The sequence below is a fragment of the Inquilinus sp. CAU 1745 genome (assembly GCF_039839375.1).
GTDB lineage: Bacteria > Pseudomonadota > Alphaproteobacteria > DSM-16000 > Inquilinaceae > JBDOQU01.
Genome location: NZ_JBDOQU010000017.1, coordinates 1 through 54,194, shown reverse-complemented (window position 1 = coordinate 54,194; position 54,194 = coordinate 1). Strand labels below are relative to the sequence as shown.

57 protein-coding genes, 1 tRNA gene, 1 pseudogene and 1 riboswitch (1 of these 60 running past the window's edge) are annotated in these 54,194 nt (G+C 67.1%); of the genes and pseudogenes, 38 read left to right on the top strand and 21 right to left on the bottom strand.

Annotation, left to right across the window (positions count from 1 at the left end):
- Positions 1–839, top strand: the 3' portion of a protein-coding gene (gene rlmB, locus AAFN89_RS17500) for a 23S rRNA (guanosine(2251)-2'-O)-methyltransferase RlmB (RefSeq protein ID WP_347540503.1). The gene continues 4 nt to the left of window position 1, outside the view; 839 of the gene's 843 nt are visible here — the last part of the coding sequence; its start codon lies off the left edge, out of view; it ends in the stop codon at positions 837–839.
- Positions 840–1,078: 239 nt separating this feature from the next.
- Here rlmB and AAFN89_RS17495 read toward each other — a convergent pair whose 3' ends face one another.
- Positions 1,079–3,067, bottom strand: a complete 1,989-nt coding sequence (locus AAFN89_RS17495; RefSeq protein WP_347540502.1) for a bifunctional 2',3'-cyclic-nucleotide 2'-phosphodiesterase/3'-nucleotidase — start codon at positions 3,065–3,067, stop codon at positions 1,079–1,081.
- A 159-nt stretch (positions 3,068–3,226) separates the two neighbouring features.
- Here AAFN89_RS17495 and AAFN89_RS17490 point away from each other — a divergent pair.
- The 5 genes from AAFN89_RS17490 (at position 3,227) to AAFN89_RS17470 (ending at position 4,709) form a co-directional block, all read left to right on the top strand.
- Positions 3,227–3,302, top strand: a tRNA-Thr gene (locus AAFN89_RS17490).
- A gap of 91 nt (positions 3,303–3,393) precedes the next feature.
- Positions 3,394–3,642, top strand: coding sequence for a DUF1902 domain-containing protein (locus AAFN89_RS17485; protein ID WP_347540501.1), 249 nt, complete (start codon positions 3,394–3,396; stop codon positions 3,640–3,642).
- Positions 3,642–3,839 carry a type II toxin-antitoxin system HicA family toxin gene (locus AAFN89_RS17480; protein WP_347540500.1) on the top strand — a complete coding sequence of 66 codons (198 nt, stop codon included), beginning with the start codon at positions 3,642–3,644 and terminating at the stop codon, positions 3,837–3,839. The genes AAFN89_RS17485 and AAFN89_RS17480 overlap by 1 nt, the downstream gene beginning before the upstream one ends.
- 109 nt (positions 3,840–3,948) lie before the next feature.
- Positions 3,949–4,233 (top strand): DUF1778 domain-containing protein, encoded by a 285-nt coding sequence (locus AAFN89_RS17475; RefSeq protein WP_347540499.1) that lies wholly within the window; start codon positions 3,949–3,951, stop codon positions 4,231–4,233.
- Positions 4,233–4,709, top strand: coding sequence for a GNAT family N-acetyltransferase (locus AAFN89_RS17470; protein ID WP_347540498.1), 477 nt, complete (start codon positions 4,233–4,235; stop codon positions 4,707–4,709). Before AAFN89_RS17475 ends, AAFN89_RS17470 begins: the two co-directional genes overlap by 1 nt.
- Before the next feature lie 22 nt (positions 4,710–4,731).
- On the opposite strand, the gene AAFN89_RS17465 is transcribed toward AAFN89_RS17470, so the two are convergent.
- Together AAFN89_RS17465 and argS are read right to left on the bottom strand one after the other, a co-directional pair.
- Positions 4,732–5,067 carry a hypothetical protein gene (locus tag AAFN89_RS17465; protein ID WP_347540497.1) on the bottom strand — a complete coding sequence of 112 codons (336 nt, stop codon included), beginning with the start codon at positions 5,065–5,067 and terminating at the stop codon, positions 4,732–4,734.
- Between the two features lie 420 nt (positions 5,068–5,487).
- The gene (gene argS / locus AAFN89_RS17460) at positions 5,488–7,251 is read right to left on the bottom strand and encodes an arginine--tRNA ligase (RefSeq protein ID WP_347540496.1); all 1,764 of its coding nucleotides are present in this window, start codon (positions 7,249–7,251) and stop codon (positions 5,488–5,490) included.
- Positions 7,252–7,469: 218 nt separating this feature from the next.
- On the opposite strand from argS, the gene AAFN89_RS17455 reads away from it, so the two are divergent.
- Entirely contained in the window at positions 7,470–7,661 is a 192-nt protein-coding gene (locus AAFN89_RS17455) for a hypothetical protein (protein ID WP_347540495.1), read from the top strand.
- Positions 7,662–7,667: 6 nt separating this feature from the next.
- On the opposite strand, the gene AAFN89_RS17450 is transcribed toward AAFN89_RS17455, so the two are convergent.
- Positions 7,668–8,183, bottom strand: coding sequence for a GNAT family N-acetyltransferase (locus AAFN89_RS17450; RefSeq protein WP_347540494.1), 516 nt, complete (start codon positions 8,181–8,183; stop codon positions 7,668–7,670).
- Positions 8,184–8,377: 194 nt separating this feature from the next.
- On the opposite strand from AAFN89_RS17450, the gene wrbA reads away from it, so the two are divergent.
- The 3 genes from wrbA (at position 8,378) to AAFN89_RS17435 (ending at position 10,724) form a co-directional block, all read left to right on the top strand.
- The gene (wrbA, locus tag AAFN89_RS17445; protein ID WP_347540493.1) at positions 8,378–8,977 is read left to right on the top strand and encodes an NAD(P)H:quinone oxidoreductase; all 600 of its coding nucleotides are present in this window, start codon (positions 8,378–8,380) and stop codon (positions 8,975–8,977) included.
- A 63-nt stretch (positions 8,978–9,040) separates the two neighbouring features.
- Complete coding sequence (locus tag AAFN89_RS17440) at positions 9,041–10,006, top strand: glutathione S-transferase family protein (protein WP_347540492.1); 966 nt, start codon at positions 9,041–9,043, stop codon at positions 10,004–10,006.
- 10 nt (positions 10,007–10,016) lie between these two features.
- The gene (locus tag AAFN89_RS17435; RefSeq protein ID WP_347540491.1) at positions 10,017–10,724 is read left to right on the top strand and encodes a pirin family protein; all 708 of its coding nucleotides are present in this window, start codon (positions 10,017–10,019) and stop codon (positions 10,722–10,724) included.
- 81 nt (positions 10,725–10,805) lie between these two features.
- Here AAFN89_RS17435 and AAFN89_RS17430 read toward each other — a convergent pair whose 3' ends face one another.
- Entirely contained in the window at positions 10,806–11,417 is a 612-nt protein-coding gene (locus tag AAFN89_RS17430; protein WP_347540490.1) for an AAA family ATPase, read from the bottom strand.
- A gap of 66 nt (positions 11,418–11,483) precedes the next feature.
- Positions 11,484–11,701, top strand: a riboswitch (cobalamin riboswitch).
- A gap of 92 nt (positions 11,702–11,793) precedes the next feature.
- Here AAFN89_RS17430 and AAFN89_RS17425 point away from each other — a divergent pair.
- The 6 genes from AAFN89_RS17425 to aguB all read left to right on the top strand — a co-directional run bounded on the left by AAFN89_RS17425 (position 11,794) and on the right by aguB (position 17,965).
- Complete coding sequence (locus tag AAFN89_RS17425) at positions 11,794–13,800, top strand: TonB-dependent receptor (RefSeq protein ID WP_347540489.1); 2,007 nt, start codon at positions 11,794–11,796, stop codon at positions 13,798–13,800.
- A 4-nt stretch (positions 13,801–13,804) separates the two neighbouring features.
- Complete coding sequence (gene cobU / locus AAFN89_RS17420) at positions 13,805–14,347, top strand: bifunctional adenosylcobinamide kinase/adenosylcobinamide-phosphate guanylyltransferase (protein ID WP_347540488.1); 543 nt, start codon at positions 13,805–13,807, stop codon at positions 14,345–14,347.
- Positions 14,344–15,198: an ABC transporter substrate-binding protein gene (locus AAFN89_RS17415; protein ID WP_347540487.1), complete on the top strand. Its 855-nt coding sequence runs from the start codon at positions 14,344–14,346 to the stop codon at positions 15,196–15,198. Before cobU ends, AAFN89_RS17415 begins: the two co-directional genes overlap by 4 nt.
- A complete protein-coding gene (locus AAFN89_RS17410) occupies positions 15,195–16,232 on the top strand; it encodes an iron ABC transporter permease (RefSeq protein ID WP_347540486.1) in 1,038 nt (345 codons plus the stop codon). Before AAFN89_RS17415 ends, AAFN89_RS17410 begins: the two co-directional genes overlap by 4 nt.
- A complete protein-coding gene (locus AAFN89_RS17405) occupies positions 16,232–17,017 on the top strand; it encodes an ABC transporter ATP-binding protein (protein WP_347540485.1) in 786 nt (261 codons plus the stop codon). Before AAFN89_RS17410 ends, AAFN89_RS17405 begins: the two co-directional genes overlap by 1 nt.
- Positions 17,018–17,089: 72 nt before the next feature.
- A complete protein-coding gene (aguB, locus tag AAFN89_RS17400) occupies positions 17,090–17,965 on the top strand; it encodes an N-carbamoylputrescine amidase (protein WP_347540484.1) in 876 nt (291 codons plus the stop codon).
- Between the two features lie 3 nt (positions 17,966–17,968).
- Here the strand turns inward: aguB and AAFN89_RS17395 are convergent, their stop codons facing one another.
- Entirely contained in the window at positions 17,969–19,003 is a 1,035-nt protein-coding gene (locus AAFN89_RS17395; protein WP_347540483.1) for a histone deacetylase family protein, read from the bottom strand.
- A 205-nt stretch (positions 19,004–19,208) separates the two neighbouring features.
- On the opposite strand from AAFN89_RS17395, the gene AAFN89_RS17390 reads away from it, so the two are divergent.
- The 3 genes and pseudogenes from AAFN89_RS17390 to AAFN89_RS17380 all read left to right on the top strand — a co-directional run.
- The gene (locus AAFN89_RS17390; RefSeq protein WP_347540482.1) at positions 19,209–19,496 is read left to right on the top strand and encodes a type II toxin-antitoxin system ParD family antitoxin; all 288 of its coding nucleotides are present in this window, start codon (positions 19,209–19,211) and stop codon (positions 19,494–19,496) included.
- Positions 19,497–19,720: 224 nt separating this feature from the next.
- A complete protein-coding gene (locus AAFN89_RS17385) occupies positions 19,721–22,651 on the top strand; it encodes an SLBB domain-containing protein (protein WP_347540481.1) in 2,931 nt (976 codons plus the stop codon).
- A pseudogene (locus AAFN89_RS17380) lies at positions 22,651–23,037 on the top strand (glycosyltransferase); the annotation flags it as partial. The gene AAFN89_RS17385 and the pseudogene AAFN89_RS17380, both read left to right, overlap by 1 nt.
- A gap of 291 nt (positions 23,038–23,328) precedes the next feature.
- Here the strand turns inward: AAFN89_RS17380 and AAFN89_RS17375 are convergent.
- The 4 genes from AAFN89_RS17375 to AAFN89_RS17360 all read right to left on the bottom strand — a co-directional run bounded on the left by AAFN89_RS17375 (position 23,329) and on the right by AAFN89_RS17360 (position 27,472).
- Positions 23,329–24,213: a glycosyltransferase family 2 protein gene (locus tag AAFN89_RS17375; RefSeq protein WP_347540480.1), complete on the bottom strand. Its 885-nt coding sequence runs from the start codon at positions 24,211–24,213 to the stop codon at positions 23,329–23,331.
- Entirely contained in the window at positions 24,213–25,103 is an 891-nt protein-coding gene (locus tag AAFN89_RS17370) for a hypothetical protein (protein ID WP_347540479.1), read from the bottom strand. The genes AAFN89_RS17375 and AAFN89_RS17370 overlap by 1 nt, the downstream gene beginning before the upstream one ends.
- Positions 25,096–26,262, bottom strand: coding sequence for a glycosyltransferase family 4 protein (locus tag AAFN89_RS17365; RefSeq protein WP_347540478.1), 1,167 nt, complete (start codon positions 26,260–26,262; stop codon positions 25,096–25,098). Before AAFN89_RS17365 ends, AAFN89_RS17370 begins: the two co-directional genes overlap by 8 nt.
- Before the next feature lie 70 nt (positions 26,263–26,332).
- Positions 26,333–27,472 (bottom strand): hypothetical protein, encoded by a 1,140-nt coding sequence (locus tag AAFN89_RS17360; RefSeq protein ID WP_347540477.1) that lies wholly within the window; start codon positions 27,470–27,472, stop codon positions 26,333–26,335.
- A gap of 208 nt (positions 27,473–27,680) precedes the next feature.
- Between AAFN89_RS17360 and AAFN89_RS17355 the strand changes: the two genes are divergently transcribed.
- Positions 27,681–28,766 (top strand): succinylglutamate desuccinylase/aspartoacylase family protein, encoded by a 1,086-nt coding sequence (locus tag AAFN89_RS17355; protein ID WP_347540476.1) that lies wholly within the window; start codon positions 27,681–27,683, stop codon positions 28,764–28,766.
- A gap of 12 nt (positions 28,767–28,778) precedes the next feature.
- Here AAFN89_RS17355 and AAFN89_RS17350 read toward each other — a convergent pair whose 3' ends face one another.
- Complete coding sequence (locus AAFN89_RS17350; RefSeq protein ID WP_347540475.1) at positions 28,779–29,603, bottom strand: sulfite exporter TauE/SafE family protein; 825 nt, start codon at positions 29,601–29,603, stop codon at positions 28,779–28,781.
- A 129-nt stretch (positions 29,604–29,732) separates the two neighbouring features.
- Between AAFN89_RS17350 and AAFN89_RS17345 the strand changes: the two genes are divergently transcribed.
- Positions 29,733–30,065 (top strand): metalloregulator ArsR/SmtB family transcription factor, encoded by a 333-nt coding sequence (locus AAFN89_RS17345; protein ID WP_347540474.1) that lies wholly within the window; start codon positions 29,733–29,735, stop codon positions 30,063–30,065.
- Here the strand turns inward: AAFN89_RS17345 and AAFN89_RS17340 are convergent.
- From AAFN89_RS17340 to AAFN89_RS17330, 3 genes are all read right to left on the bottom strand, one after another.
- Positions 30,029–30,703 carry an HD domain-containing protein gene (locus AAFN89_RS17340; RefSeq protein ID WP_347540473.1) on the bottom strand — a complete coding sequence of 225 codons (675 nt, stop codon included), beginning with the start codon at positions 30,701–30,703 and terminating at the stop codon, positions 30,029–30,031. The two genes, AAFN89_RS17345 and AAFN89_RS17340, sit on opposite strands and share 37 nt — an antisense overlap.
- A 7-nt stretch (positions 30,704–30,710) precedes the next feature.
- Positions 30,711–31,193 carry an NUDIX domain-containing protein gene (locus tag AAFN89_RS17335; RefSeq protein WP_347540472.1) on the bottom strand — a complete coding sequence of 161 codons (483 nt, stop codon included), beginning with the start codon at positions 31,191–31,193 and terminating at the stop codon, positions 30,711–30,713.
- Between the two features lie 269 nt (positions 31,194–31,462).
- Positions 31,463–31,921 (bottom strand): SRPBCC domain-containing protein, encoded by a 459-nt coding sequence (locus tag AAFN89_RS17330; protein WP_347540471.1) that lies wholly within the window; start codon positions 31,919–31,921, stop codon positions 31,463–31,465.
- A 108-nt stretch (positions 31,922–32,029) separates the two neighbouring features.
- On the opposite strand from AAFN89_RS17330, the gene AAFN89_RS17325 reads away from it, so the two are divergent.
- The 9 genes from AAFN89_RS17325 (at position 32,030) to AAFN89_RS17285 (ending at position 37,908) form a co-directional block, all read left to right on the top strand.
- Positions 32,030–33,040 carry a helix-turn-helix domain-containing protein gene (locus AAFN89_RS17325; RefSeq protein WP_347540470.1) on the top strand — a complete coding sequence of 337 codons (1,011 nt, stop codon included), beginning with the start codon at positions 32,030–32,032 and terminating at the stop codon, positions 33,038–33,040.
- Positions 33,041–33,150: 110 nt separating this feature from the next.
- Positions 33,151–33,756 carry a glutathione S-transferase N-terminal domain-containing protein gene (locus tag AAFN89_RS17320; RefSeq protein WP_347540469.1) on the top strand — a complete coding sequence of 202 codons (606 nt, stop codon included), beginning with the start codon at positions 33,151–33,153 and terminating at the stop codon, positions 33,754–33,756.
- Positions 33,757–33,851: 95 nt separating this feature from the next.
- Positions 33,852–35,249, top strand: a complete 1,398-nt coding sequence (locus AAFN89_RS17315; RefSeq protein WP_347540468.1) for an amidase — start codon at positions 33,852–33,854, stop codon at positions 35,247–35,249.
- Between the two features lie 55 nt (positions 35,250–35,304).
- Complete coding sequence (locus AAFN89_RS17310; protein WP_347540467.1) at positions 35,305–35,631, top strand: metalloregulator ArsR/SmtB family transcription factor; 327 nt, start codon at positions 35,305–35,307, stop codon at positions 35,629–35,631.
- Entirely contained in the window at positions 35,628–36,038 is a 411-nt protein-coding gene (locus AAFN89_RS17305; RefSeq protein ID WP_347540466.1) for an SRPBCC domain-containing protein, read from the top strand. The genes AAFN89_RS17310 and AAFN89_RS17305 overlap by 4 nt, the downstream gene beginning before the upstream one ends.
- Positions 36,039–36,066: 28 nt before the next feature.
- Positions 36,067–36,276 carry a hypothetical protein gene (locus AAFN89_RS17300; RefSeq protein WP_347540465.1) on the top strand — a complete coding sequence of 70 codons (210 nt, stop codon included), beginning with the start codon at positions 36,067–36,069 and terminating at the stop codon, positions 36,274–36,276.
- 17 nt (positions 36,277–36,293) lie between these two features.
- Entirely contained in the window at positions 36,294–36,725 is a 432-nt protein-coding gene (locus AAFN89_RS17295; protein ID WP_347540464.1) for a DUF1801 domain-containing protein, read from the top strand.
- Positions 36,726–36,761: 36 nt separating this feature from the next.
- Entirely contained in the window at positions 36,762–37,181 is a 420-nt protein-coding gene (locus AAFN89_RS17290; protein WP_347540463.1) for a DUF1801 domain-containing protein, read from the top strand.
- A gap of 160 nt (positions 37,182–37,341) precedes the next feature.
- The gene (locus tag AAFN89_RS17285) at positions 37,342–37,908 is read left to right on the top strand and encodes a DNA polymerase ligase N-terminal domain-containing protein (RefSeq protein WP_347540462.1); all 567 of its coding nucleotides are present in this window, start codon (positions 37,342–37,344) and stop codon (positions 37,906–37,908) included.
- Positions 37,909–37,911: 3 nt separating this feature from the next.
- Here AAFN89_RS17285 and AAFN89_RS17280 read toward each other — a convergent pair whose 3' ends face one another.
- Together AAFN89_RS17280 and AAFN89_RS17275 are read right to left on the bottom strand one after the other, a co-directional pair.
- Positions 37,912–39,498: a cisplatin damage response ATP-dependent DNA ligase gene (locus tag AAFN89_RS17280; RefSeq protein WP_347540461.1), complete on the bottom strand. Its 1,587-nt coding sequence runs from the start codon at positions 39,496–39,498 to the stop codon at positions 37,912–37,914.
- Entirely contained in the window at positions 39,495–40,538 is a 1,044-nt protein-coding gene (locus AAFN89_RS17275) for a ligase-associated DNA damage response exonuclease (protein ID WP_347540460.1), read from the bottom strand. Before AAFN89_RS17275 ends, AAFN89_RS17280 begins: the two co-directional genes overlap by 4 nt.
- Positions 40,539–40,655: 117 nt before the next feature.
- On the opposite strand from AAFN89_RS17275, the gene AAFN89_RS17270 reads away from it, so the two are divergent.
- Positions 40,656–41,585, top strand: coding sequence for a carbohydrate kinase family protein (locus AAFN89_RS17270; protein WP_347540459.1), 930 nt, complete (start codon positions 40,656–40,658; stop codon positions 41,583–41,585).
- Between the two features lie 10 nt (positions 41,586–41,595).
- Positions 41,596–42,510 carry a pseudouridine-5'-phosphate glycosidase gene (locus AAFN89_RS17265; protein ID WP_347540458.1) on the top strand — a complete coding sequence of 305 codons (915 nt, stop codon included), beginning with the start codon at positions 41,596–41,598 and terminating at the stop codon, positions 42,508–42,510.
- 9 nt (positions 42,511–42,519) lie between these two features.
- Here AAFN89_RS17265 and AAFN89_RS17260 read toward each other — a convergent pair whose 3' ends face one another.
- Positions 42,520–43,296 (bottom strand): 5'-methylthioadenosine/adenosylhomocysteine nucleosidase, encoded by a 777-nt coding sequence (locus tag AAFN89_RS17260; RefSeq protein ID WP_347540457.1) that lies wholly within the window; start codon positions 43,294–43,296, stop codon positions 42,520–42,522.
- A gap of 56 nt (positions 43,297–43,352) precedes the next feature.
- On the opposite strand from AAFN89_RS17260, the gene AAFN89_RS17255 reads away from it, so the two are divergent.
- From AAFN89_RS17255 to AAFN89_RS17240, 4 genes are all read left to right on the top strand, one after another.
- Positions 43,353–45,833: a ligase-associated DNA damage response DEXH box helicase gene (locus AAFN89_RS17255; RefSeq protein WP_347540456.1), complete on the top strand. Its 2,481-nt coding sequence runs from the start codon at positions 43,353–43,355 to the stop codon at positions 45,831–45,833.
- A gap of 74 nt (positions 45,834–45,907) precedes the next feature.
- Entirely contained in the window at positions 45,908–46,537 is a 630-nt protein-coding gene (locus AAFN89_RS17250) for a glutathione S-transferase family protein (protein WP_347540455.1), read from the top strand.
- A 10-nt stretch (positions 46,538–46,547) separates the two neighbouring features.
- Positions 46,548–47,273: a ligase-associated DNA damage response endonuclease PdeM gene (gene pdeM, locus AAFN89_RS17245; RefSeq protein ID WP_347540454.1), complete on the top strand. Its 726-nt coding sequence runs from the start codon at positions 46,548–46,550 to the stop codon at positions 47,271–47,273.
- Positions 47,274–47,338: 65 nt separating this feature from the next.
- On the top strand, positions 47,339–48,790 hold the full coding sequence (locus AAFN89_RS17240; protein WP_347540453.1) for a deoxyribodipyrimidine photo-lyase: 1,452 nt from the start codon (positions 47,339–47,341) through the stop codon (positions 48,788–48,790).
- Here AAFN89_RS17240 and AAFN89_RS17235 read toward each other — a convergent pair.
- Positions 48,760–49,641, bottom strand: coding sequence for an AraC family transcriptional regulator (locus AAFN89_RS17235; protein ID WP_347540452.1), 882 nt, complete (start codon positions 49,639–49,641; stop codon positions 48,760–48,762). The two genes, AAFN89_RS17240 and AAFN89_RS17235, sit on opposite strands and share 31 nt — an antisense overlap.
- A gap of 10 nt (positions 49,642–49,651) precedes the next feature.
- Here AAFN89_RS17235 and AAFN89_RS17230 point away from each other — a divergent pair, with 10 nt between their 5' ends.
- Entirely contained in the window at positions 49,652–50,062 is a 411-nt protein-coding gene (locus AAFN89_RS17230) for a DUF2000 family protein (RefSeq protein WP_347540451.1), read from the top strand.
- 62 nt (positions 50,063–50,124) lie between these two features.
- On the opposite strand, the gene AAFN89_RS17225 is transcribed toward AAFN89_RS17230, so the two are convergent.
- From AAFN89_RS17225 to AAFN89_RS17215, 3 genes are all read right to left on the bottom strand, one after another.
- On the bottom strand, positions 50,125–50,604 hold the full coding sequence (locus AAFN89_RS17225; protein WP_347540450.1) for a DUF2147 domain-containing protein: 480 nt from the start codon (positions 50,602–50,604) through the stop codon (positions 50,125–50,127).
- A 70-nt stretch (positions 50,605–50,674) separates the two neighbouring features.
- Complete coding sequence (locus AAFN89_RS17220; protein WP_347540449.1) at positions 50,675–50,872, bottom strand: (2Fe-2S)-binding protein; 198 nt, start codon at positions 50,870–50,872, stop codon at positions 50,675–50,677.
- Positions 50,873–50,956: 84 nt separating this feature from the next.
- Entirely contained in the window at positions 50,957–52,165 is a 1,209-nt protein-coding gene (locus AAFN89_RS17215; RefSeq protein ID WP_347540448.1) for a urate hydroxylase PuuD, read from the bottom strand.
- A 97-nt stretch (positions 52,166–52,262) separates the two neighbouring features.
- Here AAFN89_RS17215 and AAFN89_RS17210 point away from each other — a divergent pair, with 97 nt between their 5' ends.
- Positions 52,263–53,903 carry a M20/M25/M40 family metallo-hydrolase gene (locus tag AAFN89_RS17210; RefSeq protein ID WP_347540447.1) on the top strand — a complete coding sequence of 547 codons (1,641 nt, stop codon included), beginning with the start codon at positions 52,263–52,265 and terminating at the stop codon, positions 53,901–53,903.
- Positions 53,904–54,194: the final 291 nt, after the last annotated feature.

Sequence of the window (54,194 nt, the reverse complement as noted above, 5' to 3'; positions counted from 1 at the left end):
CAGCATCCCGCCGCCCGCCCCGCCGGGGCAAGCCCGCCCGTTCATCCTCCAGAGGCCATGACCGCCGCCCGCCGATCGCAGGCGCGTCGCCGGAGCGCATCCTGTTCGGCGTCCATGCCGTGCGGGAGGCCTGGACCAATCCCGACCGCCGGTGCGAGAGGCTGTTCGTCACCGAAGGCGGAAGGGAGGCGATGGAAGCAGCGCTGGAGGCAGCCGGTCGCGCCGGCCTTACCCGGCCCGCGCCCGAGATCGTGGCGCGGGACGCGCTGGACGCCCTGCTGCCGGACGGCGCGGTCCATCAGGGCGTGGTGCTTCTGGCTGCGCCTCTGGCGGAGACCGATTTGTACGATCTGGGCCGGCTGACCGAGGATCGGCGATCCTCCGTCGTGGTCGTGCTGGACCAGGTGACCGACCCGCATAATGTCGGCGCGATCCTGCGGTCGGCCGCCGCCTTCGGGGCCGACGCCGTGGTCACGACCGAACGCAACGCGCCGGAGATGACGGGCACGCTGGCGAAGACGGCCTCGGGAGCGGCCGAGTATGTGCCGGTGATCCGGGTGATGAATCTGGCCCGCGCGCTGCGCGACCTCCAGGAATGGGGCTTCTGGTGCGTCGGGCTGGCGGAGGAAGGCGAGCGGACGCTTTCGGAACTGGCGCCGACCGGCAAGGTCGCGCTGGTGCTGGGGGCGGAAGGGCCGGGACTGCGCCGGCTGACGCGGGAGACCTGCGACGCGCTGGTCCGCCTGCCGACCTCCGGGCCCGTCGGCAGCCTGAACGTCTCCAACGCCGCGGCGGTCGCGCTCTATGAGACGGCGCGGCGGCCCCGACCGGGGGGTTAAAGGCAACAAATCCGGCGTTCGTCCGTTTAAAGGAACCTGAACCGACGACAGTCGCATTCTCGTCGGCCCCACGACCCAGGAGACGACGCCCGTGCATAGCATCTTCTACATCATCGGAGTCATCGTGGTCATCGTGGCTATCCTGAGTTTCCTCGGGATCGGTTGATCCGCGACTTCTTATCAGGACCTCGGGAACGGGCGGCGCGGAGCCGCCCGTTTCGCGTTCAGGCGTCTGGTCCTCAGGCCAGGTTCAGCCGGTATTTGGCGAACCCGTCTTCCGCCGGGCCGACCAGTTCGACATCCGCCGCGATGGAATCCAGATACTTCTCCCCCTGCGGCGAACTTTCGAAGGTGACGTTGGTCGCCCCCGGCACCGGCGCGAACGACCAGTTGCCGTCGGCGGACGGGTTGATCGTCCCCTGCTGGATGATGTAGCGCACGATCACGTCGCGGTTGGTGTCCGGCGCCTGGACGATGATGTTGGACCCGTCGAGGCCGGGAAAATGCCCGCCGCCGCCGGCGCGGTAGTTGTTGGTGGCGACGACGAACCGCGCCTCCGGATCGATCGGCCGGCCGTCGAACATCAGGTCGACGATCCGTGACGCGTTCGGCGCGACCAGATTGCCGTCGGAATCGTAGCGCGCCGGCCGGGACAGGTCGATCCTGTAGGTCACGCCGTCGATGACGTCGAAATTGTAGGACGGGAAGTCCGGGTTCAGCAGCGGCTGTTCGGCATCGGTCGCGGCGACCTGGTTGAACATGCCGGCCGACATCTCCAGCCATTCCTTCACGCCCGCGCCGGTGATCAGCACGGCCCGCGCGGTGTTGGGATAGAGGTAGAGGTCGGCGACGTTCTTGATCGCGATGTCGCCCGCCGGCACGTCGGTATAATAGTCCGCCCCGCCGCGGCCGCCGGCCTTGAACGGCGCGGCGGCCGAGAGCACGGGCAGGTCGGCGTACTCCCTGGTGGCCAGCAGGTCGGCGATGTACCAGGTCTGCGCCTGGCTGACGATCTGGACCGACGGATCGTCGGCGACCAGCGCGAAATAGCTGTTGATCGGAGCCGATGTCTCGCCCACCGGCCGGCGGACATATTCCAGCGTCTCGTCGTGATAGCTCTGCGTCGCCGCCAGCACCGCCGCCACCGGCTCGACCAGCGGGGTCACCTCGCGATCCACCCGTTCGTAGATCGGCCGGCTCTCTGTCTTGAACTCCATGACCCGCCAGCCATTTCCGTCACGGGCCAGCATCAGGTCGATCACGCCCAGATGGCTGCCCCAGAAGCCCGGCATCGTGGCGGGCACGCCGCGCAACGTGCCGTTCGCGATATCGACCTCCGGCAGGTCGGCATAGTCGGGGCCGGGGAAGAGGAGGTGCTGGTGCCCGGTGAAGATGGCATCGATGCCGGGCACACCGGCCAGGTAGAGGCTGGCGTTCTCCATCCCCTCGGCCTGCTGTTCCGCGCTGATGCCGGAATGGGAAAGCGCGACGATGATGTCCGCCCCCTCCTCCCGCATCTGCGGGATATAGGCCTCCGCCGTGGCGACGATGTCGCGCGCGCCGACCTTGCCGTGCAGGTGCGCCCGGTCCCAATTGAGGATCTGCGGCGGCACGAAGCCGATGATTCCGATGCGGATCGGATGGGAGACGCCCTCCCCGTCCACGATCTCCCGATCCAGGATGACATAGGGGCGGACAAGCGTGTCGTCGTCGCGCGCGTTCGCCGCCGGCGCGCCGTTGTGGACATTCGCCAGCACGAACGGGAAGTCGCCGCCGGCCAGCGACTTCATCAGGAAGTCCAGCCCGTAATTGAACTCATGGTTGCCCAGCGTCGCAGCGTCGACCTTGAGCACGTTCATGGCGGCGACCACCGGATGGACCTCGCCTTCATGAAGCCCGCGCTCATAGGCCATCAAATCACCCATCGGGTTGCCCTGGAGGAAGTCGCCATTGTCGAACAGCAGGGCATTGGGCGCCTCCGCCCGCGCCTGCGCGATCAGCGCCGCGGTCTTGGCGAGGCCGACCGTATTGTCCGGCCGGTCGCGATAATAGTCATAGGGATGGACGTGGACATGGATGTCCGTCGTCTCCAGCAGCCGCAGATGAGCCATGCCGGCGGCGTACGCCAGATGGCGGAACGGTGAGACGATCAGCCCGGAGGCGGCGCCGGCGGCCGCCGTCCCCAACAGGAAATCGCGCCGGCGGAGGGGGAGAAGCGTCTTGATCATCGTGAGCCTCGCATCCGTTCGTTCGTTGCCGGACAGGGTATCATCCAAGCGCCGATCGGAGACCCGTGAATCTTCGATGAAATCGCCACCGCATCGCCGGGAAAGGTGCGCCATGATTCTTGCCTGCCTCGCCCCGGCCCGTGTAGGTTCCGCGCCAACGCCGGTTTAGCTCAGCTGGTAGAGCACCTGATTTGTAATCAGGGGGTCGCGGGTTCGAATCCTGCAACCGGCACCAAATGATTGCGGCCGCATACTCGTAATCTCGTGTATCGTCGAGAAGCGTCCAGGATGGCGAACCCATCCGCCGCCGAATCCGGAACAGAACGATGTCCGCTACCGAATACAAGGTGATCGCCAAGTGGGACGGCGAGGCGTGCGGCTGGTATGTCGATGAGAGCGATGTTCCAGGGCTGGTGACCGAAGCCGCGACTTTCGAACAGCTTGTCGCCAACATCCGCGACCTTGTTCCCGATCTTCTGGCTGTAAATTCACGTAATCAGCAGGACCGGCCGGGTCATAAGGTTCCTATCCATGTCATGGCGGACCGTCTTGAAATCATCAGCTTCAACGGCTGATGGGCGGGACGTTTGATCGGGAGCTGAAGCGGCTCCTGAAAGAAGCGGGTTGCCACTATGTTCGGCCAGCCAAGGGCAGTCATGAACTTTGGTACAGTCCGCTGACCGACCTGCATTTCACCGTGCCGACCAACATCGTTATACGACACACGGCCAACGGATGCCTGAAGCAGGCAGGGCTTCCGAAGAGCTTTTAGCTATCCACGGGAAGGTCTGGATTACAGCCTTAGGCCCCGCCATTTAGAGAAAACAGATACACATTGTGTATGCGCCGTAGTATGGTGGCCGCGAAAGGGATCGCCGACCATGACCATCAAATCCGCCTCCGAAACCCTCGCGAAGCCGGTCAATTTGCGCATCCGTGAGGATGTGCGGGCGGTTATCGATCGGGCGGCGAGGATCCGAGGGAAAACCCGTTCGGATTTCATGATCGACGCGGCTTACCGCGCGGCAGAAGACACGCTGCTCGACCAGACTTTGGTGAAGGTCGATGCGGAGAGCTACCGGCGCTATCTCGCCATCCTTGACAAGCCGCCTGGCGGCGAAGGGTTCGAGCGGCTGATGGGGGCGCCCAAACCCTGGCAGTCCTGATGCTGTCAGCGCCGACGCTCCTGAGCGATGAGCACGATCTAAATCTCTTTGAAAGCGGGAACGATGTGCTTGATGACTGGCTGCGGCGGAGAGCGCGAGCCAATCAGGTGACCGGCGCGTCCCGCACCTACGTCGTGGCCGAAGAACTGCGCGTCGTCGGCTATTATTGTCTGGCCTCCGGCGCGCTCGATCTCGCCCAAGCCCCCGGCTCCGTCCGTCGCAATATGCCCGATCCCATCCCGATGGCCATTCTCGGCAGGCTGGCCGTCGATCGCCACTGGCAGGGCAAGGGGCTAGGCGCGGCCCTGCTGCAGGACGCCGTGCTTCGCACCTCGCAGGCCGCGACCATCATGGGCATCCGCGGCATTCTCGTTCATGCGATTTCCGATGCAGCGAAGGCTTTCTACGAGCGGTACGGGTTTGCCGCCTCGCCGAACTACCCGATGACGCTGGTTCTCTCGCTCAAAGGGCGATGAAGCCGACCGACCCTGAACAGCCTCAAGCCTCCGCCATGTCATCCGCACCGCCGATGACCAGGATGACGGCGCGTTCGTCCGGAGGGGCGCAAGGGGAGGCTTCGTGGTGGGTGAGGACTTCCTCCAGAAGCGTGCCGGCCTGGGGGCTGACATAGAGGGCGTGGTCGGGCCTGGAGGAATTCCAGAGGGTGGCGTAAATGCCCGCTTGCGCGGGCCGGCCGGCGGCGGTCCATCGATCCTCGAAGGCCTGGATCACCGAGGCGCGCGGCGCGGAGGATGACTGGGACGTTTCTATCCGGTGCCAGGGGGCCGCGAAGGGTGTGCCGTCGGTCAGGCTGGAATGAGGATCGTAGGACATCGTCACCTCCGGATAATTTATCTCATATTTTATTGATTGTTTTCTAATTCTCCGTTCTTGTCCATCGAAAATTGGTTAACGGCGAACAACTTCGGACATTCCAAGGGACATTCGAGAGGAACGACCCATCGTTCCGGGACGGCGGAGAAGCCGGCCCCGAGCCATTCTTCAGGCCGGGAAACCGTTAACCTTATTCACAATGGGTCCAACCGCCACCGGACTGGTTCGAGTCAAGAAGAAATTTCCTTTGTTAATCCGGCGTTACGGCTTGACACGAATAATTTCAAAGACTTGGGCTTTCGTGCCCAATAATTGGGCACCGGCTTCCGGTTCAGGTGAGTCAACATCCCTCACTGCTCATCCACAGAGTTATGCACCGTTTCGGTGGATAGCCTCGGAAGGGCCGCACTCTCCTCCGGCTCACATCCGCTCCGGCACCTCGATGCCCAGAAGATCCAGCGACCGTTCGAGCTGGCGCAGCGTCAGCGCGGCGAGGGCGAGCCGCGCTCCCCGCAGCGCCTCATCGGTTTCGCTGAGGATATGACAGGCCGCGTAGAAGCGGCTGAACGCCTGGGCGAGGGTAAAGGCGAAATCCGCGATCTCGTTCGGCGCGCGCTTGGCGACCGCGGCCGCCACGGCGTCGGGGAACTGCGCCAGCGCCAGCACCAGATCGCGCTCGACCGCCGTCGGCGGCAGGATGCCCCCCTCCTCCGCGCCCTGCGCCGACGCCTTGCGCAGCAGCGACTTCACGCGCACCGCTGCATATTGCAGGTAGGGGCCGGTCTTGCCCTCGAAGGCCGTGAACCGGTCAAGGTCGAAAACGTAGTTGGAGATCCGGTGGTTGGAGAGGTCCGCGAACTTGATCGCCCCGATGCCGATCTGGCGGGCCACGCGCTGCTGCTCATCCTCCGGATAGTCCGAAGCCAGCCCCGCCTCCGACAGCCGGGCCAGCGCCTGTTCGGTCGCCATGGAGAGGAGGTCCTGGAGCTTCATGACGCCGCCGGCGCGGGTCTTGAAAGGCTTGCCGTCGGGGCCGTTCATGGTGCCGAAGCCGATATGTTCGCAGTCCGACCGGCCGGTCAGCCCGGCCAGCCGGGCGGCGCGGAACACCTGCTCAAAATGCAAATGCTGCCGCTGGTCCACGACGTAGAGCATGAGATCGGGATCGATCTCGGCCACACGGTCGACGATGGTCGCCATGTCGGTCGTGCCGTACATCACCCCGCCATCGGACTTCAGCAGGATGAGCGGCGGCATCTCCGACTTGTCGCCCTCCCGCCCGACGCGGACGATCAGCGCGCCTTCGCTTTCCTCCGCCAGCCCGGATTCCTTCAGCCGATCGATCATCGGCGCGATCAAATCGTGGACGGCGGCTTCGCCCTTCCAAAGGTCGAACCGGACGCCCAGCGCCTCGAAATCCCGGCGCATGCCGTCGACCGATACGTCGATGAAATGCCGCCACAGCGCCAGGTATCCCTGCCGTCCCCGCTGCAGTTCCGCCGTCGCCGCGCGGGCTTCCTCCAGCCGTGCCGGATCCTCCCGGCACGCGGCGGCGGCGGCGGGATAGAGCATCTCCAGATCGTCCATGGAGACGGGGCTATCCACCGGGAACGGGCCCGTCGCGCCTTCCTGGAAATAGGGCAGGTCCGGCTGGCGGCGGGCGATCTCCGCGATGAGCATTCCCATGGGCAGGCCCCAATCGCCCATATGAACGTCGCTGATCGTGCGGTCGCCGGCGAAGGCGAACAGCCGCCGCAGGCTGTCGCCGATGATCGAGGCGCGCAGATGCCCGACATGCATCGGCTTGGCGATATTCGGCCCGCCATAATCCAGGACGACGGTCCGCGGCGACGCCTTGTCCGGCACGCCCAGCCGATCGTCGCCGGCGAGGTGGTTGGCGTATCGGGCCAGCGCCTCATCCGTCAGGGTCAGGTTGAGGAAACCCGGCCCCGCCAGAGACACGTCCGCGAAATCGGGATTCTTCTTGAGGATCGCGGCTACCTGCTCCGCCAGCGCGCGGGGGTTCGCCTTCGCCGCCTTGGCCGCCGGCAGCGCCCCGTTGCACTGGAACTGTCCCAGATCCGGACGGTTGGAGACCGTGACGAAGCCCAGTTCGCGCGGCAGCCCCGCCCCGGCGAAGGCTTCGGAGACGATGTCGGTCAACTGGCCGGCGAGCGAGGTCATGGCGGGCGGAACTCTGGATTGGGAGAAACGCGCCCGTTCTAGGCGACGGGCCTGAACCACGCAAGCATCCGGGCGGCCGGTTGTATGCGGCCCGACTTTCCTTTAGGTTGAGCCTCTCATCGTCGCTTCGCAAAAAACCAGCAGCCTCGCGGTCTGCCGCCGCCGGCATCGCCGTGCGCCTTCGCGACGACCTATCGTCAACAGCAGAAGGAATCCGGATGTCCTGGAAGGCCTATCCGCTTCACTGGAAGGGACGCGCCGTCGGTCAAGCGGTCAGTGTCCTGGATAAGTTCGTCTTCTATTCCCCCGAACGTTCGCTCAGCGCCATCGACGGCGCACGGTTCGACAGCCTCAACGACGCGCGGATCGAGATCGACCGCCTGATGGAAGGCAGAGGCGCGCTGCCGTAGGCCTCTTCAGCACAACCGCAGGCGCATCGCCACGCGCGGCCATTCATCCAGACCCCGTTCTTCCTCATTCCGCCGGATCGCGGCCAGTTCAGGCCCCATCTGATCGGCCGGAATCTCGCGAAAGCCGAGCGACCGGTAGAACGGGCCATTCATCGCCACGGTCCGGAAGGTCGTTAGCGTGACGGAGGGGAAGCCTTGCCCCCTCGCCCATTCGATCGCGGCCGCCATAAGGCTGCGACCGACGCCCTGCCGGGCATGATCCTGGGCCACGGAGACTTCCTTCACATGCGCCTCGCCATCGATCCGGATCATGGCCAGGAAGCCGACCAGAAGGGCCGCCGGCTTTTCGGCGACCCATAGGATGCCCGTCTCCAGCACATCGCGGTGGAAGCTGACCGGCGAGGGCGGTTCGTCGGCGATCCTGTCCATCCCCAGCTTCCGGAACGCCCGAGCGGCGCTGCGTTCGATGCCGGGAAGCCGGGGAAGGTCTGATTCGACGGCGCGCCGCACTTGAAATCCCATAATGGCCCCGCCTCTCTGCGTGAAATTCGACCGCCGCCAGAACCGGCGCGCGTCTGAATGGTTCTCTAGAGGAAACGATGTTGTTCCGGTGGGCCGGGTTACGCCATCCCGCCGCCGGAATACATATCCGATGGACTTCTTCCGCCGGAAAGCATCCGGGCGGCTTCCAACCACCGATGAAGGGAATGACGGGAATGGCCAAGATCCTCGTGCTCTACTACAGCAGCTACGGTCATATCGAGACGATGGCGAACGCCGCGGCCGAAGGCGCGCGGGAGGCCGGCGCGGAGGTGACGATCAAGCGGGTGCCGGAACTGGTGCCCGAGGAGGTCGCCCGGAAATCCCATTTCAAGCTTGACCAGGAAGCGCCGATCGCCACGGTGGACGAACTTCCGGACTATGACGCCATCATCTTCGGCGTGCCGACCCGGTTCGGCAACATGGCCGCGCAGATGAAGAACTTCCTGGACCAGACCGGCGGGCTGTGGGCGCAGGGCAAGCTGGTCGGCAAGGTCGGCAGCGTCTTCACCTCCACCGCCACCCAGCATGGCGGCCAGGAAAGCACCATTCTGTCGACCCATATCGTGCTGCTGCACCAGGGCATGGTGATCGTCGGCCTGCCTTACAGCTTCGCGGGCCAGATGCGGCTGGACGAGATCACCGGCGGGTCGCCCTACGGCGCCTCCACCATCGCGGCCAGCGACGGATCGCGCCAGCCGAGCGAGAACGAGTTGGACGGCGCGCGCTTCCAGGGCCGGCATGTGGCGGGGATCGCGGCGAAGCTGGCTTCGTAAGACGTCGAAACGGAGGGGCGGACAGTCTCCTCCCCTCCCGCGAGAACGGAAAGGAACGGACCGATGGGCCTCCTGATCGACGGCGTCTGGCGCGACCAATGGTACGACACCAAATCGACCGGCGGCCGATTCAAGCGCCAGGACAGCGCCTTCCGGAACTGGGTGACGGCCGACGGCGAGGCGGGGCCGACCGGCGAAGGCGGCTTCAAGGCGGAGCCCGACCGCTACCACCTCTATGTCAGCCTCGCCTGCCCGTGGGCGCATCGGACGCTGATCTTCCGCAAGCTGAAGAAGCTGGACGGGCTGATCGGCGTTTCGGTCGTCGATCCGCTGATGCTGGAGCATGGCTGGACCTTCGGGGAGGGCGCGGACGAACTTCTGGGCAAGCGCTACCTGCATGAGGTCTATACGACGGCGCGACCGGACTATACCGGCCGCGTCACCGTCCCCGTGCTGTGGGACAAGCGGCAAAACGCCATCGTCAGCAATGAATCGGCCGACATCATCAGGATGCTGAACCGCGCGTTCGACGCCTGGGGCGATTCCGACCTGGATTTCTATCCCGAGGCGCTGAGGGAGGAGATCGACGAGGTCAACGCCTTCGTCTACGACCGGGTGAACAACGGCGTCTACAAGGCGGGATTCGCCACGGAGCAGGGCCCTTACGAGGAAGCCTTCGATGCCCTGTTCGGCGCGCTGGACGAGTTGGAGGCCCGCCTCTCCCGCCAGCGCTACCTGGCCGGCGACAGGCTGACCGAGGCGGACTGGCGGCTGTTCACCACGCTGGTCAGGTTCGACCCGGTCTATTTCGGCCATTTCAAGTGCAACCGGCAGCGCCTTGCCGACTACCCGAACCTGTGGGGCTTCACCCGTGAGCTTTACCAGGTTCCGGGCGTGGCGGGGACGGTGAACCTGACGCACATCAAGCGGCACTATTACGGAAGCCACAAGACCATCAACCCGACCGGCATCGTGCCCAAGGGTCCGGCGATCGACTATGCCGGCCCCCATGGCCGCGACCGGCTTTAGGACCAGGACGATGATCGAAATCATCCCCTTCGCGAGCCTCGGCCACGCCGACCATGGCTGGCTGGACGCGCGGCATCATTTCTCCTTCGCGAACTATCACGATCCGGACCGCATGGGCGTCGGCCCGCTGCGCGTCTGGAACGACGACAGGATCGCGCCGAATTCCGGCTTCCCGATGCATCCGCACCGGGATATGGAGATCATCACCTATGTCCGGTCGGGCGCGATCACCCATGAGGACCAGTTGGGCAATCATGGCCGCACGGAAGCCGGGGACGTCCAGGTGATGAGCGCCGGGACCGGCATCGCCCATTCCGAATTCAATCATGAATCGGAAGACACGACGCTGTTCCAGATCTGGATCATGCCCAACGCCGCCCGCGTCGCGCCGCGCTGGGAACAGCGGCGGTTCCCGAAGGACCGCGACGCCGGTGGGCTGACGCCGCTCGCCTCCGGCCGCGAAGCCGATCTGGCCGAAGGGGCGCTGATGATCCACCAGGACGCCACGGTCTTCGGCGGCACGCTCGCCAAAGGCGCGGCGATAGAGCAGGCACTTGGGGCCGGCCGGCTGGGCTATCTGGTCGTCGCGCGGGGTTCGGTGACGGTGAACGGGACGAAGCTGGAAACACGCGACGGCGCGCGGATCGCCGACACCAACCGGTTGACCATCGCCGCCGACGAGGAAGCGGAGATTCTGCTGGCCGATCTGCCGCGATAGGGCGATTCTCATTGTCGTTCCGGCATCCGTCGGCACCGTATGGATGCTGGATCAAGTCCAGCATGACATTGTTTTTGTTGGTCATTCCGGACTTGATCCGGAATCCATGGGCCGGCGACGCCGCGCCGACGGCGAAGAGCCGGGCGCAACCCCGCACAGCCGGCTGATGACATCGAGACGTTCCGACGCGTCCGTCGCGGCGATGCGGTGAAGGCGGCCGGCTGGCGCGAACCGGTCCAGCAGCCCCTCGATCACCGATTGGGCGTGAAGCTGGTGCCAGGGGTTGGCGTAGCGGACGCCGTCCCCGACCAGCGGGATCGCGCCCCAGGGCAGCAGGAAGACATGGTCCAGCCGGGCGATCGCGGTCCGCGCGGCGTCGAGCAGCCGCTCGAACCCGCCAGAATCATCCACAGCATAGCCGTTGGCGAGCCAGAAGGCAGCGAAGTCGAGCGCCGAACCGTCGGAGACGAAGCCGCCCGGCCGCGACGCTTCGGCCGCCCAGCCCGCCGCCTGGCGTTCCAGCAACCCACGATGGTCGGCGCGGCTCATGGCGTGGAGGTCCAGCCCTTCTGTCAAGCGGCGGCGCATCGCATCGGCGATCAGTGGCAGCTTCAGCCGCGCGGCGGCCGCCTCGGCCAGCGTCGTCTTTCCCGTGCCGGCGCTGCCGACGATAGCAATTCTGGGTTCCGTCATGTCCGGCAGGCTATCGCCCCGCCGGATTGCGGCCAATCTTCTTGCGTCCGGGAACGGCGGATGCTTAGAGTTCCGCCCAGTGATGGTTCCCCCTAACCGGGGATCAAAAGGGAACACGGGACTTGGCCGAACTTCCTCTTCGGGAAGCCGGCCGAAACCGAGGCTGCCCCCGCAACTGTAAGCGGCGAGCGCCGGTCCGGAATACGCCACTGGGAAACCGGGAAGGCAGGACCGAACGCGATGACCCGCAAGCCAGGAGACCTGCCATCACGGGCGCGTCCCGCGCCCACCGGCCGGGGTGTGTCGGTGGAACGGTCTTTCCGTCATGCGGCGACGACAACCAGCAAGGGCTGTCGGCGTGTGGGGGAGAGGCAAGATGACGGGACCATTTCATCCAACCGGAATCACCGCTTTTCGCGAGCAGACGGCCCGTTTCGCCATGACGCTCACGGAGACCAAGACGGTGCCACCGAAAACAAGACCCCTTCTGCTCGCCACCCTATGCCTGCTGCCTTTCGGCGCACAGGCCCAGGAGGACGAGACCAACGTCGAGACGCTGCCCGAGATGACGGTGACGGCGACCCGGATCGAACAGCCGGTGGAGCGCGTCCCCGCCTCCGTCACGGTTATCGACCGGGAGGAGATCGAACGGAACAACTACCAGACGCTGGCCGATGCGCTGATGACCGTTCCCGGCATCTCGCTCACCCCCACCGGCGGCATCGGCGGGCTGAACAATCTGCAGATCCGCGGCGCGCCGTCCAACAACACGCGCGTCCTGATCGACGGCATACCGGTCAATGATTCCAGCGCCGGCGACAAGTTCGATTTCGGCGTCGACCTGCTGGGCGACGTGGAGCGGATCGAGGTGGTGCGCGGGCCGGGCGCGGCGCTCTACGGCAACAATTCGGCCGGCGGCGTCATCAACATCATCACCCGCGACGGGCTGGGAGAAGATCCGGCGGTCTACGGATCGATCGCGGCGGGGACGCAGAACACGCTTCGGGGGATCGCCGGGTCCGAAGGCCAGGTCGGCGCGTTCAACTACAACCTCTCGCTCCAGGGCTTCCGCACCGACGGTTTCAACATCACGCCTGACCGCCGGGAGCCGAATTTCGGGGAGGAGGATGGGTTCGACAACTACACCTTCACCGGCGCGGCCGGTTACGATGTCAGCGACCGGGTGCGGGTGGACGGGTTGCTGCGCGTGCGCCGGGCGGAAAGCGACATCGACAATGGCGGGTCGGATGATCCCGACCAGGTCAACAAGGCGGACCAGATCGTCTGGCGCGCCGGCGGCGAACTGTTGTCTTTCGACGGAAGATTGACCTCCCGCCTGGATGTGGGGCAGTCCCGGCACGACCGGCAGGACATCGATCATCCCGACGCCGGCGACCCGTTTGACACGAATGACACCTTCAACTCCCGACGGACCTACGCGAGCTTCCAGAACACGCTGGAAGCCGGCGATTTCGGCGCGGCGGAGGATGTGCGGTTCGTTGCCGGCGTGGACCTGGCGCGCGAATCGATCGACGTGTCGAATTTCGGCGATGTCGAGGAAGAGGAGGACGAGGTCGGGTATTTCGTCCAGGGCCAGGCGACCTTCTTGGACAGCCTCGATCTCACCCTCTCCGGCCGGCTATCGGACCGGGAGAACTTCTCCGCCCAGGCGACCTGGCGCGCCGCGGCGGTCTGGACGGTGGGGCCGTGGGACACGCGGCTGAAGGGGGCAATCGGCACGGCCTATCTCGCCCCGTCGCTGATCGACCGGTTCGGCCCGTTCGGCAATCCGGACCTGCAGGAGGAAACCTCCCGGTCGTGGGAGATCGGGTTCGAGCAGGATGTCGCGCTGGCCGGCCGGCCCGAAGGGCTAAGCTTCGGCGTCACCTATTTCCAGACCCGGATCGACGACCTGATCTCCTTCAACCCCGAAACCTTTGTATCGGAGAACATCAACGAGGCGGAGATCGAGGGGATCGAGAGCTTCGTCGGCGTCCAGCCGGCTGACTGGATCGCGGCCCGGCTGAGCTGGACCTGGACCAATTCCCGCGACGTGATGAACGACCGCCCGCTGGGCCGGTCGCCCAAGCACAAGATCGCGGCCTCTGCGACGGTGACGCCGCTGGAAGACTGGACGATTTCGCCTGAGATCGTCTACGCGTCCGAAGCGATCGAATATCTCTACCCCGACGGGTCGGGCTTCGGCGATCTGGGCTATGGCGAGGGTTACACGCTGGTCAATCTCGCCACGACCTATGATATCGACGAGACCTACACGCTGTTCGGGCGGATCGAGAACCTGCTGGACCGCGACTACGAAACCCCCAACGGTTATGCCGCACCGGGCTTCACGGCGCTGGTCGGCATCCGGGCGCGGTACTGACCCGATGGCCGGCGACGACATAGCCTTCATCCTGGGCGGCGCCCGATCGGGCAAGAGCCGCCGGGCGGAGGCCCTCGTCGCCGGCCGCTGCGCGAGCCCGCTCCTGATCGCCACCGCCGAGCCCCTGGACGAGGAGATGGGCGACCGGATCGCCCGCCACCGGGCCGACCGCGACCCGCGCTGGCGGACTGTGGAAGCGCCGCTGGAGGTCGCCGGGGCGATCGACGCGGCCGATGCCGACGGCATACTGATCGATTGCCTGACGCTGTGGGTCACCAACCTGATGCTGGCCGGCCGCGATGTGGAGACGGCGCTGGAGGGCCTGATCCTGGCGCTGGGCCGGGCGCGGGCGCCGGTCGTCCTGGTCGCCAACGAGGTCGGGCTGGGCATCGTGCCGGAGAACGCGCTGGCGCGGCGGTTCCGGGACGAGGCCGGCCGGGTCAACCAGCGGATTGCGGCCGCGAGCGGACTGGTCCTGTTCATGGCGGCCGGGCTTTCCCTGCCGATGAAGCGGCCGGCCTCGGGGCCATGGAGCGAAGTCCGATGATCGGCCGCGCGATCCTGGCGCTCTGCCTTCTCTCCCCGGCAGCTTACGCCGACGGGCCGGAGCGCGTGGTGTCGGTCAATCTCTGCGCCGATCAGCTTCTGGTGATCCTGGGCGATCCGCAGCAGGTCGTTTCCGTCTCCTTCCTCGCCCGCGATCGGGAATTGTCCTATGTGGCGGACCGGGTGGAGGGCGTGCCGATCAATCATGGCGGTGCGGAGGAAGTGCTGGAGATGGAGCCCGACCTGGTGCTGGCCGGGACGTACGGCGCGCGCGGGGCCGTCAGGCTTCTGGAGGCCTACGGGACGCCGGTCCTGAAGCTGGGGCTGACGGAGAATTTCGCCGACATCCGCACCCAGGTGACGGCAGTGGCCGAGGCTCTGGGGAAGCCCGCGAGCGGCGCGGCCGAGAACGCGGCGATGAGAGCCGACCTGGCGGCGGCGGAGGCGACCCTGCCGCCGCCGGAAGAGCGCCCCCGGGCAGTGATCTTTCAGGCCGACGGCTTCACCGCCGGGGCCGGCACGCTCACTGACGCCGTGTTGTCGGCGGCCGGATTCCGCAATGTGGCGGCGGAGATCGGGATGGTCGGCTATGGCTACATGCCGCTGGAAACGCTGCTCTATCAAGCGCCGGATTTGGTCATCGCCGAGCGCGACAGCGCCGCCGGCGACGTGGACGCCCCGTCCCTGGCGACGGCGCTTCTGGATCATCCGGCCCTTCGGGAATTCATGAAGGACATGCCGGTGGTGGAAATTCCTTCCGGCTCAATGGCCTGCGGCGGCCCCTATACGGTGCGGGCGGTCCTCGCGCTGGTCGAGGCGCGCCGGGCCCTTGAGGCGGCGGGCGCGTCATGATCGACGCGACCATGAGCCCACACGCCGCCTTCGTCCGCGAAGACACACGCTACCGGCGGCTGCTGGCGATCTTCGGCCTGCTGACGATCCTGCTGTTCGCGGCCTCCATAGTCGTGGGGCCGGCCCCGATCTCCATCCGCACCGCCATCGGCGACCTCTTCGCCGACGGGTCGTCCACCGCCGCAATCATCCTGATGGAACTGCGGTTGCCCCGCGCGCTGCTGGGCGTTCTGGTCGGGGGGACGCTGGGGCTGGCGGGCGCGGCCCTCCAGGGGCTGCTGCGGAACCCGCTGGCGGAACCCGGCGTGATCGGCGTTTCCGGCAGCGCCAGCCTGGGCGCGGTCGTGATGTTCTATACCGGCCTCGCCGCCGCCGCGCCGCTGGCCCTGCCGCTGGGAGGGATCGCGGGTGCGCTGATCGCCGTCCTGCTGCTTTACGCCATCGCCGGCCGGGACGGTGGCGTGCTGACGCTGGTCCTGGCCGGGGTGGCGCTGAACAGCTTCGCGGCAGCGCTGACCTCGCTTGCCCTCAGCCTGTCGCCCAATCCGTTCGCGGTGGCGGAGATCGTGTTCTGGCTGCTGGGGTCGCTGGCCGACCGCAGCATGACCCATGTCGCGCTGGCCGCGCCCTTCATGCTGGCGGGATGGGCGCTGCTGTTCAGCACGATTCGCGCGCTGGACGCGCTGGCGCTGGGCGAGGATACGGCCCGCAGTCTGGGCTTCAACATGGCGCTGGTGCGGGCGGCGATCGTCGTCGGATCGGCTCTCGCCGTCGGCGCGGCGGTCGCCGTCAGCGGGGCGATCGGCTTCGTCGGGCTTGTCGTGCCGCACCTGCTGCGCCCGCTGGTCGGCGCGCAGCCCGGACGCCTGCTGGCGCTGAGCGCGCTGGGCGGGGCGGTGATGACGCTGGCGGCCGATATCGGCGTGCGGCTGCTGGGCACGGGACAGGAGCTGAAGCTGGGCGTTGTCACCGCGCTTCTGGGCGCGCCCTTCTTCCTCGCGCTGGTCGTGAGGACGCGGCGGGGGCTGCTCTGATGCCGCTGGACTGCCGCAACCTGTCCGTCCGCCTTGGCGGCCGACCCGTGCTCCACGATGTGGACCTCGCCATCGGAAGGGGGGAGGTGGTCGGGCTGATCGGCCCGAACGGAGCCGGAAAATCGACGCTGCTGCGGGCGATTGCCGGCCTTCAGCCCTGCGACGGGGAGATCCGGTACGATGGCGGGCCGCTCCACCGGCTGAGCCGCCGCCGACGCGCCGCGCTGGTCGCCTATCTGGCGCAGGCGGAATCGCTGCACTGGCCGCTGACGGTCGCGCGGACGGCGGCGCTGGGCCGGATGCCTCATCTGGGACCGTGGCAGGCGATGGGACCAGAGGACCATGGCGCGGTCGTCCGCGCGCTGGAGGCCTGCGACCTGATCGATCTGGCCGACCGCGCCGTCAACTCGCTCTCAGGCGGGGAGCGCGCGCGGGCGCTGCTGGCCCGGGTGCTGGCGACCGAACCGGCGCTGCTGCTGGCCGACGAGCCGGTGGCGGGCCTCGACCCCTACCATCAGATCCAGGTTATGGAACTGCTGCGCCGGCGCGCGGCTGGGGGGATGAGCACGGTCGTCGTCCTGCACGATTTGCTGCTGGCCGCGCGCTTCTGCGATCGGCTGACGCTGATCCATGAAGGGCGCGCGGTCGCCTCCGGCGCTCCGCCGGAAGTGCTGACGCCGGAGATATTGCGCGGTGTCTATCATGTCGACTGCCGGCGCTGGGAGGGTGACGGCCTGTCGGTCTGGGTGCCCTGGAACAGGGCGGATACCGGCGAGGCCGCGTGATCCTTGGCGCGGTTGACGATACCCCGCATGCTGTGGTGAAGGAGTGTCGCCAACCCCATCGAAAGCGAACCCATGAGCACCGTCACCGTCGCCGCCACCCAGATGGCCTGCAGTTGGGATCGCGAAGCCAATGTCGACAAGGCCGAAGCGCTGGTGCGCGAGGCCGCGGCGAAGGGCGCGCAGATCATCCTGATCCAGGAGCTGTTCGAGACGCCCTATTTCTGCAAGGACCAGAAGCAGGAGCTGTTCAAGCTGGCCGCGCCGGTCCAGGACCATTGGATCATCGACCGGATGAAGAAGCTGGCGGCCGAACTGAAGGTCGTGCTGCCGGTCAGCTTCTTCGAGCGCGCCAACAACGCCTACTACAACTCCGTCGCCATGATCGACGCCGACGGGCTGATGCTGGGCGTCTACCGCAAGACGCATATCCCCGACGGGCCCGGCTATCAGGAGAAGTACTACTTCAATCCTGGGGACACTGGTTTCCGTGTCTTCGAGACGCAATACGCCAGGGTCGGCTGCGCCATCTGCTGGGACCAGTGGTTCCCGGAGAGCGCGCGGGCCATGGCGTTGCAGGGGGCGGAGATCCTGATGTACCCGACGGCGATCGGGTCGGAGCCGCAGGACCCGTCGCTCAACAGCCGGGACCACTGGACGCGCGTCATGCAGGGCCATGCCGGCGCGAACCTGATGCCGCTGGTCGCCTCCAACCGTATCGGGACGGAACAGGGCGATGCTTGCGCGATCACCTTCTACGGCTCCTCCTTCATCGCCGGGCCCAAGGGCGAACTGGTCGCCCAGGCGAGCGAGGATAGGGAGGCGGTGCTGACCGCCAGCTTCGACCTGGACGAGATCAGGGCGACCCGCGCCTCCTGGGGCGTCTTCAGGGACCGGCGGCCGGAAGCCTACGCGCCGCTGCTGACGTCCGACGGCCGCTCGGTCTTCTGAGGATCAGGGCATCCCGGTTTCGAAGCCGGACAGGAGATTGGCAACGTTGACGCCCAGCGCGCCGACGTCGTAGCCGCCTTCCATCACGATCACCGTGGGCACGCCCATCCGGCCGAGCGTTTCGCCGATGCCTGTGAAATCCTCGCTCTTCAGCTTGAACTGGGAGATCGGATCGGATTCGAACGTGTCCGCGCCGAAGGAGAGGATGAGGGCGTCCGGCCCATAGGCCTCGATGGCCCCGACCGCCTTGGCAAGGGCGGCATCATAGGCTTCCCGCTTCGTCCCGAAGGGCAGAGGAAGGTTCATGTTGAAGCCTTCCCCTTCGCCCTCGCCCACCTCGTCGGCATAGCCCAGGAAGTAGGGGTATTCCACCTTCGGATCGGCGTGGATGGAGACGAACAGCACGTCCTTCCGCCGATAGAAGATCTCCTGCGTGCCGTTGCCGTGGTGATAGTCGATATCCAGGATGGCGACCTTCCCCGCCCCCTGATCCAGGAGATATTGCGCGGCGATGGCGGCGTTGTTGAAGAAGCAATAGCCGTTATAGACATCGGTCGAGGCATGATGTCCCGGCGGCCGACAGAGGGAAAAGACCGCGCGCTCCCCCTCCTTCACCAACCTTGCCCCGGTCAGCGCCACGTTGGCGGAAGCCGTGATCGCCTTCCAGGTTCCGGCGGTGATCGGGGTGCCGGCGTCGCCCGCATAGAAGCCGACCTTGCCGTCGATATGGTCCGGCAGGGCCTGGCGCAGGCCGCGCACCACCCAGTTGATCGGGAAGGCGTCGACATCCCCGTGCAGGGCGGACCATTCGTCCCATGCCGTGCGCAGGAAATCCACGAAGGCCGGCGAATGGACGCGACCGACGGGATCGGCCCCGAAATCCTCCGGCGACAGCACCTCGCCCAGCCCGACCTCCCTTATCCGGGCCAGAATGGTGTCCGCCCGCGACGGCTTCTCCACCACCGGCATCATGACGCCATGGTTCAGTTCCGTCTTGCCGTGCTGGAGGCGATGATCGTCGCTGTAGATCGTGCGCATTCTCTATCCCGTGGTCTGCCTTGCGGGCGAAACAGTAGCGCAATGGCGGAGCGGGAGCGATATGGACGCTTCCATTGTCAGCGGTGGAATTTTTCCGCCTTTACATACGAAACGCAGCTTCTGGCGTGGTGAGGCTCCCGAATGGATGACCGAGAGCCTTGCGCCGATAACGAAGATTGCTACATCCTGTTATTAGGAGGTGGTCATGAATGTATCTTTAACGCCTGAGATCGAGCGTAAGATCGACGAGCGGGTCGCAACCGGTCTCTACACTTCGAACAGCGAGCTCATCCGCGAGGCTCTGCGCTTGTTCTTCAGTTACGACGACGTGCGTCAGCGCGAACTGACCCGATTGAATGGGGCCATTGCCGAAGGGCTCGCCCAGCTCGACCGCGGCGAGGGCATCCCCGGTGACGAGGCTCGGCGGCGCAGCCACGCCCGACTGGCCGCCAGGAGGGCATCGGCCAAGACATCGCGGGGCGAGTCTGAGTGAGCGCCGGCCGATCGAGATCGTCCGCGTCCTGCCCTGGAAGATGGACATTCCCACCATTCTACGGCGGAACAGCGCCTAGAGTTCCATCGGCCCACCCTCCTACCTGAAAGGAGGCGGGTTGCTATCAAGAATTATCTGCGTTTGGTATGCAAAGGTGAATTTTTCCCTTTAAACGAGAGCTGTGCTTCGTTATTTCGAATTGAATAAAATATAATCATAGCCTGATGATCCTCGTCCGTTTCCTCCTGACTCTCTGCGCCGCCCTGCTGATTCATGCCGGCGCGATGGCCCAATTGCCGGAGCGGATGGAGCCGAAGGCGGAAGCCGTCTCCGACACCGCTCCGCTTCCGACGCCACTGGAGGAAAGCTACAGCGCCCGCGCCGGCGTCGAACTGCGGTTGTTCGGACACGGGCTGTTCGCGAATGGCGAAGGGCAGACCATCCTCCCGACCGGAATGGTCGGCGGCGATTACGTGCTGGGCGTCGGCGATGCGCTGACGGTGGCGCTTCGCGGGCAGCGGAGCGTCACGGCCGGATACCGGATCGGGCGGGACGGAAGGCTGCTGGTCGAAGGGCTGCGGCCCGTGCAGGCGGCCGGCCGGACGTTGGGGGAGGTTCGGGCGGAGATGGAGCGGCAGGTCGCCGCGAGCCTGCTGGATACCCGCATCTTCCTCTCCCTCTCCGCCGTCCGGCAGGTCGGCGTGCTGGCGATCGGAGAGGTCGCGCGGCCGGGTCGGCAGACGATCTCCGCCCTCTCCAGCGTGCTGGATGTGCTGCAGGCGGCGGGCGGCGTCACCCGGCAAGGCAGCCTGCGGACGATAAGGCTGGTGCGCCGGGGCGAGACGATTCCCATCGATCTATATGAACTGCTGCGGTCCGGAACTTCGGACGCCGACATGGCGATCCGCGACGGCGACCGTATCCTGGCCCCGCCGGTCGGGCCGACGATCGCGGTAGCGGGCAGCGTCAACCAACCCGGCATATACGAGCTACCGCCACCGGCCTTCCAGATTGGCGTGGAGCACGCCCTGCAATTGGCGGGCGGAACGGTCGCGCCGCGGCCGATGCGCCGTCTGCGCCTCGGCTTCGGGCCGGACGGGGTGGAGCTGGCGGAGGAGATCGAGGCTGGCTCCGGGGCCATGCTCAGCGATGGCGACATCTTGATCGTATCCCCCACCACCGACCGGCGGAGCCGCGCCGTCGCCGTGGAAGGCCATGTCGTCGCCCCCGGCCCCTATGCCTTGGACACTGTGCGGACGGTCGGCGGGCTGATCGAGGCGGCGGCCGGGCTGAGGCCGGAGCCCTACCTTGCCTTCGCTGCGCTGGAGAGCACCGATACACTGACCCGCGAGCGGCATTGGCGGCCTCTGGACCTCGGCGAAATCCTGGATGGGCGGGACGTCGCGCTTCACGAGGGCGACAGGCTGGTCGTGCTGTCGGCGGAGGATGTCGGCTACATGACCTCAGCCGACGTGCTGGATATCCTGACCGGGGCGGGAGCCGATCCGGAAAGCCTTGCGGATTGTCCGGGGCTTGTCGCGCTCGACCGGCTGCTCTCCGGCCGATCGATGGGGCGGTGGGCCGACCATCCCTTTCGCGCCGCCGCCCGGACCCTGGCGCCATCGGGCGTACCCTGCCCGGATATCTTGAAGGCGCAGCCCGACCTGCTGCCGCTGGCGTTCGACCATGCCATCCTGCGATGGCAGGGCGCCGACCGGCCCGGCTTTTATCCCCGCGCCGACCGTCTGCCCGCGACTTCGGACGCGACCACGTCGGCGACAGGCATCGCCGCCGAGCCGCCTTATGCCGTGATACTGGAGGGGCATGTCTGGCTGCCGGGCCTTCGCCCGCTGACGCCGGGAACGACCCTCCGGTCGCTGATCGACGCCGAGGCACTGAAGCCCGGGGCCTATCCGCTGCTGGGCGTGATCGTGCGCCCCGGCGTGGGCGGGCTGGGCCGCACGTTCCTTCCCTTCTCCCCTTACCGCGCGGCGGCGGGGCTTGAGGACCGGGCTCTGACGCGGGGTGACCGCATCATCCTCTTCGCGCTGGACGAGATCGTCGCCTTGCAGACGGAGGATGAGGACGGCGGCGGGAGGGAGAGCCCGCCGAAGAACGACGTTCGGCCGCTCGCCGGCCGGGACTTGGCATCCTTCGTTCGACGGCAGGCAGTGAGCCTGGTCGGAGAGGTCGGGCGTCCCCTCTCCTATCCCGTCGCGGCTAGGACGACGCTTGAGGCGCTGATCGACGCGGCGGACGGGCTGACACGAATGGCGGATTTGACGGAAGTGGAGATCACCTCCCCGACCGAGAGGGGAGCGGCGAGGCGGGTCGTCGACCTGACCGTAACGCCGACGACGACCATTTCCGTGAGGCCGGGAGACAGCATCCGAATCAACCCGCTGGACGATCCGCTGACGCCAGCCGGCATCGTCATCGCAGGCGAGGTTCTGCGCCCCGGCGTTTACGATCTGATGCGGGGCGAGACGCTTTCCGACCTGATTGCCCGCGCGGGAGGGCTGACGGTGGAAGCCTACCCCGCCGGCGCGATCTTCTCCCGGGAGCGGGCGCGTCTGAGGGAAGAGCGGCGGTTCCGATCGGATGCCGATAATCTGGACCGGCAGCTGGCCGTCCAGCTGGCGTCCGAAGACCCGCCGAACGATGCGGAAATCGCGCTGGCGCGGGAGCTGTCGCAGCAATTGCGGACGGTCGAGCCGGTCGGCCGTGTGGTGGTCGAGGCCGATCCGGAAGTGCTGGCGCTGTCCCCGGAACTGGATGTGGTGCTGGAGCCGGGGGACCGGCTGTTCGTGCCCAAACGGCCGCTGTCGGTCATCGTCGCGGGCGAGGTGCTGGCCCCGGCGACGCTCCAGTTCAGAACCGGCAAGGACGCGCGCGACTATATAAGAGAGGCTGGCGGCTTCGGCCATTATGCCGACGACGACCGCGTCCATGTGATCTATCCGGACGGCCGGGCCGCGCCGATCGCGGCCAGCTATTGGGAGCATACGCCGGTGCTGATCCCGCCGGGATCGACCATCGTCGTGCCGCGCGACCCCGAACCGTTCGACTTCCTGGCCTTCGCTGACAGCATCACCGGCATATTGGGCCAGATCGCCCTGACCGCCGCTTCGGTCACGGTGCTGCAGAGCGATTGATGGCCCCTGCCCTCTCCATCGTCACGACCTGCCGGGACCATCAGGCAGGGTTGGCTCGTACCCACGAAACGCTGCGCCGGCAGAGTTGGCGCGACTTCGAATGGATCGTGCAGGATGGCGGGTCTACCGACGGCTCCGCCGAGTTTGCCAAGGGCTGCCGAAGTCCAAAGGCCGATGTCGCCGTGGCGGCGGATGACGGCCCCTATGACGGCATGAACCGCGGCGCGAGGCGCGCGGCGGGGCGGTACGTGCTGTTCCTCAACGCCGGAGACGGTCTCGCCTCCACCGATACGCTGGAGCGGCTGGCCCCGTTCCTCGATAGCCGCGCCGACATCGTCTATGGGGATTCCATTGAGGCGGCGGCCGGTTTCTGGCGCTTGAAGAAGGCGAGGCCGCCGGGTCGCCTCTGGTACGGGATGCCGACCCACCATCAGGCGATTGTCTTCCTGCGCCGGTCGCTGGGAAGCCGGCCATATGACCATGAACGCTATCGGATCGCCGCCGATTACGATTTGCTGCTGCGGCTTCACCGGCACGGGAGCGAGATCGTCCGGGCCCCGTTCCCGATCTGCCGGTTCGAACCGGACGGAATGTCGGCGCGACAGGCGCGGCGCGGACGGGAGGAGCAGAGGGCGATCCGCCGGCGGGTGCTGAATATGTCCCGCGCGGACAATCTGTCAGTCAGCCTGCTGCAGCTCGCCGCTGCCGGCTTCAGAGGGATGCTGCCCCGCCTCTATTCCCGCTTCCGCCATGCGGGCGCGCCGCTTCAGGCCGATCTGCCAGTAATAGAAGGCGCGGCAGAGCGCGAAATCGAGGCCCGCGCGGCCGTCGAGGACGCCCAGCTTCCATAGGTAGGAATGGCAGAAGGCGAGGAACGGCCGGAACGGCGCGCAGCGGAACAGGCGTTTCAGAACCCGCCGCCGGAACGGTTCATGGGCGTCGAGGGCATGGAAGCCGCGCCGCCCGGCAAGGTCCGCCTCCCATTCCGAATAGAGATTGTGCCTGTCGAACCAATGGAAGATCGGCTTTTCGTCCGCATGCAGCAAAGGCGACCGCAGCCCGCCGACGCTGCCTTCCACGATCGGCTGGTAATGCCCCTCCACCTCCCAGCTTCCCCGCGACCGCAGGTCCGGACAGCGGGGGAAGGTCGTGCGGCGGCGATCGTGGAGCATCAGCTTGCGATTGCGATGACCGAACCGCAGGGGCCGACCGAGAAACACGAACCGACCTTCGATGAAATAGCCGCGATGAGGCGGTTCGGACCGGAAGAGACGCTCAAGCTCCGAGCGCAGATCCGCCGTCATGATCTCATCGGCATCCAGCAGGAGAACCCAGTCATTGCGGACGGAAGGGTGGCGGAGCGCCCATTCCTTCTTCTTCGGGTAAAGGCCGTTCCAGCGGAATTTCAGCACCTCCGCGCCGGCCTGCCGGGCAATGTCGGCCGTCCCGTCGGTGCTGGCGCTGTCGATCACCATGATCTGGTCGAAGCCGGTCAGGCTTTCGAGGCATCGCCGGATATTCCGCGCTTCATTCTTCGTCAGGATGACGACAGAGACGGGCATCACCGCGAGGTACCTCCCCTTGCCACCGCGACCACGCCGCCGAGCGCCAGCCCGAAGACGAGCCCCGCCAGGAGTGTCAGGGGCGCGTTGGGAGCGGCGGGGCGACGCGGCGCGGCGATGCTTCCGACCGGAATGGCTGCATAGGGCATGCCGGACCGAACCATCATCCGCCGCCGCTCCTGCCGGGCCAGAAGGTTCGACAGCGCCAGACGGTGTTCGGACAGCAGCGTCCGGGAAAGCTGATCGCCCAGATAGGCGATCCGGGCCTCCACCCTGCGATCCGCTGCCTCCCGCAGCAGCCGGTCGGCGGCGTCGACCAGGGCGGCGAGCGCGGCGCGGGCGGTCTCGGCATCGGCGTGACGGAAGACCAGGCGGCGCATGGCGGTCGAATCCACCCGCTCCACCCGGAGCGACCGGTCGACCCGGCGCGCGAGATCGTCCGCCACGGGCGGCTCCCATCCCGGTCGCCCGAGCAGCCGGGCGCCGAGGCGACCGAACCACGCCGAAACGCCTGCGGGAGGTCGCCACCGGTTCGTCTCTTCGTCCCATGAATCGGAAAGCAGCCGGCGCGTCAGCGCCTCGTCCTCCATCACTCCGGCGGCTACGTCGGCCGAAGTCAGCAGTTCCAGGAACCGGTCGAACTCCGAAGCGTCGTTCCGGTCGGGCAGCAGCAGGCCGGTCAGCGCGGACATGTCGGCGCGAGGCCGGGCGGCGGCGTCCAGCCCGACCGGATCGGCCGGGGCGACGATCAGCGACGCCTCGTAGACCGGCGGCGTCACCCGCAGCCACAGGAAGGCGAGCGCGCAGCAGGAGATGGCGCAGATCGCCAGCAGGGCCGCGTTCCGCCGCGCCAGCCTCAGCGCGTCGCCGAGCGTTACGGCGTCAGACATAGGCTTCGTCGTCGGCCGGATGGCGGCTGGTCTCGATCGCCGAGCCTGTAACCACCCGGCCGGCGAGATCGACAAATTCCGCCACCGCCCTCTCCCGGTTCCAGTGCTCGTCGGCGCCGGCGGCATTCCTCAGCGCCGCGAGCGATGACGGGTTATCGACAAAGCCGGCGAGCGCATCGGCCAGCCGATCGCCGTCATCGGGCGGCAGTACGAGGCCGCAGCCATGGCGCTTCACATAGGCGGCGACATCGGAGGTGTCGGGGCCGAGGAAGAGGATCGGCCTGCCCGCCGCCAGCGCCGCCCACATCTTGCTGGGAACCATCAGCCCGGCCGCCTCCGCCTTCAGCGTTACGAGATGGAGGTCGGCTTTCTCCGCGAGCGCCGCGAAGGCTCGTTCGTCCTGGCGCGGCAGGAATTCGATGTTGGCCGGCGCGGATCGCCTGACGCTCTCCAGCGCCGCGCCCTCCCCGGCCATGACGAAACGGATGTCCGGCCGATGACGCAACTTCTCCGCCGCCCCGACGATCGCGCGGAAATCATGGCCCCGCCCGAAATTGCCGGCATAGAGGCCGGTCAGGCCGGCTCGGTTCGCCGGTTCGTTGCGGCGCGGCTTCTCGGCCGGCCAGTTGCGGATGACCGACAGCCTGTCATCGCCCACGCCCTTGGCCAACAGCTTCCGGGCCATGCAGTCCCCGATCGCAACCACTTGGTCGTGGCGCTTCAGGCTGGCCGACACGAGAGCATCGGTGGCCCGCATCAACCAAGAAGGAATCCGAGCGCCCAGCACCGGCAGGAGGTCGGGATAGACATCCTGCGACCAATGGAGCGTCCGCGTTCCCAGCCACGGGCCAAGGAGGGCAAGCAATGGCGGGTCGGTCATCGTGACGAGAAGATCGGGCGGCGGCTGCCGTCGCACCGCCCGCGCCAGGGCGGCAAGCTGGCGCAGCGCATCAGTGACGGAGCGGCCTTCCGGCATCGCGGCGCGAACCACCCTGACGCCCGTCGCCGGGCAAGGCTCGACCACGCTTCGCCGCCCGCCGGCGACGATCGTCACCTCCCAGCCGGCCTTCCGGAAGCCGTCCGCCAGCCCCCGCAGCATGAATCCGGTCGCGCCCGTATCAGGCGGATAGACGCGATTGATGAAGGTGATCCTGCGCAACGCCCCTGTCCCTTGAGTTGCCGCCGGGACAGTAGCACTCACTTTTTACGATATACGATACAATTTTAGCCTAATCGCTTCGATGGCCGTGGAGCGTGAGGACCAGAAGCAGCAGCCCGAAATCCAGATATTTGAAGGAAGGCTGCACCAGCGCCCCGACGGAGAGCGCGCCGAGAATGGCGATTGCAAGCGCCGGCCGGCGGCGGAAGACCGCGAGGGCGTCCGGAATGAAGGTCGCGGCATAGGTCAGCAGAAGAGCCAGCCCCAGCCCTCCCGCCTTCACCAGCATGTAGAGCGGCAGGCTGTGCAGATAGGAGACCCGGTAGCCGGGAACGGCCGGGCTTTCGAACAGCGCGCCCCAGCCCAGCCCGAAGAGGGCGACATCCCAGGAGCGTCCGACAAGGGCCGAGGCGGTGCGGATTTCGCTGTCATGGCCGTTCCAGCCGACCAGCCGGGTCTTCAGGATCAAGAGGTCAGCCAGATCGCCAAGCAGCGGAGCCGCCGCCCAGATGATTGCCGCCGCCAGCAGCGGGACCAGCAGGAGAAGGCGCGCCTGCCGCCGGGCATGCACCGTCAGGACCAGGAGGATTCCCACGGTCCAGATCGCGAGGGCCGCGCGCTGGAGCGTCGCGGCCAGCGCCAGGAAGCACAACGCCGCTCCCGCCCAGCAGAGCAGCAGGAGGACGATCCGGCCACGTCCCTTCCAGCCGAACGCGGCGAAGGGCAGGAAGATCGCGGCGAACAGCACCATCGGCGCGTTGGCGAGGTAGAGCAGCCCGTCCGACGGCGCCGCGGATTTCAGCACCGCAGGCATCGCGCCGCTGACGATGAAGAAGCGGGCGGCGAACAGCACCCCGCCGCCGAGCGCCGCCGCCACCACCCACCGGCGGCCGGGGAACGGGCCGATCAGCAGGGGCATGAACAGGAAGGCGAGCGGGACCAGGTCCCGCGCCATGTCCTCCGCTGCCGCTCCCGAGGAGATGCCGCGGATCGTCGGGATGACCAGCAGCCCGGCGAGAGCCACCCACCGGACGGCGGCTTTCAGTGGAATGGTCTGCCAATCGATCGCCGAACCCGCCCAGCGCGCCGCCAACCGGCCGGGACCCGCCGCCAGGACGAGCGCGAGGCCGATGGCGAGTTCCGCCGCGCCCGGCTGCGACGGCGCGGGTGAGGACAGGCCGCCATAGAGGATGATTGCCGCCGCGAGCATTGCGGCGGTCCATGGGAACGGGCTCTGTTCCGAGGCGATCATCGGCGGAGGATGCCGCGCCCGCGCGGGACCGGCCAGCGAAAGCGGCGCTTGGAGCGGCCGGCGGTTTGGCGTAGCGTCTCGCCCGCCTTATCCATCAACGGTCCAGAAAATGTCCAAAGCCATAGAAAAGATTGCGCTTTCCGGGTCCAACGCCGGGACGGAGAGGATGCTTGCCGTCCATCGCTACGGCCAGCCCGGTGCGCGCCCGAAAGCCTATGTCCAGGCGTCGCTTCATGCCGACGAGATCCCGGGCATGCTGACGGCGCACCATCTGATTCGCCGGCTGGACGCGATGGACGCGGAAGGCGGGATCAGGGGAGAGGTGATCGTCGTGCCGGTGGCGAACCCGGTGGGGCTGGATCAGCACGTCAACGACAGTGCGCTGGGCCGGTTCTCCCTGGGTGGCGCGGGGAACTTCAACCGTCACTATCCCGACCTGACGCCCAAGGTGGCGGAGAAGGTCAGGGACAGGCTGACCGGCGATCCGAAGGAGAATGTCGCCATCGTCCGCCGCGCGCTGGTCGAGGCGCTGTCCGAGGCTGTCCCGGTCACCGAAACCGACCATCTGCGCCACACGCTTCTGGGCATGGCGATCGACGCCGATATCGTGCTGGACCTCCATTGCGACGACCAGGCGCTATTCCATGTCTATCTGGGCACGCCGCTATGGCCGGAAGCCCAGGACCTGGCGCACCAGCTTGGCAGCGAGATCATCCTGCTGGCGGAGATTTCCGGCGGGGAGCCGTTCGACGAGGCGTGCTCCTCCCCCTGGTGGCGGCTGCGCGAGCATCTGGGCGACGATATCGCCGTGCCGCCGGCGTGCCTCGCTTCCACGGTGGAGCTGCGCGGCAATGCCGATGTCGATGACGAAACGGCCGCGGGCGACGCCGACAACATCGTGCGGTTCCTTCAGCGTCGCGGCGTGGTGGCAGGCGATCCGGGACCTCTCCCCGCCCCTCTCACCCCACCGACTCCGCTTGCCGGGGTGGAGATGGTCAAGGCTCCGACGAGCGGAATCGTCGCCTACCGTGTGACGCTGGGCGACCGGGTGAAGGCGGGCGATATGATCGCGGAGATCGTCGATCCCGTCGCCCCCGTCCAGGAGGAAGCCCGCACGCCCGTCCGGGCGGCCACGGACGGGCCGGTCTGGGCCCGGCGGGCGCACCGCTATGTCCGCGCCGGCGACGTGATCGCCAAGATCGCCGGGCCGGCGCCTCTGGAAGGCAAGGGATCGCAGCTTTTGACGGCGTGAGCCGCCGGGACCTTAAGTCGCGAGGTCGTAGATCATCTTCGTCGAACTGACGACGAGGAAGATCGCGAACAGGCGCTTCAGCCAGCGCGGCTCGATCGAATGGGCGATCCGCGCGCCCAGCGGCGCGAACAGCACCGTCATGGGCATGAGGATGGCGAGGCCGATGACGCTGACGAAGCCGAGACTGAGCGGCGGCAGGCCGGACGCGCCCCACCCGGAGATGATGAAGCCGGCGGTGCCGAAGAAGGCGATGACGAAGCCGATGCCCGATGCGGTGCCGACAGCCTTCCGGACGGGGTAGTTGCACAAGACCATCGTGGGGACGCTGATGATCGCACCGCCGATTCCCATCAGGGAGGAGACGACCCCGATCACCACGCCGATCGGCGTCAGCACCCACATGCCCGGCAGCCTGTCCGCCAGCCGCAGATCCGCCGGGGTAAAGATCATATGCGCGGCGGCCACCAGCGCGATGATGACGAAGATGATCGTCAGCACGTCGCCATGAACGGAACCGGCGATCCAGGTCCCGATCGCCACGCCTGCCATGACGGAGGGCCCCCATGCCGCGAGCAGCCGCCAATCGACCCCACCCCGCCGGCTATGGGAACGAACGGAAGACAGGGAAGTCGCGACGATGGTGGAGAGCGACGTTCCGACCGCGAGTTGCATCCTGATCGCCGGTTCGACGTCCAGGAGCGCGAACAGCGCCATCAGGGCGGGAACCATGATCAGCCCACCGCCAACACCCAGAAGGCCGGCCATGGTTCCGGCGACCGCCCCGGCAGCCATCATCGCGCCGACGAGGGGCAGGAGAGCTTGAAGATCGATATCCACTGAAGGGCTTTCCGCGGGAGAAAACGGAACCGGTGCTTGCCGAGCGAAGTTCCGGAACCTTAGAAATAGCGTCAGGTTCGAAATTCGCGCAACGAAGTGTCATGCGCAACATGCGGGAAGGCGGGCGGCGTGGCCAACAACAAACCGGTCCATCAGAGGATCAGCGAAGACCAGACGGCGGAACTGGCGGACACGTTCCGGCTGATGGCCGATCCCAGCCGCCTCAGGATCATCCTGAACTGCCTGGAGGCGCCGAAATCGGTCAGCGTGATGGCTGAAGGGCTGGGGCTGTCGGCCTCCCTGGTCAGCCACCATCTGCGGCTGCTGCGAGCCTCCCGCCTGATCCAGGCGGACCGGAAGGGAAACCGCGTCTTCTACATGGTCACCGACGAGCATATCCGGCGGACGCTCACCGACATGGTCGATCACGTCGCCGAATCGGAGCCCGAGATCGACGACTGATTTGACGATTGATTCGGGGACTGACCGGCCCAGCTCCGCTCCCGGTCGGCGCGGTCGTAGCCTTTCTCCACCAGATACCGGATCGCCGGATCGGCCTTCAGCGCTTCGTCCATCCGCATGAAGGTGCGGTTCTTCGTGACGCCGTTTTCCCGCCAGCTCCTGCCGCCGGAGACGACGTTCTGGGTGAAGGCCTGGAGCCGGTCGAGCGCGCGGGCGAACCGCGCTTCCGGCGTCGCGCCTTCCTCGAACTCCCGCCACCAGCCGTCGACCCGGTCGCGCAGATCGTCCGGCAGCGTGGAGAAGAGGCGCGCCGCGGCCTCGTTCTCCCGCTCCGCCTGCCCCGCCAGGGCGGCGTCGTCATAGGCGAAGGTGTCGCCGGCATAGATCTCGACCAGATCGTGGACCAGGATCAGGCACAGGGTTCGTGTCAGGTCCGCCTCGAATCCCAGCTCGTCGCGCAGCAGCAGCGCATATACGGCCATATGCCAGGTGTGTTCTGCATCCGTTTCCCGTCGGCTGGCATCGGTCAGATAGTTCCGCCGCTCGATCGTCTTGAACCTGTCCAGCAGGATCAGGAAGTCGTGGATCGAATCCAGGCGGTCCGTGTCGATGGCGGCGTCGGTGTCGGCGATGGTCATTGCGGTTTCACCAGCGGTTGTCGGGCGGGCGCAGGCCCATGAATTCCTCCACCCGGCGGCGGGTGGCGTCGGTCGTGTCGGGGGGAAGGTCGTCCCAGGGCGCGAAGGCCACGTCCGCGATCTCCCAGGAATTGTGGGATACCGGCCGCCAGCGCCGCACCAGATAGAGCGCGACATGGTCGGGACGGCCGATCTCAAAATTCGCATAGAGGCCGACCAGCCGGTCGAGCGCGATCGGGTCGATCCCGGCTTCCTCCCGGCTTTCCCGGCAGGCCGCCTCCTCCATCGTCTCCCATTTCTTCACGCCGCCGCCGGGAAGATACCAGCCCGGCCGGTAGCTGTGGCGAATCAGGAGCACGCGGTCCTGTTCGTCGACGATGAGCGTGCGGACGCCCAGCGTGACCGGCGCGCGGAGCTTCAGAAGGGATAAATGCGTCCGGTAGAGCAGCCATGGCAGGGGGCTGCGCCGAAAAAGATCGACCGCCGACATCGGGAACACCGCATTCCGCGTTCAGACGCCGGCACAATACATGCCGGCTTCCTCACGGCAAGGCCGTGGACGCTCGAATCACCGACACCCGTGAGACGTAGAGCGCCCATGGGTTCCGGCTCGGGGGCCGGAATGACCAATCGCCCTCTTCCTCATGATAAGCCTGTCGAACCATGTGTGCCCGCACCTTATCGACGGGCTCAAGGTGAGGAGTTCTCTCTGGACCGTGATACCGGCCCAGACGTCGCAATGATCAAATGGGAAGGTCATCATTTCCCGGTGCCGTTCAGGTATTCGCCGATGGCGTTCAGCATGCCGGCCCAGCCGGCGCGGTGCCCGTCGACATCGTCCAGCCCGTCGAAATAGAGCCCCTGCTCGTGAAGGCGCATCCGCGTGCCGCCAGCGGAATCCTCAAAGGTGACCACCATGGTTCCGGCGAAGGTCAACGCATCTCCGGAACGCAGCGACGTTGCGAAGACGATCCGCGCGCCGGGCTCGATGGCGAGGTAGCGGTTCTCATTGAGATAGTCCGGTCCGCCTTCCGGGCCGAAGCGGCAGATGTCACTCTCGCCGACCCTGAAGCTGAAGCGGTCGAGCGACATCCGCCAGCCCGGCCCCGGATCGCCCCAGATCTTCTGGGCGTCCTCCCGCGACCACGCGGCGAAGACGGCTTCGCGCGGGTGGGCGTATTCCTTCGCCAGATCGACCGTTCCTTCTTCCGCTTTCATGACTTGTCCTTTCACATGAGGTGGCAACGGGAGAAGCATGGTCGGGAGGCGAGGAACCGGCCAGAGCGTCTATCGACAGAATCGGGGCATTCATGCCAATCTCCGCCCGTGCCGATACGTCCGCGACCGACCGAACCGCTGCGCATCTCCATCCTGTCCCTGCCGGAAAGCGGAACCATGGCGGCCTGCGGCCTGCACGAAGTGCTGGGCGATCCGGGGCGGAATTCCGACGCGCTGTCGCGCGCCATCCATCCCCGCCTGGTCGCACGCCGGCCCAGGCCCTTCGACTCCAGCACGGGATTGCGGGTGACGCCTCAGGACGGGTTGACCGGCGAATGCGCCGATGTCGCTATCGTCTGTGACATCCATCTGGGGGTGGGCGAGTCGCCCGAGGGCCGCTGGCGGGACGAGATCGCCTGGGTCCGCCGGCATCTCGAACACGGGTCGCTGGTCTGCTCCACCTGCAGCGGAGCGGTGCTGCTGGCCGAGGCCGGGCTACTGGACGGCGCGGAGGCTGCCTCGCACTGGACGATGGCCGACCTGTTCCGCGACCGCTATCCCGAGGTCAGGTTCCGCGCCGAACGCATCCTGTGCGACAGCGGCCATGGCGGGCAACTTATCACCACCGGCGGGGCGTCCTCCTGGCAGGATCTGGCGCTCTATCTGATCGGGCGGTTCTGCGGCGCGGAGGAAGCCGCCCGCGTCGCACGGCTCTATCTGCTCGGCGATCGCGGCTACGGGCAGCTTCCCTTCGCCTCTATGGCCCGGCCGCGCCAGCACAGCGATGCGGCGATCACCAGGATCCAGGCCTGGCTCGTCGATCACTACGCCATGGCCAACCCCGTCTCGGCGATGGTCGAGCGTTCCGGCCTGCCGGAGCGGAGCTTCAAGCGCCGATTTCGGGCCGCCACGGGATATGCGCCGGTGGAATACGTCCAGGCGCTGAGGATCGAGGAGGCCAAGCAGATGCTGGAGACCGAGAACGCGAGCATCGAGGACATCGCCGCGACCGTGGGATATGAGGACCCCGCCTTCTTTCGCAAGCTGTTCAAGCGCCGTGCCGGCGTGACGCCCGCCCAATATCGCCAGCGCAACCGATTCCGCAGCGTCACGGGATGATGGCCGTTTTGCCCCGAAATCTGCGTCTACGCCACTGATGTGGGAACCAGGATTCCGTCACCGTCGCAGGAGAAGGGCGCCTCTCGCGCCGTTCTCAAAGAAGGAGACGGATGATGGATTTCTATTACAGCCCCACGACCTGCAGCCAGGCGGCGCACATTCTGCTGCACGAGGCCGGCCTGCCCTTCCGGGCGCGCAAGGTGGATATCTTCACCGGACAGGTGGAGGACGGGAGCGACTATGCCGGGATCAACCCGAACGGCTATGTTCCCGCGCTGGTCTTCGACGACGGCGCGCTGCTGACCGAGAATGTCGCGATCCTGGACTGGATCGCCGGGCAAGGCGCATCGCTTATCCCTCCCGACGACATGGGGCGCACGCGGCATCTGCAGATGCTCGCCTTCGTCTCGACGGAACTTCAGAAGCCTTTCGTCCGACTGTTCTTCACCGAGCGTGAAGAGGAGAAAGCCCATCTGACGGAAACGCTGACGAAGCGCTTCCGCTGGATCGCCTCCCGGATGGAGGGCGATTATATCTTCGGGGATCGATTCACGGCTTCCGACGCGTTTGTCTATGTGATGGTGCGCTGGGCGGCGATGGCCGAAATCGACGTGCCTGATGAACTGCATGGGCTCGCCCGGCGGGTCGAACGGCGCGAGGCGGTGAGAACCGTTTTGGCGAAGGAAGAAGCCGAACCGCTGCGCGGCGCGGCATAAAGGACCGGACAGGCGAGGCGATTGGAGGCATGTTCGCTGGGGAAGCGCCCGAGCCGCCGGTTCCGGCTTTCAGGAAGAGGAGCAGCCCCGCGCACATGACCGACGATATCGCCCACCTTTCCGCTTTCGAACTGGTCGACCATTACCGTCAGGGCGTCCTGTCGCCGGTGGAGGCGACGCTGGCCTGCCTTCAGCGGATCGACGATGTGAATCCGGCGCTGAACGCCATGAACCTGGTCGACGCCGACGGCGCGCTGGCCGCCGCCCGCGCATCGGAGGAAAGATGGGCGAAGAACCGGCCGATCGGGCCGGTGGACGGCGTGCCCACGACAGTCAAGGACCTGGTCCTGGCGCGGGGGTGGCCGACGCTGCGGGGATCGAAGACGGTCGATCCGGAGCAACCCTGGATCGAGGACGCGCCCGCCGTGGCGCGGCTTCGCGAGGCCGGCGCGGTGCTGATCGGCCGCACCACGACGCCGGAGATGGGCTGGAAGGGCGTGACCGACAGCCCGCTCACCGGCATCACCCGCAATCCCTGGGATTCCGGCCGGACGCCCGGCGGATCATCCGGCGGCGCTGCGGTGGCAGCGGCTACCGGCATGGCGGCGCTCAATATCGGAACCGATGGCGGCGGGTCGATCCGCATCCCCGCCAGCTTCACCGGCATATACGGGCTGAAGCCCAGCTACGGCCGTGTGCCGGCCCATCCGCTGAGCCCGTTCGGCACCATCGCCCATGTCGGCCCGATGACCCGCACCGTCACCGACGCCGCCCTGATGCTCCAGGTGATCGCGCAGCCCGACCGGCGGGACTGGACGGCCTTCCCCTACCAGCCTGAGAATTTCCTGGCCGCCGTCCAGGGCGACGTGAAGGGGGTGCGCATCGCCTACGCCCGCACCATCGGCGATTATCCGGTGGACCCTGAGGTGGCGGCGGGCGTGGAGCGGGCGGCTGCGACGTTCCGCGAACTGGGCGCGTCAGTGGAGGAGACGACCCTGCCGCTGACGGAGGCATCCGATGTCTTCTTCACGCACTGGACGGTCGGCGCGGCGGCCATGATGACCATGATCCCGGAGGAAAAGCACGAACTGATGGATCCGGGCCTGCGACGGATGGCCGAGGCCGGGGCCAGGATCGGCACGATCGATTTCGTGAAGGCGACCATGGCCCGCCAGAGGCTGGGCGCGGCGATGAACCAGTTCCATGAGACCTACGACCTCATCCTGCTGCCGGCAATGCAGATTCCGGCCTTCGAGGTCGGCCACGACGTGCCGTCCGAAGGGATCTACAAGGATTGGCCGGACTGGACGCCCTTCACCTACCCCTTCAACCTGACCCAGCAACCGGCCGCGTCGGTGCCCTGCGGCCTCACCGCGTCCGGCCTGCCGATCGCCTTACAGATCGTCGGCCCGCCGCATGGCGACGCGGCGGTCATCAACGCCTCCCGCGCCTTCGAGCGGGCGCAGCCATGGCCAATGCCGGATCCTTCTTGACTCACATATACCTCGATGGTTATTGATTTTATCAATAGCCAGAGAGTTATGGATTGTGACGCCACAGCCCCACGACATCCTGTTCCGAACACTCGCCGACCCGACGCGACGAGCCATCTTCGAGCGGCTGTGCCGCGACGGAGACCTGACGGTCGGGGCCCTGACGGCTAAGGCCGGGGTCTCGCAACCGGCAGTCTCAAAGCATCTCGGCGTTCTGAAGCAGGCCGGGCTTGTGCGCGACCGCCATGAGGGCCGCAACACGCACTATAGTGCCCAACTCGTCGCCCTTGCCCCGCTGGTCGACTGGACAAGCCGGATGACCGGGTTCTGGCAGAACCGGTTCGACCACCTCGAAGATTTGCTGAAAAGGATGGACCAGTGACCGATACCACGACCGAAGCGCTCTCCGTCATCGTCGAACGGGAGATGCCTTACCCGCCGGAAAAGATCTGGCGCGCGCTCACGCAACCACACCTGATCGAGGAGTGGCTCATGAAAAACGATTTCAGTCCGGATGAGGGACGCCATTTCAAACTTAGCGCAGACTGGGGCGGCGTCGATTGTCAGGTCCAGACGGTCGACCCGGCCAGAACGCTGTCCTACAGCTGGGATACCAAGGATCTCAAAAGCGTCGTCACCTGGACGCTCACCCCTACAGGCGCGGGGACCCGCCTGCGCATGGAACAGGCGGGCTTCCAGCCGGATCAGCAGCCGTATTTCCGGGGCGCCCAGGCCGGATGGCCAAGGTTCCTGGATGCCCTGGAGCAGGTCCTGACGCGGCTGGATTGAAGTCCGCTATCTGAACGGGAGATATTTGATGAATTGGAACAAGTGGATTCGACAGATCCACCGCTGGCTGTCCATTGCCTTCACGGCGGTCGTCGCCGCCATATTCATTGCCTTGGGGATGGGGAAGGAACCCGTCGAATGGGTGTACTTCCTGCCGCTGTTCCCGCTCGCCTTGCTCCTGCTTACGGGCCTGTACATGTTCGTGCTGCCCTATGCCGCCAAATGGCGTAGCGGGTGACGACAGGAGAGAACGTCATGGCCGACAGGAAATCCGTCAAACCGGCGAAGCCGACCCTCCTCGCAGGCGGCAATCCGCAGATCGCGAAGGGCTATGGCGACGCGCCCGTGCAGGCCTACATCGCCGCCATGCCGGGCTGGAAAAGCGACATCGGGCGGCGCCTCGACGCGATCATCACGCGCTCCGTCCCCGGCGTGCGCAAGGCGGTCAAATGGAACTCGCCAATGTACGGTGTCGAGGACGAGGTCTGGTTCCTCAGCTATCATTGCTTCGCGAAATATCTGAAGGTGGCCTTCTTCCGCGGCGCGGCGCTGAACCCTCCGCCCCCTGTGGGGTCCAAGCAGAAGGATGTGCGCTACTTCCACATCCACGAGGATGACGAGATCGACGAAGCCCGGTTCGCCGACTGGGTGAAACAGGCCAGCGAGTTGCCCGGCGAGAAAATGTGAACGGACAGGCGATCGACAACGATCAGGGAGAAAAGTATGAGCGGTTCGAAGGATGGAGAAAAAACTCCCTCTCAACTGATAGATGCGAAAATCGGGGAACTGGGTGATTGGCGGGGCGAGATGCTTGCCCGGATCCGGACTCTCATCAAGCAGGCCGACCCGGAAGCAATCGAAGAGTGGAAGTGGAGAGGGGTTCCGGTGTGGTCGCATGCCGGAATCATCTGCACCGGTGAGACGTACAAGAATGCCGTGAAAATGACCTTCGCCAAGGGCGCTTCCCTGGATGATCCTTCAGGCCTCTTCAATTCCAGCCTGGAAGGCAACACCAGGCGCGCCATCGATCTCCATGAAGGCGACAAGATCGATGAAGAAGCGTTGAAAGCGCTCATCCGCGCCGCCGTGGCGCTGAACATGGATCGCCCCGCACGCTCTCGAAAGAAACCGAAGAGCGCTTGAGGGACTCATCAGGAAAATCAACGATTTAGGGGCTTTTGGAACGTATTTTACCGCGCCTCCGTTCCTTTCTGCATGACGAGAAGAGAGGACGGGACGCGATGATCTTCGGCAGCTTCCTGGCAGGCCTGATGGTGGCGACCGCGATCTTCCTGACCTGCGGATGTCGAGCCGGCGCGCGGGCGAAGGCACGCGGACGCTGACGGGCGGAGACATGAAGACCGAACAGTTGGAGAATATATCGCGCACGCGGCCGAAGGCTGTCGTGGGTGGCGGGGAACAGGCGTTCCTGTTCGTGATCCACCGCAACGTCGCTTCTCCCCTTCATCACGATTTTCGGCTGGAGATCGACGGCGCGATGAAAAGCTGGGCGGTGCCTCACGGCCCCTCCATGGACCCGACGGTCAAGCGCCTCGCCGTGGCGATCGACGACCAGACGGTCGAGGAGGCGGTGCGCGCCGCGGGGGAAGGGGCGATCCTGTGGGATCGCGGCACCTATGAGTGCGTCCAGGCCAGGGACGGCAGGCCCGTCTCCCCCGCCGAGGCGCTGGCCGACGGCAGGCTGGTCTTGCGCCTTCATGGCGAGAAGGTCTCAGGCACCTTCGCCTTGCAGCGGACGGGCCAGGGCAAGAAAGCGAACTGGCTTCTGATGAAGACCGACGAGGACGGCACGCCCCATCGCCGGACACCGTCGCGTGCCCGGCCCCGCCGTCCCCGCACGGACTCCTGACGGTCAGCGGACGATCAGCTTTTCCAGAGTCTCCAACTCGTCGGCTTCGTCCGCCGGCTTGTCCCACCTGATGCGATGAACCCTCGGGAAGCGCATGGCGACGCCGGATTTGTGGCGGGCGGAGGGATGGACGCTGTCGAAGGCGACCTCCAGCACCAGCCCCGGCCTGACCTCCCGCACCGGACCAAAACGGTTGACCGTGTTGTTCCTGACCCAGCGGTCGAGTTGGCCCAGCTCCTCGTCGGTGAAGCCGAAATAGGCCTTGCCGACCGGCACCAGCTCCCGGCCGTCCCCGTCGGCCTTCGGCCGCCACGCGCCGAAAGTGAAATCCGAATAGAAGCTGGACCGCTTGCCGTGCCCTCGCTGGGCATACATCAGCACGGCGTCCAGCAGCAGTGGCCCACGCTTCCATTTGAACCAGGGTCCCTTGGGACGGCCCGACGTGTAGGGCGCGTCGCCGCGCTTCAGCATCAGACCTTCGATGGCGTTGTCGCGGGCGCCGGACCGAAGCTCCGCCAGCCCGTCCCACGCGGCGAACGGGACCATGGGCGACAGATCCATCCGCGCCGGCTTCTCCCTTTCGAACCATTGCTCCAGCCGCAGGCGGCGGTCGTCGAACGGCAGGGGCCGCAGATCTTCCGCGCCGTCGCGCAATATGTCGTAGAGCCGGACGCCCGCCGGATACTCCTCCAGCATCCGGGCCGTCACCGCCTTGCGGTTCAGCCGCTGCTGGAGGTGGTTGAAGGGTGCGACCTCGCCGTCGCGGACGACCAGCAGTTCCCCATCCAGCACGGCATCGAAATCCATCTTTTCAAGGATGTCCGGAAACGCGCCGCCGACATCGTCGCCGGTGCGGGAGAAGATCCGCCGCTGGCCATTCCGCGCGACGAGCTGGATGCGAATCCCGTCCCACTTCCATTCCGCGCGGAACAGCGCGGGGTCGAGCTGCTCAAGATCCGCCTCCTCCAGCGGGTTGGCGAGCATCAGGGGCCGGAAGGTCGCGCGATCGTCGATGGAGGGCCGGGGGCCCGCGCCCTCCAGCCAGGAGAACAGCTCCCCATAAGGCGGCTTCAGCCCGTGCCAGATCTCCTCGATATCCGCCACATCCTGATTTCCCCAGAGGCCCAGCGCGGTCTTGGCCAGCCGCGCCGACACGCCTATCCGCATGCCGCCGGTGATGAGCTTCAGGAGCGCGAACCGTTCCGTCGGGTCCATGGCGTCGAGGAAGCCGGAAACGATGGCGGGCGCGTCCGACCGGCTGGCGACGGCCAGGCTGTTCACCACCTCCGACAGCGTAGGCGCTTCGGAAGCATCGGGATGGATGGGCCAGGCCAACGAGACGGTTTCCGCCAGATCGCCCACGAAATCATAGGACCATTCGAACAGCGCAGGGTCGATCCGTTCGGCGGCCAGCGCCCGGACGATGCCGGATTTGACCGTCGGGAAGGACAGCCCTTCGGACAGGGCCGCCAGGGCGTAGCCGCGATCGGGATCGGGCGCATGGTCGAAATAATCGACCAGCAGGCGCAGCTTGCCGTTCCGCGACGGCATGAAGACCAGCGATTCGATCAGGGCGGCGAACGGCTTCATTCGCTGTCGTCCTCCTCGAACCCGACCAGCCGCAGCGCCCGCGCCCGCCGCCCCTGCTTCTCCGCTGCGTAGACCAGCGCCTCCTCCCGCCCGTGGGTCACCCAGACCTCCGGCGCGTCGACCTCCTGCAAGGTCGCCAACAGCTCATCCCAATCGGCATGATCAGAGATCACCAGCGGCAGTTCCACGCCGCGCTGGCGGGCACGCTGGCGCACGCGCATCCAGCCGGACGCCGCAGCCACCACCGGATCGGGCAGCCGCCGCGACCAGCGGTCGGTGATGGCGGAGGGCGGGGCGAGCACGATCTGGCCGGCGAAGGTCTCCTTCGGCAAATCCATGGCGGGGCGGAGGTCACCCAGTTCGACCCCTAGGGACCTGTAGAGGTCGCAGAGCGCGATCAGCGCCCCATGGAGGTAGATCGGCCGGTCGTAGCCGACGGCGCGAAGTTCGGCGATCAGCCGCTGGCACTTGCCCAGCGCGTAGACGCCGACGACATGGGCGCGCTCGGGAAACAGCTCGATGGAATGGAGCAGCTTCGCGATCTCCCCTGCCGCCGGCGGATGGCGAAAGACGGGCAGGCCGAAGGTCGCCTCCGTCACGAAGACATCACAGTGGACCGGCTGGAAGGGCGGGCATGTCGGGTCCGGCGACCGCTTGTAGTCCCCCGACACCACGACCCGGCAGCCGCGCCAGCTCATCACCGCCTGCGCGCTGCCCAGCACATGACCCGCCGGGACGAGCTGCAGATCGACCTCGCCCAGCCGCGTCGTCTCCCCGTAGGGAAGCGCTTCCAGCGAGCCGCCGGCCCCATCTCCGTAGCGGGCGCGCATGATGGCCAGCGTCTCCGGCGTCGCCAGCACGGCGCGGTTGTCCGGGCGGGCATGATCGCCGTGGCCGTGGGTGACGACGGCCCGGTCGACCGGGCGGACAGGGTCGACGAAGAAGCCGCCCGGTTCACACCAGAGGCCGTCGGACGTGACCCTGATCCAGCTTTCGGGCCGAGGGCTTTCGGGGCGAGGATTGACGGACATCACAGACATATTGGCCGAAAGTCGCACAAAATCATCATCTTCCGGTCCCCTGCCCTTGCCGACCGAAAGTTTCGCGGCGCATTATCGGCAGGCCCTCGTACCTCTTTTCGGAGACCAGAAGGCTTCATGGCCGCTTCCATCGTCTGCTTCGGCGCCGCCCATATCGACCACAAGGCCCACGCCGTGGGCGCGGTGACGATGGGAACGTCCAACCCGGTGACGGTGGTCCGCAGCCTGGGCGGCGTCGCCCGGAATGTCTGCGAGGGGTTGTCGCGTCTGGGCTGCCGGACGGCGCTGGTCAGCCGGGTCGGACGGGATTCCGAAGGCGATCTGGTGGTCGAGGAGATGCGGCAGTTGGGGACCGACGTCTCCTTCATCGACCGGTCGACCGCTCAGCACACCGCCAGCTACACCGCGCTGATCGACGGACGGGGAGAACTGGCCGTCGCCATGGCGGACATGGCGATCTATGACGAGATCGCGCCGGAGAGGATAGAGGCGTTGCTGCCGGCGCTGGCGTCATATCCGGTCTGGTTCCTGGACACCAACATGCCGGCTTCCGTCGTCCGGCTGCTCCTGGAGCGGCGTCCGCCGAGCGTCTCCCTTGTCGCTGTCGACAGCGTTTCGGTGCCGAAGGCGGAGAAGCTGCGCGGCCTGCTGGGGCATATCGACATCCTGCTCACCAACCGGGACGAGGCCGGTTCGCTGGGCGGGATGGAGATTCGCGCGCCGCTGGATGTCTGCGAGGCGGCCTACCGGCTGAGAGCGGAAGGGGTCGGGACCATCGCGGTCAATATGGGCGCGGACGGAAGCTTCCTCGCCAGCGACCGAGTCTACGATTTCTTCGCCCCGCTGCCGGCCGATGTGCGGGACGTAACCGGGGCCGGGGACGCGCTGGTGGCGGGCCTGCTTTACGGACAGGCCGGTGGCCGGTCCATCGGGGAAGCGATGCGTCTTGGCCTGGCCAGCGCCGCCATGGCGATCGAGAGCAGCGAAACCGTCAACCCTGACCTGACTTCCGAACGGCTGCTGGCGCGCGCGGGCCTGAACCGCTAGACCTTTCACCATGACCAAACCCGACTTCCTTGATCTCTCGCCCGAGGTCGCCGACGCCCTTGCCGGAAACCGCGCCGTCGTGGCGCTGGAAAGCACGATCATCGCGCACGGCATGCCCTATCCCCGCAATGTGGAGACGGCCCGCGCGGTCGAAGCCATCATCCGGGAGGAAGGCGCGGTCCCCGCCACCATAGCGGTGCTGGCCGGCCGGCTGACGATCGGGCTGGACGACGCGGCGCTGGAGCGGCTGGGCCAGGTGCCGGATGTGGCGAAGCTGAGCCGCCGCGACCTGCCTTCCATCCTGGCGCGCGGAGGCGACGGGGCGACGACGGTCGCCGCCACGATGATCGCCGCGCATCTGGCCGGGATCGGGATCTTCGTCACCGGCGGGATAGGCGGCGTCCATCGCGGCGCGGAGGAGAGCTTCGACATTTCCGCCGACCTTGAGGAACTGGCGCGAACCCCGGTCGCGGTGGTCTGCGCGGGCGCGAAGTCGATCCTGGACCTGCCCAAGACGCTGGAATATCTGGAAACCCGGGGCGTGCCGGTGATCGGCTACGGGACCGGCAGCTTCCCCGCCTTCTACAGCCGGTCGAGCGGCATTGAGCTAAGCCAGCGCTGCGACGACCCGAAAGAGGCGGCGGCGATCCTGCGGGCGCAGGCGGCGCTGGGCTATCCGGGCGGCGCGGTGATCGCCAACCCGATCCCCGAAGCCGACGCCCTGCCGGCGGAGAAGATGGATTCCGTGATCGGACAGGCGCTGCGGGAAGCCGACGCCCAGGGCGTCGCCGGCAAGGATGTGACGCCCTTCCTTCTGGGCCGGATCGTCGAGATCACGGGCGGCAAGAGCCTTGAGGCCAATATCGCGCTGGTGAAGCACAATGCCCGGATCGGGGCACGCATCGCAATGGCGCTGGCCGGATAGGCCGGGGCGTCAGAGGACCGGCAGCAGCCTCCTGACGATGCCGGCCGCCATCAGCCCGGCCTCGTCCAGGAAGGCGGGGAAATCCATGTGGCTGTCCTCGCCCGCCAGGTCGGAAAGGGCGCGCACGACGGTCACGGGAACACCGAACTTCTCCGCCACCTGCGCGACGGCCGCGCCCTCCATCTCGATCGCCAGCGCCCCGAACGAGGCGTGGAGGCGGGCTCGGGTGGCGGCGCAGTTGAGGAAGGCGTCGCCGGTGAGGATCGGCCCGTAAACGATGCGGGGCCGGCGCGGCGCACCGCCGACCGCCGCCGGTGACAGCGCCGGCAGTTCGACCCCCGCCAACGCCTTCTGGACTCTGGCGAGGACGGCCGCGTCGGCCGGATAGCCGTGATCCGTCGGCACGCCCGGCAGCGGCGGCCTGCCCGGCTGATAGGTCTGGATGACCCCGCCGGCGAGCGCACCGTAATCGTGCTGGACGAGGCTGGTCGCGACCACGATGTCGCCGACCGCGAGCGCGGGATCGAGGCCGCCCGCGACGCCGGAGAAGATGAGCCCCCGGCAGCCGAACCGGTCGAGCATCACCGTCGCCGCCATCGCCGCGTTGACCTTCCCGATCCCGCATTCCGCCAGCACGACGGACACGCCCTCCAGCCGGCCCGACCGCAGGACCGTACCGCCGACGGCCTTCCGTTCATCGACAACGAGATCGCGCTCGAAGTCCGCCAGTTCGGCGGGGATGGCGGTCAGGAGGCCCAGAGGCCGGGGGGCGTCGCGATGGGTCATGGCGGTCGCACTCTATGGCAAGGCGCGCGTCGATGTCGCTATCATCGGCGCCGACCATGACGCCCCCTTCCCTTCCCCCTCTTTTCACCGGCTGGTTCGCCTATCTGGGCTGGACTCCGCACGCCCACCAGATGGCGATGCTGGAAGCCGCGGAGGAAAAGCGGAACGCGCTGCTGATCGCGCCCACCGGCGGCGGCAAGACGCTGGCCGGCTTCCTGCCGACGCTGGTCGAACTGTCGGAACGGCCGCGCGACGGGCTGCATACGCTCTACATCTCCCCGCTGAAGGCGCTGGCGGTCGACATCCACCGCAATCTGGAAATGCCGATCGCGCAAATGCGGCTGGCGATCCGGCATGAGACGCGGACGGGCGACACGCCGGCCGCCAAGCGGGAGCGGCAGAGGCGGCGGCCGCCCCAGATATTGATGACGACGCCGGAAAGCCTGGCGCTGCTGCTGTCCTATCCCGACGCCGGAGACATCTTCCGCGGCCTGCGAACCGTCATCGTGGACGAGTTGCACGCGCTGGCGGGGACGAAGCGCGGCGACCTGCTGGCGCTGGGCCTGGCCCGGCTGGCGACGCTGGCCCCGGCGCACCGGAGGGTCGGCCTGTCGGCGACCGTGGCCCATCCGGACGCGCTGGTCGCCTGGCTGAGCCGCAGTGGGAGGGCCGGCGGCAGGGCCGATGGCGATGTCCGGACGGTCCTCGGACGGCAGGGTGCGAAGGCGGAGATCGACATATTGCGGACGGTGGAGCGGCTGCCCTGGTCCGGGCACATGGCGGTCCACGCGATGGGCGAGGTCTATGAGCGGATCAGGGAGGCCGGCACGACGCTGGTCTTCGTCAACACCCGCGCCCAGGCGGAGCTGGTGTTCCAGGAGCTGTGGCGGCTGAACGAGGACGGGCTGGCGATCGCCCTCCATCACGGCAGCCTCGCAGCGGAGCAGCGCCGAAAGGTCGAAGCCGCGATGGCGCAGGGCAGGCTGCGCGCCGTGGTCGCGACCTCGTCCCTGGATCTGGGCATCGACTGGGCGGCGGTGGATCTGGTGGTCCAGGTCGGCGCGCCGAAGGGGGCGAGCCGGCTGCTGCAGCGGATCGGCCGGGCCAACCATCGGCTGGACAGCCCGTCGAAGGCCCTGCTGGTGCCGGCGAACCGGTTCGAGGTGCTGGAGTGCCGGGCGGCGATGGACGCGGTGGCGGAGATGACGCTGGACGGCGACCCGCCGCCGCCCGGCGGTCTGGACGTGCTGGCGCAGCATCTGCTGGGGGTCGCCTGCTCCGGTCCGTTCCAGGCCGATGCGCTCTATCGGGAAATCACCAGCGCCGCGCCTTACGCCGATCTATCCCGGCGCGACTATGACGACGTTCTGTCCTTCGTGGCGACGGGCGGCTACGCGCTGGCGGCCTATGAGAGGTTCAGGCGGCTGACGCTGGAGGAGGACGGCTTCTACCGCCTCTCCGACAAGGGCGTGGCCCGGCAATACCGCATGAATGTCGGCACCATCGTCGAGGAGGTCATGGTCACGGTCCGCTTGCGTCGCGGTCGCGTGCTGGGCAAGGCGGAGGAGTATTTCTTCCAGGGACTTGTGCCGGGCGACACCTTCATGTTCGCAGGCGAACTGCTGCGGTTCGAGGGGCTGAAGGACACGGTCGCGGAATGCACGCGCGGCGGACAGGGGGAGCCGAAGGTGCCGGCCTATGCCGGCGGAAGGATGCCGCTGTCGACCCATCTGGCCGACCGGGTGCGGCGGAACCTGTCCGATCCCTCGCGGTGGAGCGTCCTGCCCGAAGCCGTCCATGAATGGCTGCGCCTCCAGCGCTGGCGGTCGGTGCTGCCGGGGCGCGACGATCTGCTGGTCGAGACCTTCCCGCGCGGGAACAAGCAGTTCATGGTCGCCTATTGTTTCGAGGGACGGAACGCGCACCAGACGCTGGGAATGCTGCTGACAAGGCGGATGGAGCGGGCGCGGCTGAGCCCGCTGGGCTTCGTCGCCACCGATTATGTGCTGGCGGTATGGAGCCTCCGGTCCGCCGCGGACCATCCGGACGGGCTGGCCGCCCTGTTCGACGAGGACATGCTGGGCGACGATCTGGAAGCCTGGATGGACGAAAGCTCGCTCCTGCGCCGGACCTTCCGCAACGTCGCGGTGATCGCCGGGCTGATCGAGCGGCGGGCGCCGGGGCAGGAGAAGACCGGCCGGCAGGTCACCTTCTCCTCCGATCTGATCTACGACGTGCTGCGGCGGCACGAGCCGGACCATGTGCTGCTGCGCGCGACCCGGCGCGACGCGGCGCGCGGGCTGATGGATGTGGAGCGGGTGGCGGCCCTGCTGCGCCGGGCCCGGGGAAAGCTGACGCACAAGGCGCTGGACCGCATATCCCCGCTGGCCGTGCCGATCCTGCTGGAGATCGGGCGGGAGCAGGTCCACGGCGCGGCCCGCGACGACCTGCTTGCGGAGGCGGAGGAGGAACTGGTGGCCGAAGCCATGCCCGAACTGGCGGGCCGCCGCCTGCCACAGGGAATGTTGCCTTTTTGACTCGATAGGGGGCTGGACGAGGCCCGATCGTTCCTATTATGTTCCCATCAACCCATTGATTGATGGAGGATGCCATGAAGCTCTATTGGGCGCCCCACTCGCGGTCGTTCGTGGCCTTGTGGATGCTGGAGGAAACCGGCGCGCCATACGAACGGGAGATGGTCGACATCCGCGCCGGCGCACAATCGACGCCGGAATACAAGGCGATCAACCCGATGGCCAAGGTCCCGACGCTGGTCGATGACGGCACGGCGATCTCCGAAACCGCCGCCATCTGCGCCTATCTGGCCGACCGGGCGCCGGAGGCGAAGCTGGCGCCGCCGATCGGGGATCTGGCGCGCGGCCCCTATTTCAAATGGCTGTTCTTCGGCCCTGGCTGCGTCGAGCCCGCCTATATGGAGAAGGCGACCGGCTGGCAGGTCGAAAGCGGCGCAGCCGGCTGGGGCGGCTATGACAGGGTGATCGACGTGCTGGACCAGGCGCTGGAGAAAGGTCCCTGGATTCTCGGCGACCAGTTCACCGCCGCCGACGTGGTCATCGGCTCCCAACTCGTCTACGGGGTGAGGATGTTCGGGCTGGTCGAATCGCGCCCATCCTTCGAGGCCTATCTCCAGCGATGCGAGGCGCGGCCGGCCTTCCAGCGGTGTCTTGCGATCGATGCCGAAGGGGCGAAATCCGTTTCTCCGCCGCCGGCCGCCGCGTAACCGAGGGACGATGCACCAGTCCCGCCTGATCCTGAACGGCGCGCCGCTGGCAGCCGATCTTTCCGGCGCACTCTGGTGGGAGGATCGGCGAACGCTGGTGGTCGCCGACCTGCATCTGGAGAAGGGATCGGCGTTCGCGGAACGGGGACGGATGCTGCCGCCCTACGATACGGCGGCGACCTTGAGGCGGTTGGCGGAGGTGTTGCGCCGGCTGTCGCCCCGGCTGGTCATCTGCCTGGGCGACAGCTTCCACGACCGGCGGGCCGCTGGACGCCTTTCCATGCCTGACCGGGAGCATCTGGGCCAGTTGATGAGCGGCCGGGAGTGGGTCTGGATCGCAGGCAACCATGACCCCCACCCGCCCGCCGGCTGTGGCGGCGCAACAACTGACAGCCTGACACTAGGACCGCTGATCTTCCGCCACGCGGCCGCTTCCGGGCCGGCGGCCGGTGAGGTTTCAGGGCACTACCATCCCAAGGCGGCGATCAGCATCCGCTCCCGGCGCATATCCGCGCGCTGCTTCGTCCATGACGGAAGCCGCCTGATCCTGCCGGCCTTCGGAGCCTATACGGGCGGGCTGGGCGTCCTGGATCCCGCCATCGCCCGCCTGATGGACCGCCGCTTCCATGTGACGATGCTCGGCGACCGCAAGCTCTACAGTTTTCCCAGCGACCGGCTGATCGGACGGCAAGACAAGACGCCCCTGCCGCCTCAGCCTGTTCGACGGAGCGCCTGAATCCATCTCCACCCCTTGCCGGGCAACCTTCCGAACCTACCCTGATCGGAGACCTGGGAGACGAAATGGGCAAGGACATCGCTTCACCGACGCTTGTCTGGTTCAGGCAGGATCTGCGGCTGGCCGACAATCCGGCCCTGCACGTCGCCGCCACCGATGGAGGCGGGCCGGTCATTCCGGTCTTCATCCTGGAGACCGCCGACCCATGGGAACCGGGCGGGGCGTCTCGGTGGTGGTTGCACGGCAGCCTTTCGGCGCTGTCGGCGGCGCTGAAGCGGAAGGGGTCGCGGCTGATCCTCCGACGGGGCGAAGCAGCCGTGGCGCTCGACCGATTGATCGGGGAGACGGGCGCACGCCGCGTCGTCTGGAACCGTGCCTACGAGCCGTTCGCGACCGAGAGGGATACGGCAATCAAGGCGTCGCTGAAGAAGCGCGGCGTTATGGCGGAGAGCCATAAGGCGGCGCTGCTGGCCGAACCATGGGAGATCAGGACCCGGAACGGCGATCCATACCGGGTCTTCACGCCTTTCTGGAAGGCGTTGAGGAACGCCGTCGACGTCGGCGAACCGCTGCCCGTTCCCCGCACCCTCGCCGTGCCCGTCGAATGGCCGAAGAGCGACCGACTGGAGGATTGGAAGCTGCGGCCGACGCGCCCGGACTGGGCAAGCGGATTACGGGAGACGTGGAATCCAGGGGAGGATTGGGCGCGCGAACGGCTGAAGGATTTTCTGGACGATTCCCTCACCGGCTACGGCGATGAACGGAACCGGCCGGACCTGGACGGCACGTCTGGCCTGTCGCCGCATCTGCATTGGGGCGAGATCAGCCCTAGGCAGATCTGGCGCGCCGTCGAAGGCCGCCGGAGCGACCTGGAGGGAAATGACGCGGAGAAGTTCCTGAGCGAGATCGCTTGGCGGGAATTCGCCCACCATCTGCTCTACGCCTTCCCCGACCTGCCGGAGAAGCCGCTGAACGAGCGGTTTGCCGATTTTCCGTGGGTCGAGGACGAAGACGGGCTGGAGGCGTGGAAACGCGGCCGGACCGGCTATCCCATGGTCGATGCCGGAATGCGGCAACTCTGGCACATCGGTTGGATGCACAACCGGGTCCGGATGATCGTCGGCAGCTTCCTGGTCAAGCATCTGCTGCGGCCCTGGCAGGCAGGCGAGAGATGGTTCTGGGACACGCTGGTCGATGCCGATCTGGCGAACAATTCCACCGGCTGGCAATGGATCGCCGGCTGCGGGGCGGACGCCGCGCCCTATTTCCGGGTGTTCAACCCCATCCTTCAGGGCGAAAAATTCGATCCCCTTGGCGATTATGTGAGACGTTGGGTCCCGGAACTGGCGGAACTGCCGAAGGAGTGGATTCACAAGCCATGGAAAGCGCCGCCGGAAACTCTCGACCGTGCCGGCGTCCGGCTGGGGAAAAGCTACCCTCACCCGGTGGTCGATCATGAACACGGCAGGCGACGCGCGTTGGACGCCTACGCATTCATCGGCAAGGGAGGCTCGTAGACCGGGCGCGGCGCGGCGTGGATGGCCTGCCATCGGCCGGGCGGGATGCCGTAGGCGCGCTTGAACTGGCGGGTCATGTGGCTCTGGTCGGAGAAGCCGCTTTCGGCGGCGGCGTCCGCCAGCCCGTGGCCGGCGCGGAGGCGGGACCGCACGCGGTCCAGCCGGCGCATGGTCAGGTATCGATAGGGGCTGGTGCCCAGCCGGGCACGGAAATGCCGAGCCAGCGTGAAGCGGTCCAGGCCGGTCACTTCCTCCAACTCCTCCGATGCGACGATCCGGTCGAAATGGGCGTCGAGGAAGGCGCGCGCCGTCTCCACCGCCCGGGCGGCCATCGTCATCGAGAACCCGCCGCCGCCGGCCGAGGCGTCGAGCGACAACAGCGCGTCGGCCAGCCGCGCCAGGGCGGCGTCGGCCTCCAGCGGCTCCGGCGCGCGTTCCATGTCGCCCAGAAGCGGCGTCAGCGCGGCGATCAGGCGCGGATCGGCCAGCACGGCGTCGGGCGCGAAGGGCAGGCTCCGCGCCCTGCCGTCCAGCGCGCCGGCGATCAGCCGCGGCTCTATGTAGAGCATCCGATAGTGGAACCCTGTCTCCACCCCCGCCCTGCCGTCATGCACCTCGTCGGGATGGATGATGATGGCGTTACCCGCCCGGCTGTCCGCTCGCACGCCGCGATAGTCGAAGGATTGGACGCCTTCTATCGTGTAGCCGATGGCATAGGTGTCGTGCCGGTGGGGTGCATAGGCGTGGCCGGCGAAGAAAGCCTCCATCCGTTCCAGCCCTGGCGGGGCCGGCGCATGCCTGATCCAGTCGCCGCACGATCGTTCAAGACCGGTCCGGCCGCTTTCCCGCATCCTCGACCTCATGCGCTTCGAAACCAAGATCGCCGTCGCGGTCCGCGAGGATCTCGCGACCTGGCAGAAACTGAATGTCGCCTGCTTCCTGTCCGGTGGGCTGGTGGGAGCCTATCCGGAACTGGCCGGAGAACGCTATGCCGACGCTTCGGGCCGGGAGTACGGGCCGCTGATCCGCCAGCCGGTGCTGGTCTTCGCCGCTTCGGCGGACGAACTGACGCGCACATTGCGGCGCGCCCTGGATCGCGGGCTTTCCCCTTCCCTCTATACGAGCGAGTTGTTCGCTACCGGCCATGACGAGGCCAACCGCGCGGCAGTGGCCGGAATCGCGACCGAGGCGCTTGACCTGGTCGGGATCGGGCTCCATTCCGACCGGAAGGCGGTGGACAAGGTGATGAAGGGGCTGGTCTTGCATCCCTAGCCCCCTCACCCTCCCGCTTCGCGGGTCCCTCCCTCTCCCACAAGGGGCGAGGGTAAAAGTTATCAGCCGCAGGGGGTTTCCGGCTCTTCCGTGCGGGTCCAGGTTTCCGTGCGGCCGAAGAGCGGGATGCCGACATAGCCGCGCAGATCCAGCGTGTCGGCGGATTCCAGCGTCATGCTGCCGGAATAGGTGTTGCCGCTTTCGGGGTCGTAGACTTCCCCGCTCACCCATTCGGTCGGGGATTCCTGACTGAAGCCTTGGAGGATGACGAGGTTGCAGAGCGGCCGGTCTTGAAGCGCCTCATCCTCGTTGTGCCGGTCCTCCGTCAGGCCGCCGGGACGCAGCGTCACCAGCTTGCCGCAGACCGAACCGCCGCAGGGTTCGATCTGCACGATCACGCCCTCGGTTCCCGTCGCCCAGTAGCCGGCGATGCCGGAATCCTGCGCTGCGGCCGCAAAGGACATGGTTGCGAGGAGGGCGAAGGCGGCCGGGCCGATGAGCCCGGAACCGCCGGAGGCGCGTCGGCGCAGCGATTCCTTCATGGAAAAAGGATGACGGAGCGGTGGAGGCTGTCAAGCATCCGCAAGAAAGCGACTGCGCCTGGTCAGGAGCCTATTCGGCGGCGACCAAGGGCACCTGGGCGCAGGCCTCGCGATGTTCGCGGACCATGTCGCGGACCTGGGAAACACACTTGCCGCATTGGGGGGCGCAGCCGAGACGGGCGTATACCTTGCCGGCGGAAACCTCACCCTCGCCCATCACGGTGCGAATCTGCCGGTCGGTCAGGGCGTTGCAGATGCAGATATACATTCGGCGGCGGCTCCAGGAAGTCGCCGATGAGATATCGCGAATGAGAATGATTGTCAATCACGCGTCCGCATCCGAAACGATCGCCTACTCGATCTCCGCTCCGGCTTCGATCCAGGCGCCGAGGATCGCGCGCTCCTCCGGCGTCATGCCCGTCACGTTGCCCAGCGGCATGGCGTCGGTCGCGACGCTCAAGCTGTGGATGGCGCGGGCGTGGCTCGCGATCTGCTCCGCCGTGTCGAAGGCCATCCCCTTGGGCGCCATGTCGATGCCCTCCCAGGTCGGATCGGCGGAATGGCAGGCGACGCAGCGCTGGTCGATGATCCTGGCCACCCGGTCGAACGGGACGACCGGCGCGGCCTCCGCCGATCCGGCCGCCAATCCAGCTGGTGGCGCAGGCGGGCGTGGGCTGCTGAGGAAGGCGAGCGCGATCATCGCCGCGGCCGCCGTGGGCAGCATCCAGAGATGCAGGCGGCCCTTGTTCTTCAGATTGAAGAAATGTCGGACGAAGACCCCCACCGCCGCGATCGCCGCCAGCACCAGCCAGTTTGACGCGCCGGAGAAGGCGACGGGATAGTGGTTGGAGATCATGGTGAAGAGCACGGGCAGCGTGAGGTAATTGTTGTGTAGCGAACGCTGCTTGCCCCGCCTGCCTTGGGCGGGGTCCGGTTCCTCCCCCGCCAGCAGCGATGCGACCGAGAGCTTCTGATTCGGGATGATGACCAGGAAGACATTGCCGGCCATGATCGTGCCGATCATCGCCCCGACCATGATGAAGGCGGCCCGGCCGCTGAAGATCTGGGAGAACCCCCAGGCCGCGAACAGCATCCAGAGCGAGACCAGGGCGGCCAGCACGAGGTCGCTCTTCCCTTCCAGCAGGCGGCAGAGCGTGTCGTAGACGATCCAGCCGACCGCCAGCGCGATCATCGCGATGGCGACCCCCTCCGCCGGGGACAGGACCGAATCGGGCTTGAGCAGATAGGTCGAGGCGCCGAGGAAATAGACCAGCGCCAGCAGGCACATCCCGCTGATCCAGGTGGTGTAGGCCTCCCATTTGAACCAGTGGAGGGTGGGCGGCAGCCGGTCGGGCGCGACCATGTATTTCTCAAGCTGGTAGAAGCCGCCGCCATGGACCATCCACAACTCCCCGGCGACGCCCTTGCGCGCGGTTTCCGGCGGGCGGAGATGGCTGTCCATCCAGTTGAACAGGAAGGACGAGCCGATCCAGGCGATGCCGACCGTGATATGGATCCACCGCACCGTCAGGTTGAGCCAGTCCGATCCCAGAATATCCATGGCCGCCCGTTTCCCTTGCCGTCGCGCGCCGGCGGAGGGTAGCACTTCACCTCACGAGTTCGATGGTTTTCACCAACGGCAAAAGGGCCAGAAGCCGATGACGACGACGCCCGACCCCGCCCGCGCCGCCCATTGGGCCATGGCCCTGACGGAAATGCCGAGCGTCACCGGCAGCGAGGACGAGGCCGCCTTCGCGATGAAGCTGGCCGCGATGCTGCGCGCCAGCCCGGCCTTCGCGGACGCGCCGGATTCGGTCTGGACGATCCGGGCGGAGGGGCGCGAGGGCCGGGCCTGCGTCGCCGGGCTGGTGCGCGGGACAGGCCGGCGCACGGTGGTGCTGACCGGCCATTTCGATACGGTGCAGACTGGCGATTACGGCCCGTTGCAGCCGCTGGCCATCGCGCCCGAGGCGCTGAAGGCGGCGCTTCTGGAGCATCTGGACCCGGTGGCGGGGTCGGAGGCGGAGAAACTGGCCCACGCCGATCTTTCCGGGCCGGATTTCCTGCCGGGACGCGGGCTCCTGGACATGAAGAGCGGGCTGGCCGCCGGTCTGGCGGTCGCGGAGGCCTTCGCCGCCAACCCGGAACGGGAGGGCAATCTGCTGTTCCTGGCGGTCCCGGACGAAGAGGTGAATTCCGCCGGGGCGCGGGCGGCGGCGCGCGCGCTATCCGGCATCGCTGAAAGGCTGGGGCTGGAGCTGGAGGCGGCGATCAATCTGGACGCCATCGCCGACAATGGCGACGGGTCCTACGGCCGGGCGGTGGCGCTGGGGACCGTGGGGAAGCTGCTGCCCAGCGCCTTCGTGGTCGGCCGGGCCGTCCACGCCTCCTACGCCGTGCGCGGGGTGAACGCCGCCGCGCTGGCGGGCGCGATCGCGGCGGCGGTCGAATGGTCGCCCGACCTGACGGAGGAGACGGAGGGCGAGGTCGGCTCCGCCCCCACCCTGCTGGGCCTGCGCGACTCCAAGACCGCCTACGACGTCACCACGCCGGAATCGGTCTGGATGTTCTGGAACATCGCCACCCACCGGCGCGGACCGGAGGCGGTGCTAGAAACCCTCGACCGCCTTGTCCGGGAGGCGACCGGGCCGCTGCTGGCGACGCTGCGGGAGCGGCGGCTTCCGGGGGACGACGACGCCCCGCCACCGCCGGCCGAGGCGGCGGTCCTGACCTATGAGGCGCTGAGGGCGGAGACGAAGGCCCGGATACCCGACCTGGACGAGCGGCTGGCGGTGTTCGCGGGGACGGTCGCGGCGGAGGGGCTGGACCTGCCGGAGCAGTGCCGGCGGATCACGGAGTATCTATGGGGCCTTTCCGGCCGGGCGGGACCGGCCGTGGTGCTGGGCTTCGCCTCCATGCCATATCTGCCGACGCTGCTGGATGGAGAGCCGCGCGCCCGCCGGCTGCGGGCGGCGGTGGAGGAAGCGGCGCGGACGGTCGGGGACCGGCACGGCGCGCCGATCGCCGTGCGCAGCTATTTTCCCGGCATCTCAGACATGAGCTTCCTGGGCGATGGCGACGAGGCGTCGGTCCCCGCCGTGGCGGCGAACACGCCGGCCTGGGGTGCCGGCATCTCCTGGCCGGAAGGCCCCGCGCTGGCGGGCGTGCCGATCGTCAATGCCGGACCGTGGGGCCGGGACTACCACACCAGGCTGGAACGGCTGCACACGCCCTATGCGTTCCGTGTGTTGCCGGAACTGCTGGCCGATATCTGCCGACGGGTTCTGGAAGAGGCCTGACCCCGAATAGTCACCCCCTCATGGTGAGCCTGTCGAACCATGCGTGCCCACACCTTTCGACAAGCTCAAGGTAAGGTTTCTCTTCAGGAAACCGTCATGCTGGGCTTGATACGGCGTCAATGGGCGGCCGGGCGACGCCCGGTCCTTCACCGTCGGTGAAGCGGAACCGACCCATGGATTCCTGTGTGTTGGATGGTTGCTATGATGGGAGCGGGAAGGAGGCCGTTGGATTCGAGGTCGCCCGATCGGTAGACCGTATGCTGGCCTGGCCCCTTCCCGCTCGTCTTGCAC

Bases quoted from the DNA above. Each gene is read 5' to 3' on its own strand.
- AAFN89_RS17320 (WP_347540469.1), top strand. From the start codon at position 33,151: ATGATGGATTTCTATTACAGCCCCACGACCTGCAGCCAGGCGGCGCAC.
- AAFN89_RS17485 (WP_347540501.1), top strand. From the start codon at position 3,394: ATGTCCGCTACCGAATACAAGGTGATCGCCAAGTGGGACGGCGAGGCG.
- aguB (WP_347540484.1), top strand. From the start codon at position 17,090: ATGAGCACCGTCACCGTCGCCGCCACCCAGATGGCCTGCAGTTGGGAT.
- AAFN89_RS17300 (WP_347540465.1), top strand. From the start codon at position 36,067: ATGAATTGGAACAAGTGGATTCGACAGATCCACCGCTGGCTGTCCATT.
- AAFN89_RS17395 (WP_347540483.1), bottom strand. From the start codon at position 19,003: ATGCGCACGATCTACAGCGACGATCATCGCCTCCAGCACGGCAAGACG.
- AAFN89_RS17220 (WP_347540449.1), bottom strand. From the start codon at position 50,872: ATGTATATCTGCATCTGCAACGCCCTGACCGACCGGCAGATTCGCACC.
- AAFN89_RS17425 (WP_347540489.1), top strand. From the start codon at position 11,794: ATGACGGGACCATTTCATCCAACCGGAATCACCGCTTTTCGCGAGCAG.
- AAFN89_RS17370 (WP_347540479.1), bottom strand. From the start codon at position 25,103: ATGTCTGACGCCGTAACGCTCGGCGACGCGCTGAGGCTGGCGCGGCGG.
- AAFN89_RS17355 (WP_347540476.1), top strand. From the start codon at position 27,681: ATGCTTGCCGTCCATCGCTACGGCCAGCCCGGTGCGCGCCCGAAAGCC.
- AAFN89_RS17435 (WP_347540491.1), top strand. From the start codon at position 10,017: ATGATCGAAATCATCCCCTTCGCGAGCCTCGGCCACGCCGACCATGGC.
- AAFN89_RS17375 (WP_347540480.1), bottom strand. From the start codon at position 24,213: ATGCCCGTCTCTGTCGTCATCCTGACGAAGAATGAAGCGCGGAATATC.
- cobU (WP_347540488.1), top strand. From the start codon at position 13,805: ATGGCCGGCGACGACATAGCCTTCATCCTGGGCGGCGCCCGATCGGGC.
- AAFN89_RS17480 (WP_347540500.1), top strand. From the start codon at position 3,642: ATGGGCGGGACGTTTGATCGGGAGCTGAAGCGGCTCCTGAAAGAAGCG.
- AAFN89_RS17450 (WP_347540494.1), bottom strand. From the start codon at position 8,183: ATGGGATTTCAAGTGCGGCGCGCCGTCGAATCAGACCTTCCCCGGCTT.
- AAFN89_RS17215 (WP_347540448.1), bottom strand. From the start codon at position 52,165: ATGGATATTCTGGGATCGGACTGGCTCAACCTGACGGTGCGGTGGATC.
- AAFN89_RS17410 (WP_347540486.1), top strand. From the start codon at position 15,195: ATGATCGACGCGACCATGAGCCCACACGCCGCCTTCGTCCGCGAAGAC.
- AAFN89_RS17385 (WP_347540481.1), top strand. From the start codon at position 19,721: ATGATCCTCGTCCGTTTCCTCCTGACTCTCTGCGCCGCCCTGCTGATT.
- AAFN89_RS17270 (WP_347540459.1), top strand. From the start codon at position 40,656: ATGGCCGCTTCCATCGTCTGCTTCGGCGCCGCCCATATCGACCACAAG.
- AAFN89_RS17360 (WP_347540477.1), bottom strand. From the start codon at position 27,472: ATGCTCGCGGCGGCAATCATCCTCTATGGCGGCCTGTCCTCACCCGCG.
- AAFN89_RS17495 (WP_347540502.1), bottom strand. From the start codon at position 3,067: ATGATCAAGACGCTTCTCCCCCTCCGCCGGCGCGATTTCCTGTTGGGG.
- AAFN89_RS17340 (WP_347540473.1), bottom strand. From the start codon at position 30,703: ATGACCATCGCCGACACCGACGCCGCCATCGACACGGACCGCCTGGAT.
- AAFN89_RS17405 (WP_347540485.1), top strand. From the start codon at position 16,232: ATGCCGCTGGACTGCCGCAACCTGTCCGTCCGCCTTGGCGGCCGACCC.
- AAFN89_RS17315 (WP_347540468.1), top strand. From the start codon at position 33,852: ATGACCGACGATATCGCCCACCTTTCCGCTTTCGAACTGGTCGACCAT.
- AAFN89_RS17265 (WP_347540458.1), top strand. From the start codon at position 41,596: ATGACCAAACCCGACTTCCTTGATCTCTCGCCCGAGGTCGCCGACGCC.
- AAFN89_RS17255 (WP_347540456.1), top strand. From the start codon at position 43,353: ATGACGCCCCCTTCCCTTCCCCCTCTTTTCACCGGCTGGTTCGCCTAT.
- AAFN89_RS17280 (WP_347540461.1), bottom strand. From the start codon at position 39,498: ATGAAGCCGTTCGCCGCCCTGATCGAATCGCTGGTCTTCATGCCGTCG.
- AAFN89_RS17335 (WP_347540472.1), bottom strand. From the start codon at position 31,193: ATGTCGGCGGTCGATCTTTTTCGGCGCAGCCCCCTGCCATGGCTGCTC.
- AAFN89_RS17330 (WP_347540471.1), bottom strand. From the start codon at position 31,921: ATGAAAGCGGAAGAAGGAACGGTCGATCTGGCGAAGGAATACGCCCAC.
- AAFN89_RS17230 (WP_347540451.1), top strand. From the start codon at position 49,652: ATGCGCTTCGAAACCAAGATCGCCGTCGCGGTCCGCGAGGATCTCGCG.
- wrbA (WP_347540493.1), top strand. From the start codon at position 8,378: ATGGCCAAGATCCTCGTGCTCTACTACAGCAGCTACGGTCATATCGAG.
- AAFN89_RS17250 (WP_347540455.1), top strand. From the start codon at position 45,908: ATGAAGCTCTATTGGGCGCCCCACTCGCGGTCGTTCGTGGCCTTGTGG.
- AAFN89_RS17225 (WP_347540450.1), bottom strand. From the start codon at position 50,604: ATGAAGGAATCGCTGCGCCGACGCGCCTCCGGCGGTTCCGGGCTCATC.
- AAFN89_RS17430 (WP_347540490.1), bottom strand. From the start codon at position 11,417: ATGACGGAACCCAGAATTGCTATCGTCGGCAGCGCCGGCACGGGAAAG.
- AAFN89_RS17235 (WP_347540452.1), bottom strand. From the start codon at position 49,641: ATGCGGGAAAGCGGCCGGACCGGTCTTGAACGATCGTGCGGCGACTGG.
- AAFN89_RS17210 (WP_347540447.1), top strand. From the start codon at position 52,263: ATGACGACGACGCCCGACCCCGCCCGCGCCGCCCATTGGGCCATGGCC.
- AAFN89_RS17285 (WP_347540462.1), top strand. From the start codon at position 37,342: ATGTCGAGCCGGCGCGCGGGCGAAGGCACGCGGACGCTGACGGGCGGA.
- AAFN89_RS17240 (WP_347540453.1), top strand. From the start codon at position 47,339: ATGGGCAAGGACATCGCTTCACCGACGCTTGTCTGGTTCAGGCAGGAT.
- AAFN89_RS17440 (WP_347540492.1), top strand. From the start codon at position 9,041: ATGGGCCTCCTGATCGACGGCGTCTGGCGCGACCAATGGTACGACACC.
- AAFN89_RS17475 (WP_347540499.1), top strand. From the start codon at position 3,949: ATGACCATCAAATCCGCCTCCGAAACCCTCGCGAAGCCGGTCAATTTG.
- AAFN89_RS17390 (WP_347540482.1), top strand. From the start codon at position 19,209: ATGAATGTATCTTTAACGCCTGAGATCGAGCGTAAGATCGACGAGCGG.
- argS (WP_347540496.1), bottom strand. From the start codon at position 7,251: ATGACCTCGCTCGCCGGCCAGTTGACCGACATCGTCTCCGAAGCCTTC.
- AAFN89_RS17415 (WP_347540487.1), top strand. From the start codon at position 14,344: ATGATCGGCCGCGCGATCCTGGCGCTCTGCCTTCTCTCCCCGGCAGCT.
- AAFN89_RS17275 (WP_347540460.1), bottom strand. From the start codon at position 40,538: ATGTCTGTGATGTCCGTCAATCCTCGCCCCGAAAGCCCTCGGCCCGAA.
- AAFN89_RS17295 (WP_347540464.1), top strand. From the start codon at position 36,294: ATGGCCGACAGGAAATCCGTCAAACCGGCGAAGCCGACCCTCCTCGCA.
- AAFN89_RS17465 (WP_347540497.1), bottom strand. From the start codon at position 5,067: ATGTCCTACGATCCTCATTCCAGCCTGACCGACGGCACACCCTTCGCG.
- AAFN89_RS17260 (WP_347540457.1), bottom strand. From the start codon at position 43,296: ATGACCCATCGCGACGCCCCCCGGCCTCTGGGCCTCCTGACCGCCATC.
- AAFN89_RS17470 (WP_347540498.1), top strand. From the start codon at position 4,233: ATGCTGTCAGCGCCGACGCTCCTGAGCGATGAGCACGATCTAAATCTC.
- pdeM (WP_347540454.1), top strand. From the start codon at position 46,548: ATGCACCAGTCCCGCCTGATCCTGAACGGCGCGCCGCTGGCAGCCGAT.
- AAFN89_RS17290 (WP_347540463.1), top strand. From the start codon at position 36,762: ATGAGCGGTTCGAAGGATGGAGAAAAAACTCCCTCTCAACTGATAGAT.
- AAFN89_RS17455 (WP_347540495.1), top strand. From the start codon at position 7,470: ATGTCCTGGAAGGCCTATCCGCTTCACTGGAAGGGACGCGCCGTCGGT.